This window comes from Bradyrhizobium manausense, from assembly GCF_018130615.1.
Classification (GTDB): domain Bacteria; phylum Pseudomonadota; class Alphaproteobacteria; order Rhizobiales; family Xanthobacteraceae; genus Bradyrhizobium; species Bradyrhizobium manausense_A.
On the sequence record NZ_JAFCKB010000019.1, the window covers coordinates 1 to 56,898 of the forward strand.

53 protein-coding genes and 1 pseudogene (1 of these 54 only partly in view) are annotated in these 56,898 nt (G+C 61.1%); 35 read left to right on the forward strand and 19 right to left on the reverse strand.

Translation table 11 applies throughout. The annotated features are described in order from the left end of the window. The 8 genes and pseudogenes from trbE to JQ587_RS28255 form a co-directional block, all read left to right on the forward strand. Window positions 1–2,244 (forward strand): annotated as a pseudogene (trbE, locus tag JQ587_RS28220) (conjugal transfer protein TrbE); the annotation flags it as partial. Further along, entirely contained in the window at window positions 2,241–2,969 is a 729-nt protein-coding gene (gene trbJ / locus JQ587_RS28225) for a P-type conjugative transfer protein TrbJ (protein ID WP_212427478.1), read from the forward strand. The pseudogene trbE and the gene trbJ, both read left to right, overlap by 4 nt. Then, window positions 2,969–3,334: a putative entry exclusion protein TrbK-alt gene (gene trbK-alt, locus JQ587_RS28230; protein ID WP_212427479.1), complete on the forward strand. Its 366-nt coding sequence runs from the start codon at window positions 2,969–2,971 to the stop codon at window positions 3,332–3,334. Before trbJ ends, trbK-alt begins: the two co-directional genes overlap by 1 nt. Continuing rightward, entirely contained in the window at window positions 3,331–4,557 is a 1,227-nt protein-coding gene (gene trbL / locus JQ587_RS28235; protein ID WP_212427480.1) for a P-type conjugative transfer protein TrbL, read from the forward strand. Before trbK-alt ends, trbL begins: the two co-directional genes overlap by 4 nt. Window positions 4,558–4,650: 93 nt before the next feature. Continuing rightward, window positions 4,651–5,334: a conjugal transfer protein TrbF gene (gene trbF / locus JQ587_RS28240; protein WP_212427607.1), complete on the forward strand. Its 684-nt coding sequence runs from the start codon at window positions 4,651–4,653 to the stop codon at window positions 5,332–5,334. Continuing rightward, window positions 5,331–6,365 (forward strand): P-type conjugative transfer protein TrbG, encoded by a 1,035-nt coding sequence (gene trbG / locus JQ587_RS28245; RefSeq protein ID WP_212427481.1) that lies wholly within the window; start codon window positions 5,331–5,333, stop codon window positions 6,363–6,365. The genes trbF and trbG overlap by 4 nt, the downstream gene beginning before the upstream one ends. After that, window positions 6,362–7,570 (forward strand): TraB/TrbI/VirB10 family type IV secretion system protein, encoded by a 1,209-nt coding sequence (locus JQ587_RS28250; RefSeq protein ID WP_212427482.1) that lies wholly within the window; start codon window positions 6,362–6,364, stop codon window positions 7,568–7,570. The genes trbG and JQ587_RS28250 overlap by 4 nt, the downstream gene beginning before the upstream one ends. 3 nt (window positions 7,571–7,573) lie before the next feature. Beyond that, window positions 7,574–7,819, forward strand: coding sequence for a DUF2274 domain-containing protein (locus tag JQ587_RS28255; RefSeq protein WP_212427483.1), 246 nt, complete (start codon window positions 7,574–7,576; stop codon window positions 7,817–7,819). Here the strand turns inward: JQ587_RS28255 and JQ587_RS28260 are convergent. The 4 genes from JQ587_RS28260 to JQ587_RS28275 form a co-directional block, all read right to left on the reverse strand. Further along, window positions 7,786–8,745 (reverse strand): LysR family transcriptional regulator, encoded by a 960-nt coding sequence (locus JQ587_RS28260; RefSeq protein WP_212427484.1) that lies wholly within the window; start codon window positions 8,743–8,745, stop codon window positions 7,786–7,788. The two genes, JQ587_RS28255 and JQ587_RS28260, sit on opposite strands and share 34 nt — an antisense overlap. Window positions 8,746–8,827: 82 nt before the next feature. Then, window positions 8,828–9,460 carry an acyl-homoserine-lactone synthase gene (locus JQ587_RS28265; protein WP_212427485.1) on the reverse strand — a complete coding sequence of 211 codons (633 nt, stop codon included), beginning with the start codon at window positions 9,458–9,460 and terminating at the stop codon, window positions 8,828–8,830. A gap of 84 nt (window positions 9,461–9,544) precedes the next feature. Continuing rightward, a complete protein-coding gene (locus tag JQ587_RS28270; RefSeq protein WP_212427608.1) occupies window positions 9,545–10,273 on the reverse strand; it encodes a helix-turn-helix transcriptional regulator in 729 nt (242 codons plus the stop codon). Between the two features lie 203 nt (window positions 10,274–10,476). After that, window positions 10,477–12,126, reverse strand: a complete 1,650-nt coding sequence (locus tag JQ587_RS28275) for an acyl-CoA synthetase (protein WP_212427486.1) — start codon at window positions 12,124–12,126, stop codon at window positions 10,477–10,479. Window positions 12,127–12,355: 229 nt separating this feature from the next. Between JQ587_RS28275 and JQ587_RS28280 the strand changes: the two genes are divergently transcribed. After that, window positions 12,356–14,314 (forward strand): primary-amine oxidase, encoded by a 1,959-nt coding sequence (locus tag JQ587_RS28280; RefSeq protein WP_212427487.1) that lies wholly within the window; start codon window positions 12,356–12,358, stop codon window positions 14,312–14,314. Window positions 14,315–14,414: 100 nt separating this feature from the next. Further along, window positions 14,415–15,584 (forward strand): MFS transporter, encoded by a 1,170-nt coding sequence (locus JQ587_RS28285; RefSeq protein WP_212427488.1) that lies wholly within the window; start codon window positions 14,415–14,417, stop codon window positions 15,582–15,584. Between the two features lie 15 nt (window positions 15,585–15,599). Here the strand turns inward: JQ587_RS28285 and JQ587_RS37080 are convergent, their stop codons facing one another. Next, window positions 15,600–16,637: a response regulator transcription factor gene (locus JQ587_RS37080; RefSeq protein WP_212427489.1), complete on the reverse strand. Its 1,038-nt coding sequence runs from the start codon at window positions 16,635–16,637 to the stop codon at window positions 15,600–15,602. A gap of 638 nt (window positions 16,638–17,275) precedes the next feature. On the opposite strand from JQ587_RS37080, the gene JQ587_RS28295 reads away from it, so the two are divergent. The 10 genes from JQ587_RS28295 to JQ587_RS28340 all read left to right on the forward strand — a co-directional run bounded on the left by JQ587_RS28295 (window position 17,276) and on the right by JQ587_RS28340 (window position 29,321). Further along, on the forward strand, window positions 17,276–18,562 hold the full coding sequence (locus tag JQ587_RS28295) for an ABC transporter substrate-binding protein (RefSeq protein ID WP_212427490.1): 1,287 nt from the start codon (window positions 17,276–17,278) through the stop codon (window positions 18,560–18,562). Next, entirely contained in the window at window positions 18,562–19,338 is a 777-nt protein-coding gene (locus tag JQ587_RS28300; protein WP_212427491.1) for an ABC transporter ATP-binding protein, read from the forward strand. Before JQ587_RS28295 ends, JQ587_RS28300 begins: the two co-directional genes overlap by 1 nt. Further along, the gene (locus JQ587_RS28305) at window positions 19,335–20,102 is read left to right on the forward strand and encodes an ABC transporter ATP-binding protein (RefSeq protein WP_212427492.1); all 768 of its coding nucleotides are present in this window, start codon (window positions 19,335–19,337) and stop codon (window positions 20,100–20,102) included. The genes JQ587_RS28300 and JQ587_RS28305 overlap by 4 nt, the downstream gene beginning before the upstream one ends. Window positions 20,103–20,105: 3 nt before the next feature. After that, the gene (locus JQ587_RS28310) at window positions 20,106–20,987 is read left to right on the forward strand and encodes a branched-chain amino acid ABC transporter permease (protein WP_212427493.1); all 882 of its coding nucleotides are present in this window, start codon (window positions 20,106–20,108) and stop codon (window positions 20,985–20,987) included. A gap of 3 nt (window positions 20,988–20,990) precedes the next feature. Further along, window positions 20,991–22,640, forward strand: a complete 1,650-nt coding sequence (locus JQ587_RS28315) for a branched-chain amino acid ABC transporter permease (protein WP_212427494.1) — start codon at window positions 20,991–20,993, stop codon at window positions 22,638–22,640. A gap of 63 nt (window positions 22,641–22,703) precedes the next feature. Beyond that, window positions 22,704–25,025 carry a N,N-dimethylformamidase beta subunit family domain-containing protein gene (locus JQ587_RS28320; RefSeq protein WP_212427495.1) on the forward strand — a complete coding sequence of 774 codons (2,322 nt, stop codon included), beginning with the start codon at window positions 22,704–22,706 and terminating at the stop codon, window positions 25,023–25,025. Window positions 25,026–25,104: 79 nt separating this feature from the next. Beyond that, the gene (locus JQ587_RS28325; protein ID WP_212427496.1) at window positions 25,105–25,470 is read left to right on the forward strand and encodes a N,N-dimethylformamidase alpha subunit family protein; all 366 of its coding nucleotides are present in this window, start codon (window positions 25,105–25,107) and stop codon (window positions 25,468–25,470) included. 59 nt (window positions 25,471–25,529) lie between these two features. After that, window positions 25,530–27,866 (forward strand): N,N-dimethylformamidase beta subunit family domain-containing protein, encoded by a 2,337-nt coding sequence (locus tag JQ587_RS28330; protein WP_212427497.1) that lies wholly within the window; start codon window positions 25,530–25,532, stop codon window positions 27,864–27,866. A gap of 11 nt (window positions 27,867–27,877) precedes the next feature. Beyond that, the gene (locus JQ587_RS28335; protein WP_212427498.1) at window positions 27,878–28,573 is read left to right on the forward strand and encodes a glutathione binding-like protein; all 696 of its coding nucleotides are present in this window, start codon (window positions 27,878–27,880) and stop codon (window positions 28,571–28,573) included. 85 nt (window positions 28,574–28,658) lie between these two features. Beyond that, complete coding sequence (locus JQ587_RS28340) at window positions 28,659–29,321, forward strand: 2-hydroxychromene-2-carboxylate isomerase (RefSeq protein ID WP_212427499.1); 663 nt, start codon at window positions 28,659–28,661, stop codon at window positions 29,319–29,321. 865 nt (window positions 29,322–30,186) lie between these two features. Here JQ587_RS28340 and JQ587_RS28345 read toward each other — a convergent pair. From JQ587_RS28345 to JQ587_RS28365, 5 genes are all read right to left on the reverse strand, one after another. Further along, the gene (locus JQ587_RS28345; RefSeq protein ID WP_212427500.1) at window positions 30,187–30,666 is read right to left on the reverse strand and encodes a helix-turn-helix domain-containing protein; all 480 of its coding nucleotides are present in this window, start codon (window positions 30,664–30,666) and stop codon (window positions 30,187–30,189) included. Window positions 30,667–30,778: 112 nt separating this feature from the next. Continuing rightward, complete coding sequence (locus tag JQ587_RS28350) at window positions 30,779–31,024, reverse strand: SDR family oxidoreductase (protein WP_212427501.1); 246 nt, start codon at window positions 31,022–31,024, stop codon at window positions 30,779–30,781. 424 nt (window positions 31,025–31,448) lie between these two features. Further along, on the reverse strand, window positions 31,449–33,023 hold the full coding sequence (locus tag JQ587_RS28355) for a GMC family oxidoreductase (protein WP_212427502.1): 1,575 nt from the start codon (window positions 33,021–33,023) through the stop codon (window positions 31,449–31,451). A 26-nt stretch (window positions 33,024–33,049) separates the two neighbouring features. Further along, window positions 33,050–34,600: a GMC family oxidoreductase N-terminal domain-containing protein gene (locus tag JQ587_RS28360; protein ID WP_212427503.1), complete on the reverse strand. Its 1,551-nt coding sequence runs from the start codon at window positions 34,598–34,600 to the stop codon at window positions 33,050–33,052. A gap of 29 nt (window positions 34,601–34,629) precedes the next feature. Beyond that, window positions 34,630–35,184: a gluconate 2-dehydrogenase subunit 3 family protein gene (locus JQ587_RS28365; protein ID WP_212427504.1), complete on the reverse strand. Its 555-nt coding sequence runs from the start codon at window positions 35,182–35,184 to the stop codon at window positions 34,630–34,632. Between the two features lie 182 nt (window positions 35,185–35,366). On the opposite strand from JQ587_RS28365, the gene JQ587_RS28370 reads away from it, so the two are divergent. The 5 genes from JQ587_RS28370 to JQ587_RS28390 all read left to right on the forward strand — a co-directional run bounded on the left by JQ587_RS28370 (window position 35,367) and on the right by JQ587_RS28390 (window position 39,146). Beyond that, the gene (locus JQ587_RS28370; protein ID WP_212427505.1) at window positions 35,367–36,218 is read left to right on the forward strand and encodes a GntR family transcriptional regulator; all 852 of its coding nucleotides are present in this window, start codon (window positions 35,367–35,369) and stop codon (window positions 36,216–36,218) included. Between the two features lie 125 nt (window positions 36,219–36,343). Further along, the gene (locus tag JQ587_RS28375) at window positions 36,344–36,742 is read left to right on the forward strand and encodes a cupin domain-containing protein (protein WP_212427506.1); all 399 of its coding nucleotides are present in this window, start codon (window positions 36,344–36,346) and stop codon (window positions 36,740–36,742) included. Between the two features lie 23 nt (window positions 36,743–36,765). After that, window positions 36,766–37,824 (forward strand): Ldh family oxidoreductase, encoded by a 1,059-nt coding sequence (locus tag JQ587_RS28380; RefSeq protein ID WP_212427507.1) that lies wholly within the window; start codon window positions 36,766–36,768, stop codon window positions 37,822–37,824. Window positions 37,825–37,837: 13 nt separating this feature from the next. Next, a complete protein-coding gene (locus JQ587_RS28385) occupies window positions 37,838–38,236 on the forward strand; it encodes a RidA family protein (protein ID WP_212427508.1) in 399 nt (132 codons plus the stop codon). Between the two features lie 7 nt (window positions 38,237–38,243). Next, the gene (locus JQ587_RS28390; RefSeq protein WP_212427509.1) at window positions 38,244–39,146 is read left to right on the forward strand and encodes a fumarylacetoacetate hydrolase family protein; all 903 of its coding nucleotides are present in this window, start codon (window positions 38,244–38,246) and stop codon (window positions 39,144–39,146) included. Window positions 39,147–39,161: 15 nt separating this feature from the next. Here JQ587_RS28390 and JQ587_RS28395 read toward each other — a convergent pair whose 3' ends face one another. From JQ587_RS28395 to JQ587_RS28405, 3 genes are read right to left on the reverse strand one after another with little or no spacing between them, the layout of a single operon-like run. Next, window positions 39,162–40,115 carry an amidohydrolase family protein gene (locus JQ587_RS28395; protein WP_212427510.1) on the reverse strand — a complete coding sequence of 318 codons (954 nt, stop codon included), beginning with the start codon at window positions 40,113–40,115 and terminating at the stop codon, window positions 39,162–39,164. A gap of 56 nt (window positions 40,116–40,171) precedes the next feature. Further along, complete coding sequence (locus tag JQ587_RS28400; protein WP_212427511.1) at window positions 40,172–41,203, reverse strand: Bug family tripartite tricarboxylate transporter substrate binding protein; 1,032 nt, start codon at window positions 41,201–41,203, stop codon at window positions 40,172–40,174. Continuing rightward, the gene (locus JQ587_RS28405; protein ID WP_212427512.1) at window positions 41,200–42,177 is read right to left on the reverse strand and encodes an ABC transporter substrate-binding protein; all 978 of its coding nucleotides are present in this window, start codon (window positions 42,175–42,177) and stop codon (window positions 41,200–41,202) included. The genes JQ587_RS28400 and JQ587_RS28405 overlap by 4 nt, the downstream gene beginning before the upstream one ends. Window positions 42,178–42,590: 413 nt before the next feature. Between JQ587_RS28405 and JQ587_RS28410 the strand changes: the two genes are divergently transcribed. Genes JQ587_RS28410 through JQ587_RS28425 form a run of 4 tightly spaced genes read left to right on the forward strand, consistent with a single transcriptional unit; the run spans window position 42,591 to window position 46,021 of the window. Then, the gene (locus JQ587_RS28410; RefSeq protein ID WP_349629539.1) at window positions 42,591–43,313 is read left to right on the forward strand and encodes an ABC transporter ATP-binding protein; all 723 of its coding nucleotides are present in this window, start codon (window positions 42,591–42,593) and stop codon (window positions 43,311–43,313) included. Further along, window positions 43,310–44,080: an ABC transporter permease gene (locus tag JQ587_RS28415; RefSeq protein WP_212427513.1), complete on the forward strand. Its 771-nt coding sequence runs from the start codon at window positions 43,310–43,312 to the stop codon at window positions 44,078–44,080. Before JQ587_RS28410 ends, JQ587_RS28415 begins: the two co-directional genes overlap by 4 nt. A 58-nt stretch (window positions 44,081–44,138) precedes the next feature. Further along, on the forward strand, window positions 44,139–45,719 hold the full coding sequence (locus tag JQ587_RS28420; protein ID WP_212427514.1) for an FAD-dependent monooxygenase: 1,581 nt from the start codon (window positions 44,139–44,141) through the stop codon (window positions 45,717–45,719). Then, window positions 45,716–46,021: an AraC family ligand binding domain-containing protein gene (locus JQ587_RS28425; RefSeq protein WP_212427515.1), complete on the forward strand. Its 306-nt coding sequence runs from the start codon at window positions 45,716–45,718 to the stop codon at window positions 46,019–46,021. Before JQ587_RS28420 ends, JQ587_RS28425 begins: the two co-directional genes overlap by 4 nt. A 37-nt stretch (window positions 46,022–46,058) precedes the next feature. Here JQ587_RS28425 and JQ587_RS28430 read toward each other — a convergent pair whose 3' ends face one another. The 4 genes from JQ587_RS28430 to JQ587_RS28445 form a co-directional block, all read right to left on the reverse strand. After that, window positions 46,059–47,021: a Bug family tripartite tricarboxylate transporter substrate binding protein gene (locus tag JQ587_RS28430; RefSeq protein ID WP_212427516.1), complete on the reverse strand. Its 963-nt coding sequence runs from the start codon at window positions 47,019–47,021 to the stop codon at window positions 46,059–46,061. Between the two features lie 72 nt (window positions 47,022–47,093). Next, window positions 47,094–47,882, reverse strand: a complete 789-nt coding sequence (locus tag JQ587_RS28435) for an ABC transporter permease (RefSeq protein WP_212427517.1) — start codon at window positions 47,880–47,882, stop codon at window positions 47,094–47,096. Further along, a complete protein-coding gene (locus JQ587_RS28440) occupies window positions 47,879–48,742 on the reverse strand; it encodes an ABC transporter permease (RefSeq protein WP_212427518.1) in 864 nt (287 codons plus the stop codon). The genes JQ587_RS28435 and JQ587_RS28440 overlap by 4 nt, the downstream gene beginning before the upstream one ends. Window positions 48,743–48,765: 23 nt before the next feature. Further along, entirely contained in the window at window positions 48,766–49,860 is a 1,095-nt protein-coding gene (locus JQ587_RS28445; protein WP_212427519.1) for an ABC transporter ATP-binding protein, read from the reverse strand. Between the two features lie 123 nt (window positions 49,861–49,983). On the opposite strand from JQ587_RS28445, the gene JQ587_RS28450 reads away from it, so the two are divergent. The 3 genes from JQ587_RS28450 to JQ587_RS28460 are packed head-to-tail and all read left to right on the forward strand — an operon-like array spanning window position 49,984 to window position 52,207. Next, on the forward strand, window positions 49,984–51,024 hold the full coding sequence (locus JQ587_RS28450) for an extracellular solute-binding protein (RefSeq protein ID WP_212427520.1): 1,041 nt from the start codon (window positions 49,984–49,986) through the stop codon (window positions 51,022–51,024). Between the two features lie 33 nt (window positions 51,025–51,057). Then, a complete protein-coding gene (locus JQ587_RS28455; RefSeq protein ID WP_212427521.1) occupies window positions 51,058–51,462 on the forward strand; it encodes a RidA family protein in 405 nt (134 codons plus the stop codon). 37 nt (window positions 51,463–51,499) lie between these two features. Further along, a complete protein-coding gene (locus JQ587_RS28460; RefSeq protein WP_212427522.1) occupies window positions 51,500–52,207 on the forward strand; it encodes a GntR family transcriptional regulator in 708 nt (235 codons plus the stop codon). Between the two features lie 44 nt (window positions 52,208–52,251). Here JQ587_RS28460 and JQ587_RS28465 read toward each other — a convergent pair whose 3' ends face one another. Next, on the reverse strand, window positions 52,252–52,653 hold the full coding sequence (locus JQ587_RS28465) for a cupin domain-containing protein (RefSeq protein WP_212427523.1): 402 nt from the start codon (window positions 52,651–52,653) through the stop codon (window positions 52,252–52,254). A 218-nt stretch (window positions 52,654–52,871) separates the two neighbouring features. Beyond that, the gene (locus tag JQ587_RS28470) at window positions 52,872–53,816 is read right to left on the reverse strand and encodes a LysR family transcriptional regulator (RefSeq protein ID WP_212427524.1); all 945 of its coding nucleotides are present in this window, start codon (window positions 53,814–53,816) and stop codon (window positions 52,872–52,874) included. A gap of 147 nt (window positions 53,817–53,963) precedes the next feature. Between JQ587_RS28470 and torT the strand changes: the two genes are divergently transcribed. The 3 genes in view from torT to JQ587_RS28485 are tightly spaced (at most 40 nt apart) and all read left to right on the forward strand, a layout consistent with a single transcriptional unit that may run on beyond the window. Beyond that, window positions 53,964–55,067: a TMAO reductase system periplasmic protein TorT gene (torT, locus tag JQ587_RS28475; protein WP_212427525.1), complete on the forward strand. Its 1,104-nt coding sequence runs from the start codon at window positions 53,964–53,966 to the stop codon at window positions 55,065–55,067. 40 nt (window positions 55,068–55,107) lie between these two features. Next, window positions 55,108–56,646: a sugar ABC transporter ATP-binding protein gene (locus JQ587_RS28480; protein WP_212427526.1), complete on the forward strand. Its 1,539-nt coding sequence runs from the start codon at window positions 55,108–55,110 to the stop codon at window positions 56,644–56,646. Continuing rightward, window positions 56,615–56,898 carry the 5' end (the start) of an ABC transporter permease gene (locus JQ587_RS28485; RefSeq protein ID WP_212427527.1) on the forward strand. Its footprint extends 766 nt past the window's final position, so only the first 284 of its 1,050 coding nucleotides appear in the window; the start codon lies at window positions 56,615–56,617; its stop codon lies beyond the right edge, outside the window. The genes JQ587_RS28480 and JQ587_RS28485 overlap by 32 nt, the downstream gene beginning before the upstream one ends.

Genomic DNA, 56,898 nt, shown 5'->3' on the forward strand with positions numbered 1-56,898 from the left:
GCGTCGCCTGGGATCCGGCTGGGCCGTGTTCGTTGAGGCGCAGCGCCATTTTGCAGGAGCCTATCCTCCGAGCACCTATCCGGATGTCGCATCCGCGCTGGTCGACGCGGAGCGCAGAGCTCAATTTGAAGAGGCGGGCACCCACTATGAGTCCAGTTATTTCCTGACCTTCCTCTATTTGCCACCGGAGGAGGGCGCGGCCAAGGCAGAACGACTTCTCTATGAGGGCCGGGATCGCACCGTTGGAGCAGACGCGCGCGAGGTTCTCCGCGGATTTATCGACCAAACCAACCGCGTGCTTCAGCTCGTCGAAGGGTTCATGCCCGAATGTGCCTGGCTCGATGATCAGGACACGCTGACCTACCTGCACTCGACGATCTCGACCAAGCGTCATCGTGTTCGCGTGCCCGAAATTCCTATGTATATCGATGCGCTGTTGGCCGACCAGCCGTTGACCGGCGGGCTGGAGCCGATGCTGGGCTCAGCGAATCTTCGGGTCCTGACGATTGTCGGCTTTCCGGGCGCCACGACCCCGGGGATCCTGGACGATCTGAATCGCCTGCCATTCTCTTATCGATGGTCGACCCGCGCGATCATGCTCGACAAGACGGATGCCACCAAGCTGCTGACCAAGATTCGCCGTCAGTGGTTCGCAAAGAGAAAGTCCATTGGCGCCATCCTCAAGGAGGTCATGACGAACGAGGCGTCGACGTTGCTCGATACCGATGCCCACAACAAGGCACTTGATGCCGACGCGGCGTTGCAGGAATTGGGGTCCGATCAGATCGGACAAGCCTTTGTCACGGCGACCATTACCGTCTGGGACCGAGATCCCAATGCTGCCGATGAAAAGCTCCGCCTGGTCGAGAAGGTCATTCAAGGCCGCGATTTCACCTGCATGATCGAGACGGTGAACGCCGTCGAAGCCTGGCTCGGTGGCTTGCCGGGCCATGTGTACGCCAATGTGCGGCAACCACCGGTGTCGACCCTCAACCTCGCCACATGATTCCGATGTCGGCCGTGTGGGCCGGCGAGGTGAGGGATTTGCATTTCAAGGGCCCGCCTCTTCTGTTCGGCAAGACCGAGGGATCGACTCCGTTCCGGTTTTCGCTCCACGTCGGTGACGTCGGCCATACCCTTGTGGTGGGACCGACCGGTGCTGGCAAGTCAGTCTTGCTCGCGCTGATGGCGCTGCAATTCCGGCGCTATTCGAACTCGCAGGTCTTTGCGTTCGATTTCGGTGGTTCGATCCGGGCGGCCGCGCTCGCCATGGGCGGCGACTGGCATGATCTCGGCGGTGCGCTGTCTGACGGGGACGAAAACCCCGTCGCGCTGCAACCTTTGGCCTGGATTGACGATTCCGCCGAGCGAGGATGGGCCACGGAATGGATCGCCGCGATCCTGGCGCGGGAAAAGGTCGAGATCACGCCGGAGGTCAAGGATCATCTGTGGTCGGCGCTCACCTCTCTCGCTTCGGCGCCGAGGGAGGAGCGCACCCTCACGGGCCTCTCGGTCTTGCTGCAATCCAATTCCCTGAAAAGGGCCCTGCAATCCTATTGCCTCGGCGGTCCCTCTGGGCGCCTGCTCGATGCAGAATTCGAGCGCCTCGGCGAGGCGTCGGTCCAGGCATTCGAGACCGAAGGCTTGATCGGAACGAGCGCTGCCCCGGCCGTGCTGGCATACCTCTTCCATCGCATCGGAGAGCGTCTCGATGGTCGACCGACGCTCCTTATTGTCGATGAAGGTTGGCTTGCCCTCGACGACGAGGACTTTGCCGGCCAGCTCCGCGAATGGCTGAAGACGCTTCGGAAGAAGAATGCGTCCGTCATCTTCGCCACTCAGTCGCTTTCTGACATCGATGGCTCCGCAATCGCGCCTGCGATCATCGAAAGCTGCCCAACTCGTCTGTTACTGCCGAACGAACGGGCGATCGAACCGCAGATCACCGCCATCTACCGCCGCTTCGGACTCAACGATCGCCAAATCGAACTTCTGAGCCGGGCAACGCCAAAGCGCGACTACTACTGCCAGTCGCGCCGGGGCAACCGCATGTTCGAGCTTGGCCTTGGTGAGGTCGCGCTCGCATTCACTGCAGCCTCTTCCAAGATAGACCAGGCTGCCATAGCGCAACTCCTCGCCGAACATGGCCCTGACGGCTTCGTGCCAGCCTGGCTACAGCACCGTGACGTCGCCTGGGCTCTCGACCTGATCCCCAATCTCATCAATCTGGAGAAATCGCAATGAGGCGTCTTGGCCTATTGGCGGCCGCTGGCACCGTCGCGCTGATGCTCGGCATCGCCGTGCCCGCACGGGCGCTGATCGTCTTCGATCCCAACAACTACGTTCAGAACGTCCTGACAGCTGCGCGGGAGCTCCAGCAGATCAACAATCAGATCACCTCGTTGCAGAACGAGGCGCAGATGTTGATCAACCAGGCGAAGAACCTGGCAAGCCTGCCGTACTCGTCGCTGCAGCAACTGCAATCTTCCATCCAGCGGACTCAGCAATTGCTGGCCCAAGCCCAGCGCATTGCCTACGACGTCCAGCAGATCGATCATGCCTTCTCGACAAACTACACGCCAGCTACCAGCAGCCAGTCGGATCAGTTGCTGATCGCCAATGCTCAATCGCGTTGGCAGAATTCGTATACGGCAACGCAAGACGCGCTTCGTGTCCAGGCCGGCATCGTTGGCAACCTCGACACCAACCGCGTCCAGACCTCCGCGCTCGTTAGCTCAAGCCAAGGCGCTATCGGCGCCCTTCAGGCAACACAGGCCGGCAATCAGCTTCTCGCACTGAATGCGCAGCAGCTGGCGGACCTGACGGCTGTCGTAACGGCACAGGGCAGGGCGCAGAGCCTTGAAGCAGCGCAGCACGCCGCGGCCCAGGACCAGGGCCGCGAACAGCTCCGGCGGTTTCTCACGCCAGGGCAGGGCTATCAATCATCCAACGTGCAGATGTTCCACTGATGACCGACATCCGGGCATTCAAGGCGTTATCACTGCTTACGACAATTGGCGTGTTGGTCGTAACTGCCTGCACGATACAGCTTCGCGGCGGAGACGGTCTTCAGCCGCCGAAAGCGGAGCAGACGACAGACGCAACCAGCTCAGACCTCGCACGCTGCCGCAGCGTCACTGCGGAGCAAGCAGAGGGTTATGAGCGTTGCAAGCAAGTTTGGGCCGAAAACCGGCGCCGCTTCTTGGGCAAGAAAGATGGTGCCGCAATTCCTGGCGACGATTCCGCCGCCGGCGTGGCGCTCATTCCAAAGGATCAGAGCCGAATCCCACAAGGATATCCGAACCTGGCGACACCTGAGGCGAGCAAGCCATGACTGGTACGGGGATCATTGACCAGTTCCTTGAAACGTTCACGCATTATATCGATAACGGCTTCGGATTGCTGGGGAGTGAGGTCGGATATCTCGCAACGACCCTTGCGGCGATCGACATCACGCTCGCAGCGTTGTTCTGGAGTTGGGGAACGGACGAGGACATCATCGCACGCCTCGTCAAGAAGACGCTCTTTGTCGGCGTCTTTGCCTACCTGATCAGCAATTGGAACAGCCTGGCGCGCATCGTCTTCGAGAGCTTTGCGGGTCTTGGACTGAAAGCATCCGGCGCAAGCCTGTCTGCATCGGATTTCCTGCGGCCCGGAAAGATCGCTCAGGTCGGCCTTGATGCCGGCCGACCATTGCTTGATTCGATTTCCAACCTGATGGGCTACATCAGTTTCTTCGAAAATTTCGTCCAAATCGTCGTTCTCCTGTTCGCGTGGGTCGTGGTGCTGCTCGCCTTCTTCATTCTGGCGATCCAGCTCTTTGTCACCCTGATCGAGTTCAAGCTCACGACCCTGGCCGGCTTCGTGCTCATTCCCTTTGGCTTGTTTGGCAAGACCGCCTTCGCGGCGGAGCGTGTCCTGGGCAACGTCATATCCTCTGGAATCAAGGTCCTGGTCCTGGCCGTTATCGTCGGCATTGGATCGACCTTGTTCTCGCAGTTCACGGCTGGTTTCGGTGGTGGACAGCCGACCATAGAAGACGCGATGACCTTGGTGCTCGCGGCGCTTTCCTTGCTGGGCCTCGGCATCTTCGGTCCGGGTATCGCAAATGGGCTGGTGTCGGGCGGACCGCAACTCGGCGCCGGCGCCGCGATTGGAACAGGCCTTGCTGCTGGCGGCATTGTTGCAGCTAGCGCGGGACTTGCCGCTGGCGGTGCTGGTCTCGCTGGCGGTGCGATTGCGGGCGCCGCACGCGGCGGCGGCGCTGTCATAAGCGGAGCATCAGCCGCCTATCGAAGCGGCGGCCTTGCTGGCGTCGCGGAGGCGGGCAGCTCGGCTGCGACGAGTCCATTGCGTCGAGCAGCGGCTGCCTTTGGAGGTAGCCAAGCGGGCGACCAGGGCGCGAGCGCTCCGGCCGAAGGGCAGCCTGATTGGGCTCGCCGCATGAAGCGTGCTCAGACCATTCGGCATGGTGCCTCGGCCGCTGGCCACACCGTCCGCTCGGGCGATCATGGTGGCAGCGGCTCCTCCGTCGATTTGTCCGAAGGAGAACGCTGAGACGCATCACTGCACCTCCGCCGCACAGCAGCGCCTCAAATCCACCTATCGCACGACTTGAAACCGATCACTCGATATCAGGGGCAACCATCGATGTTCAAACGACCATCAGTTCACTACGGGCGCATGCCCGAGCCGATTACGCCTTATCAAAAGGCCGCGCAGGTTTGGGACGAACGCATTGGATCAGCGCGCGTGCAAGCCAAGAACTGGCGCCTGATGGCGTTCGGCTGTTTGATGTTGTCGGCCGGTCTCGCAGGTAGTCTTGTTTGGCAATCCAGCCAAGGCTCGATCACGCCCTGGGTGGTCGAAGTCGATCATCTCGGCCAAGCCCAAAGGGTCGCGCCGGCCAACATCGACTATCAACCGACAGATGCCCAGATCGCTTACCATCTGGCGCGCTTCATCGAGGATGTCAGAGGTCTGCCGGCCGACGGCATCGTTCTGCGCCAAAACTGGCTCCGGGCTTATGACTTTACAACCGATCGCGGCGCCGCCGCGCTCAACGATTATGCGCGGAACAATGATCCCTTTGCTAGGCTGGGCAAGGCGCAAATCTCTGTCGACGTCTCGAGCGTCATACGCGCATCGTCGGAAAGCTTTCGCGTCGCCTGGACCCAGCGCATCTACGACAACGGCTCGTTGAGCGCGACTGAGCGATGGACCGCAATTCTCTCGATCGTGATCGAGACACCCCGCGACGCCGAACGCCTGCGCAAGAACCCCCTTGGCGTCTACGTCCGCGCCATCAGCTGGTCAAAGGAGTTGAGCCAGTGACCAAGAGGCCGTTTGACTTTCATTCGAAACGTTCACTCCTGCCAAGCAGGCTCGGTTCGGCTTGGCCCGAGTTCGTGGGCTCGAAGCGTGCATTTTTGTCCGCGCTTCTGCTTTGTTCGGCTGCGCTCGGTGGCTGCGCGTCCTACATCCCGCCAGAGATCAGCTATGACGCTGAAGTTCCTCCGCTGCCGGCGACGCCCGTGGCTCTCGACGACAGATCGCGACCGCTTCACGTTCCGCCCCTCTGGAAGCCTGCTCTCGGCGGCAAGTCGGGAGGGAAGGAAGACGCTGAACCGGTGAGCCGGATTGAGACCGCAAACAGCGCAGCCCGGGTCGAACCGCGCAAGCGGGGTTATTTCAACGCGGCCCAAATCTACGCCTACAGTCCCGGGGCGCTCTATCAGATTTACGCCGCACCGGGGCAGATCACGGATATCGCGCTCGAGGAGGGAGAACAGTTGACGGGATCAGGGCCGATCGCGGCCGGAGATACCGTACGCTGGGTCGTGGGCGATACCGAAAGCGGGAGCGGCGACACACGGCGCGTCCATATCCTGGTCAAGCCGACCCGAGCTTCGATAGAGACTAACCTGGTAGTCAATACTGACCGGCGCACCTACCTGATCGAGCTCCGCTCCCGCGAGCGGCCATACATGCCGTCTGTTGCCTGGTACTATCCAGAAACTGTACGGGAACGATCGCGCTCGGTCGCTCTGAAGCCCGTCATTCCGGAGCCGGCGCAGCGCATCTCCCGCTATGCCATCGAAGGGGACAGTCCTCCCTGGCGGCCGCTCGCCGCATATGACGACGGCCGCAAGGTTTACATTGAATTCCCGGCAGGGATCGTGCAAGGCGAGATGCCTCCGCTCTTCGTCATTGGTCCAGACGGCAAGACCGAACTCGTCAACTATCGCGCTTACGCCAACGTATTGATCGTCGACCGACTGTTTGCCGCCGCCGAACTCCGGCTCGGGGGGGAGCACCAGCAAAAGGTCAGGATTGTCAGGACCGACGGGAGGCCGTCGTCATGAAGACTCAAAACGAAGTCGATTCCGATCAACTGATCCCGCCGCCGATCCAGGGCGAGTCCGGGAGCTTCCGCTTGAGGGCGGAGCACCCACGCGTGACACGGTTGTCGCGGAAAGTCCTAGCTGGAGGGAGCGCGGTTGTTCTGCTTGTCATTGGTGGAACGATCCTGTGGTCGCTGCAAAGCAGCCGTTCCCAAAACCAGGCGGCCGACGAGCTTTACAGTACCGACCACCACAATGTTGCCGACGGCATTACGACGCTGCCGAAGGACTATGCTGGCGTTCCGCGCGAGCCAATCCCGCAGCTTGGTCCGCCGCTCCCCGGGGACCTTGGTCGGCCGATCCTTGCGGCTCAAGGCCAGTCGCCAACGATCGGCGCTGATCCGGAACAGCAGCGCCGAGATCAAGAGACCGAAGCTGCCCGCGTCAGCCGTTTGTTTGCTGCGACCAATATAGGAGAAGTACGCCCTTCCGCAGCTGCGGCCGTCGCAGGCGATCGCGTCGCGTCACCGAACGCGGCCAGCACTGGCGAGGACGGTTTTGCGCAAAACGGCCAGGACCGTAAGCTTGCCTTCGTGAACGCTTCTGTGGATCGTCGCACAGTCAGCCCTGACCGCGTCACTAGACCAGCTTCACCATATATCGTGCAGGCTGGGACCGTCATTCCGGGAGCTCTAATCACAGGTGTTAGATCGGATCTTCCAGGCCAAATCACCGCGCAGGTGACCGAAAACGTATACGACACGCCCACCGGCCGGTTCTTATTAGTGCCTCAGGGGGCGCGTCTGATCGGGATCTACGACAGTCAGGTCACATTTGGCCAATCTCGCGTCCTGCTTGTCTGGACGCGCTTGGTCATGCCGAACGGACGTTCCATCGTCCTTGAGCGGCAGCCCGGAACTGATACCGCAGGCTACGCTGGGGTCGAAGACCAGGTCGATAATCACTGGGGTGAGCTGTTCAAGGCTGCGGCGCTATCGACCTTTCTGGCGGTCGGGACCGAACTGGGTGCCGGATCAGACACTAATAGCAACAATAGCGCGATCATCCAGGCATTGCGACACGGCGCCTCAGACTCACTGAATGAAACTGGGCAACAGGTGGTTCGGCGCAGCCTCAATATCCAGCCTACCCTGACCGTGCGACCTGGTTTCCCGATTCGTGTTCTCGTCAATCGTGACCTCATACTTACGCCTTACGGAGGATAGAGGATGCCCAGACTGAGAATAGGAGCGTTGCCAGACGACAAGCCCGTCAAGGTTACAACTGAGCTCCCGGCCTCAGTGCATCGGGACCTCGTCGCTTATGCAGAGGCCTTGGCACGCGAAAGCGGGCAACGCATCGATCCGGCGAAGCTCATCCCGCCCATGCTGGCGCGCTTTATGGCCACGGACCGCGGATTTGCAAAGGCGCGACGAAGCGGTCATTTCCCCGGCGCAGGTGGAGGTGAGGGATAGCGTTCTGCCAACAAACTAAGGAAATGCTTCAGAACCGGATTTTCATTGTCTTCGCGCCAATGCGCATGGAAGTCCAGCCGGCTTGGCCCTGCGCCGTCCTGCAGTTCGCGATACGCGAGGCCGGCAAAGCTTGCTCCAATGTCCGATTCCATCACGAGGCTCAGTCCCATGCCCATGCTTATCAGGCTTTTGATGATGCCCCGGCTAACGTCGTGGCGCTCGATTCTGGGGCGGTCCTCAGGCAGTACGAGCTTCGAGATCAGGAGCTCCTCAAGCTCTCTTCCAGGATCATATTGGCTTAAGAGAAGCGTTTCCTTGCGCAGGTCGGTCCAGTAAACAATGTCGCGTTCGGCTAGGCGGTGATCCTGAGGCAGCGAGACCAGGATGCGTTCGCTCCAAAGCGTTTGTGCTTTGGTGTCCTTTGCAAGCAGGCGCCCAGGGCTGACAACGACATCGAGGGTTCCGCTGCGAAGGGCACTCATCAGACGAAGGCGAGAGCGCTCCATCGTTGCCAGTTCGATCTGCGGGCGCCGCTTCCTGAACTCTCCTAAGGTCGCGCGCAAATTCCCGGCTGAAATCGATGTGCAGAAGCCCAAAGCAAGGTGACCCGAGTCGCCGCGACCACTGGACCGTCCCGTGTCGACAAGAGTATCGACCTGTTCCAGAATAAGTCTTGCAATTCGCAGAACTGCCCGGCCAGCGGGAGTTGGCTTGATTCCTCCGGTTGAGCGCTCAAACAGTGAAGTCCCCACGAGATACTCGAGCTGACCGATAGAGCGGCTGAACACGGTATGCTTGATCGAAAGTGCATCCGCGGCTCGCCGGAAGCTCCCGTAGTCACAAGCGACAACCGCCAACCGAAGCTGTTGCAAGTCAATAGCTCTCGCTGCGTTCCATCGATCGTTCCTAATTTCAGTTTCCGTCATTGTTGTAGCTCGGAAGCAACAGTAAGACACGTGTCCCCGCTCTTGGCGGGGACATCGATCTCATTTGTTGACAGGGATCCGTCTAGGCGGCAGCGAAGATTACCGGCGTCCAGAGGACCGGCGTCGAAAGACCGCCGGCCTTGCGAAGGCTGACCAGAGTATCGTGGGAAATCGCGAGGTAACCCGCCACGGCCGGAGTGTTGCCAATTGTGGAAGGATTGCCGATGCGTCGCAGGGGCCAGCCTGCTCGTCGAAGGATTCTCTCCATTCGGACATCCGTGACAGTAACGATATCAGTGAGCTGCCGTGAAAGTCCGAACTCCACCATTCCTGCAAACAGCTCGTAGGTGGCACGCGTGATACCGCGATCTCCTTTCGGCGCGTCGGCACCAACATCTATTGCGAATCTGCTGCTTTCCCAAACAAGAGGAGTTGACGGCGCGGGTTGGCCGTCAAGAAGCGCGGGAAAGGTGTCGCGAAGCATCGTCGGACCGCGGCTGGGTAGGAGGCGAACTGAACCTTGCACCCGACCATCATTCGACAACTGAGCTAGGAAAGTTGGATGAAGTGCATCAAACTCGTCGATCTCCATGTCGCCGCTGACCTGAACGTCCCACGCCATGCGTAACTTGAAAACGCGATGCCGCAGCCGGTGTATCTCAACGAGTGTGCTCGAAAACTCCCCATACGAAGACGGTGTGATGAGCTGAATCATGATCCCTCCAAAGGTGTTCACCATCCCCTTTGAAGCGGCACTATTACTCCCGGTCATTACCTGTAGTTGTGGGGGGTGTGCGTCCTAATTCTGCTTTGTTTTGTTAGCAGCGGCTAGACGCGCCACCGCTTGCGCAATCGTGCGAACACCCAGCTTCTTCTTCGCGTTCTCCAGGTAATATGCCACCGTGTTGCGCGAGAGATTGAGGATTCGTCCAGTTTCCCAAGCGCTTTTTCCTCGTGAAGCCCACATCAAACATTCGAGTTCACGGCGCGATAAACGCACCCCATCGATTGCGCCCTCGTTGAAGAGCGTTCGACGAACGTGGGCGTGGAAATACATGGCCGCAAGCTGAAGCACCCGTGCATGTGCACTTGTACAGCGCTCAAAGGCCGCCCCTCGCTGGTCAGCGGCGAAGGTCAACGCTGCGATCGCACCGTGACCGTCATGGATAGGAACCGTAAAGCCAAGACGAATTCCATGTTGGGAAGCTTCATGGAGGAGCTTCTGCTGGGCTGTTGAATGTGGTCTCGCATCCACACCAATTCCCCACCTGAACGGCTCTGGACTACGAAGCGCGTCCAGGATCACTGGGTCAATCTCCTGATAGTTGTTCTGCAAATAGTGCGACGTCCACCCTAGCGGATATGTCGAGATCAAAACTGGCTTAGCCAGTGGCGAACGTGGAAGGGCTAGGTAAGCAAAGGACGAAAGATCCAACGCCTCCGCGATGGCTGCGATAGCCATGCTAAATTCGGCAGGGCTTTCTGCGACAGCTAATAGATCGATAAACTTCTGAAAGATGCGATGCATCGATATCGAGTTCGCTTGCGGCTGCGTCGAGTGTCGCACTCGCTGCGCCCGAAGGGATCGCAGTTTGGTGGCTGCACCACCGGTTACCGGCATCCACGCTCCGGGCAGTGGAGTGAAGGAGCGCTAAGCGGAGCGCCTGTCGCCGTTTACTACGTCTTAACCCGTTGGCGGCTAGCGGAACCGTTTCCCCGATGCGTCTGGGCTCAGGCCGAAATCGCCTTCGCCGAGTCCACCTGATTGCGCAGCAGAAATTTCTGGATTTTCCCGGTCGAGGTCTTGGGAATCGGCCCGAACACGACCGCCTTCGGCGTCTTGAAGCCCGACATTTGGCCACGGCAGAACGCGATGATGTCGGCCTCGGTCGCGCTGGCGCCGTCCTTCAGCTCGACGAAAGCACAGGGCACTTCGCCCCATTTCGGATCGGGCTTTGCGACCACGGCCGCGAACAGCACGGCCGGGTGCCTGTAGAGGATGTCCTCGACCTCGACCGAGGAGATGTTCTCGCCGCCCGAGATGATGATGTCCTTGGAGCGGTCCTTGATGATGACATAGCCGTGCTCGTCGAGCACGCCGAGGTCGCCGGTGTGAAACCAGCCGCCTTCGAAAGCTTCCTTCGTCGCCTTCTCGTTCTTGAGGTAGCCCTTCATCACGATGTTGCCACGGAACATGACCTCGCCGATGGTCTCGCCGTCGCGCGGCACCTCCTGCATGGTTTGCGGATTGATGACGGTGACGCTTTCTTCAAGCGGGTAGGGCACGCCCTGCCGGCGCTTCATCTTCGCGCGCTCGGCGGCGGGAAGCCCGTCCCAGCCGGGCTGCTCGGCGCAAACGGAGGCGGGGCCGTAGACCTCGGTCAGGCCATACACATGCGTGAGCTTGATGCCGATGCTTTCGGCGCCTTCCAAAACCGCAACCGGCGGCGCTGCGCCGGCGATGAGGCCGACGACGCGACGGGCCGCGTCGCCCTTTGGCGCATCGGGCGCATTGATCAGCGTGTTGTACACGATCGGGGCGCCGCACATGTGGGTGACGCTGTGCAGCCTGATCAGCTCGAAGATCTTGGTCGGCTCGACCTTGCGCAGGCAGACATTGATGCCGGCAGCTGCCGCAAGCGTCCAGGGGAAGCACCAGCCATTGCAATGGAACATCGGCAAGGTCCAGAGATAGACCGGATGCTGGCCGAGGTTGCCGGCGAGAATGTTGCTCACGGCGTTCAGGTACGCGCCGCGATGATGGGTGACGACGCCTTTGGGATTGCCAGTGGTGCCCGACGTGTAGCTCAGCGCGATCGCGTCCCATTCGTCGCTCGGTGTGATTGCCGTGAAGTTCGGGTCGCCTTGCGCGACGGCGGCCTCATATTCGATCTCGCCGATACGTTTGCCGCCCTCGAAAGCGGCATCGTCGACGTCGATCGCCAGCGGCTTGGGGCCGCTCATCTTCCCCAGCGCCTCGGCAATCACGCCTGAAAATTCAGGATCGACCAAGATGACCTTGGCGCCGCCATGGTCGAGCTGGAAGGCGATCGAGGGGGGATCGAGGCGGGTATTGAGCGCATTCAGGACGGCACCCGCCATTGGCACCGAGAAGTGAAGTTCGTTCATGGCTGGCACGTTCGGGAGCATGGCTGCTACCGTATCACCTGCACCGACTCCACGCCCCCGGAGGTACGATGCAAACCGCTTGCACCGTTCATGAACCTGCGCCCATGTGAAGCTGCGGTCCCTGTAAATGGTGCTGGTGAGATCTGGATAGACGGCTGCCGTGCGCGATAGAAAGCTCAGCGGCGTCAAAGGCAAGAAATTAGCCGGACACTTATCCAAACCTACGTCATAGGGATTGTGCTTTTCACTCACCAATCGCTCCCTCCCTGGGCATCAGGCGATTACGCAGCCGCCTGATCGCAAGTTAATGGTCCATCTGATAGCAGCACGCCCGAACCTGCAGAATCGGTCGACTGACGTATTGTCGGAGAATGACGCGCAGCGGAAGCTCCGCGACCAGCTGGCTGCGAACCGCACGCCGTCCGGGCCTGCAATTCTCGGATTGGGCTTGCGCTAGTTAGCGCCAAGAAGGAGGTAGATAATGGATACGGTCGCTGCTCCATCGTCCTGCAGCTGTTCGTCGGACGACCAACGTGCGGATGAAGTGAAGCATCCTCTTGATCCCCTGATCGCTGCAGAGATTCGAGCTGTCATTGAGATCGTTCGCAAAGATCCACAATATGGTGCCGACTTTCTCTTTGAGACGATCGAGCTTCTCGAACCGGTAAAGGCAATCGTTCGTCAGTACAGGTCCGGAGAGCAGATCGACCGAACTGCACGCGTTAACCTGTTTCAAATCAGGCAGGACGGTATCTGGCGGCTAACCGTCTCGCTGACCGAGCAGAAGATCCTCACCTCCAGCTATCTCCCGTCAGCCAAGCCGATGATCCAGCTCGAGCAGTTCACGGCCATCGAAGACGCCGTCCGCGCGGCTCCCGAGTTCATTGCCGCCTGCAAGAAGCGCGGCATCGAGGACATGTCGCTCGTCTGCATCGATCCGTGGTCGGCGGGAAATTTTGACGTTCCGGGCGAGGACGGGCGCTATCTCGCCCACGTCTTCGCGTGGCTGCGTCTACGAGAGAACGACAATCTCTACGCGCACCCCATCGGCGGCCTGAACGCCGTGGTTGACATCAAGACCTACGAGATTATCCGCGTCGACGACCACGAGATCATCCCGCTTCCGAAGGCGGAGGTGAATTACGAGGCGGAATTCATCAAAAATCCGCGTACGCCCTACAAGCCGCTCAATATCGTCCAGCCTGAGGGCGTTTCGTTCAGGCTCGATGGACATCGGCTGGAATGGGATCGCTGGTCCGTGCTTGTCGGTTTCAATTCCCGCGAGGGTCTGACTCTGCACGATATCAGCTATGACGGGCGGCCGATCGCGTACCGTGCATCGCTGGTTGAAATGGTCGTCCCGTACGGCACCACGGACAAGGGGCATTTCCGAAAGAACGTCTTCGACATCGGCGAGTACGGCATAGGCAAGCTCGCCAACTCGCTGAAGCTCGGCTGTGATTGCCTCGGTGCCATCGCCTATCTCGATGCACACCTCGCAACGATGGACGGCAAAGTGGTCACCATCGAAAACGCGATCTGCATCCATGAGGAGGATGCCGGCCTGCTGTGGAAGCATTGGGACTTCCGCTCCAACAACGTCGAATCGCGCCGCGCCCGCAGGCTGGTGGTCTCCTGCATCGCGACGGTCGCCAACTACGAATATGGGCTGTTCTGGTACTTCCATACGGACGGCTCGATCCAGTTCGAGCTCAAGGCGACCGGCATCATCAACACGGCCGCCTGTCATCCGGGTCAGCCTGGCAAGTACGGTAAGGAGGTCGCTCCCGGCGTCGTCGGTCACATCCACCAGCACATCTTTTGCGCGCGGCTCGACATGAATATCGACGGCGACGACAACAGTGTCGTCGAGCTCAACACGAAGGCCGATCCTTGGGGGCCGGACAATGCCTATGGCAACGGCTTCTACGAGGAGGAGACGGTTCTCAAGACCGAGCTTGGCGGGTGCCGCCAGGTGAACCCCGCGACGCATCGGGCCTGGAAAGTTATCAACCCCAATCGCAAGAACTGGGTTGGCACGCCGACAGGCTACAAGCTCGAGGCCAGTCATCCCGTGACACCATTCATCCATCCGGAGTCGCCGTCGGGCAAACGGTCGACCTTCATCAAGAACCAGCTCTGGGTGACGGCCTTCGATCCCGAAGAGCGATATCCGGCTGGCGAACACATGAACCACTCGGATGGAACGGGAGGTGTCTCCGATTTCGTCAGGAAGAACCGGAATATCGAGAACACGGATATCGTGCTCTGGCACGTCTTCGGTCTTCACCACCAGGTCCGCCCGGAGGACTTTCCGGTTCAACCCTGCATCTTCACCGGCTTCAAGCTGATGCCCAGCGGCTTCTTCGATCGCAATCCTGGCATCGATCTCGCGCCCGACAGGAATGCCGCGAGTTGTCATGCACAGGCCGCTGAGTAGGGTGCGGCTCGCCACCGGACCCGTCGCATTTCAGCTCGTCCGTCCGGCATGGTGGGCCGGTCGTGCCTGCTCCTCTGCAAGGACAGCGTGCTCCAGGTCGATGGCCTCCGCGATCGTCGCTTTGGCGATCTTTGCAGGCTCGGCCGCACGCGTCCTCCCCGCATTGCTGGCCATCACGATCCAGCAAGATCGGGGCTTGCAGCCCTCCGACGTGTCCTTGCCGATCACGCTCGGCATCGCAGTCTCCGGGGGCGCATCGCCGTTCGCGGCGTACAGCCTCGAACGCTGGGGCGTTCGAGCACCGTTGATCGCCAGTCTGGCTCTCCTTGCGCTATCGCTTGCATCGACGACGTACGCGGCGTCGCCGTGGCATCTCACTGCGGCCTGGGGGCTGGGTATTGGTTTCAGTGGCTCTTTGAGCGCCTCCCTTCTCGGCGCGATGGCCGGCAGCCGTGGTGGCGCGGTGCATTGTGGGACACGCTTCGGTCTCTTCGCGTCGATGCAGCCGCTGGGATCGGCGGCGGGGCTGCTGCTGGCATCGCGCGCGGCCAATGCGCTCGATTGGTGCTTCGTGTTCCAGGCCGCTGCCGTCGGCGTGCTCGCCATGGCATTCGCCGTTGTCCTTGTCCCTATATCCCGACGAGGAGCCTCGCCGCGAGAGCCCAAGTCCAAGCAGCACGCGGCATCGCGTCCAAAGGAGAAGGACTGGGAGTTCTGGGTCCTTGCGACGATCTTCTGCATCTGCGGCGCGTCGACATCCGGCTTGATCGACGGCCAGCTCGGTATGCTCTGCATGGGCGCGGGTCTCGACCTCACATCGAGCGCCGATGTCATGGCGATTGTCGTGTTCGGCGGTGCGATAGGGAATGTGGTGAGCGGGTATCTTGCGGACCGGTGCCCCGTGCGAACGGTGCTGGCGCTCTACTTCGTCGTCCGCGCGCTCCTCTTGCTCTGGCTTCCGTTCACCGGCTTCAGCCTGGTCGAATTGGCCCGGTTTGGCGCGCTCTACGGTCTTGATGCGGCACTGACGTTCCCTGCGCTGGTCAGGCTGATGTCCGGAAGTCTAGGCACGCGCCGCGTCGGCAGAGCGATGGGCTGGATGACGGTGATGCACCTGGCAGGAGGCGCTATCGCTTCGGCCGGGATCGGCGCCCTTGGCCTCGCAGCCTATGCGGTTGGATTCGCCGGCGTCGGCCTCGCCTGCCTCGTGGCCGCGGGTCTCGTGGTGCTTCTGAAGGATGGGCCTGCGCAAGGCGCACCACCCTGCTGAAGTGGTCGCGGCCGATCAATGGCCAGCGAAGTTCCGAGACCGTCGGGAGGGGGACTCCGCCAGCAGCAGTCCTTCGGACACCGCAAGCGCCGCCAGGCGCGTGCGCGAGTCGCAGCTCATCTTTGCGAGGATATGCTCGATGTGCGTCGAGACCGTGCGGGGCGACACGAAGAGTTGCTCGGCGATGTTGGGATTTGACGCGCCGCTGGTCACGAGATGCAGGATCTGTATCTCCCGGAGCGAGAGATTGTACGGCCAGCGAATGCATTGTTCTGTGATAAGGAGGATGTTTCCGCGGCAGGGTGTGATCGTAACCTGGTGACAGCGGCCGGCCTCGTCCGGCCAGACAAAGCGTTGAGCGCTGGGCGATTTCGCCTTCTCCAGCACGAGCCGGCGAAGCTCTCCACCTTCGCCGAGATAAGGTCCTGGATTACGGTTGGGGAGGTGGAATGCAAACCCGTTCGGGGAGACCGCGATGGCATAGGCGCCTGGTGCCAGCTCATCGGCCAGCAGCTGTGGTGTCCTGAGCTGATCGCAGATGTTCAGCAGAATCGGGCGGAAGCGCTCCGTTATCTCGCGGTGCTCGTCCTTGGCGTGCGCCTCCTTGGACCAGCTCATGTGGATGGCCCCAATGTAGCGGCCATCCGCGACGCGCAGACACATCGTAGAGCCTTCTCTGAAGCCATCGGGCATTAGGTATTCTTGAGCGGTGAATGTATCCGGCAAATAGAGATTCCAGTCACGCTTGTAGTCCCGCCAGCGCAGCGAATGCGTGTCTTTCTCGCGAGCGATCGCGTAGGCCGGGCAGGAGTTCGGGAATCCGTCGAGCACGTAGGACATCGTTCTGTCCGTGTACCCGTCGGCGGCAAGAGGGCGATGGGTTCGGGATATCGGGTCCATCGCGATCAGGGCGATGGCCTCGCTCCTAACGAACTCGCGTAAGAGACGGGTCACCTGCGTGGCCTGATCGACGATCTGATCATTCAGGGCTGCCGCCGGTGTATCGAGCCGCACCGTCGCTGACGTCATATGGTCGATCGCTACCGATTTCACGGTGAGCCTCCAACTCGTGAAAGATCCTGCCGACGGTTCGTGATCGAATCTTCTTCTTGGCCGCTAACGATCCGTTAGACCAGCGGCATTGCGGATCCTCAGCGGAGCAAGGACCGCGCCAAAACGATGCGAGCTGCCACATCACGACGGTGGCCATTTGCTCTGCGGATCTCGACCACCCCGGATCGAGCCGAGACGCCGGGCCGAAACTTGCAATGCATGTTAGAGGCGGTCACTCCTTTAGTCAAAACAGTGTCTCGCTTCACCTCGTTCGGGCCAGCAATTCTGACGCAAGAGGACCTCAGCGCCATCGGCTGATGAAAATCTGGGCGTAGCTTGCTGCCCAAGTCGTCACCCTGCGCCCTGTTCGCACCCGCAGCGTCGGTCCTGGATTGCGCCGAGGCCGTCCAGATCAGGCTTCAAAATCGGTCAGCTGACGTATTGCTGAAAATCGGGAGAAAACCGAGGTTCTGGTCCATGCGGTTCGGCCAAAACCACATGTCAGTCCGTGCGGTACGGATCGAGGCCGCTACCACCCGACGGTGCCTGATTGCATCGTCTTAGCGTTAACAGAAATCCGGCCTGGCCTCGGTCGCGATGCCGAGGACCCGCGCGCGATTGCAGGAGAGGTTGCTCGGATGATTTCCAAACTCACCAGGCGTTCAGTGACCGCGGGCATCGGCGCCGCCGCCATGGCCGCACCGTTCGTTGGACGGTCGGCGCTTGCCGCCCAGCCGATCGTTCTCGGCGTTCCCTACTGCCAGACGGCTGCAGCCGGTGTCGCGGATCATCAGGACTTTCTGAACGGGACGACGCTCGCGATGGAGGAGATCAATGCCGCAGGCGGCATCCTCGGCAGGCCGCTGAAGCTGTTCACAACGGACATGAACGTTCTCTCGCCGGAATCCTCCAAGCAGGCGCTGGCCGCCTGCGTTGATGCCAAGGTCGATGCGATCTCCTTTGCTTTCACGCTTGTCCCCTTGCCAGCGATGGACGCGACGGTGAAGTACAAATGTCCTTACATCAACGGCAATGCGCAACGCGCCGGCACCTCTGCCGTCAAGGAGCAGCCGGACAAATACAGCCACATCTTCCAGTTCTGTCCGTCTGAGGTGAACTACGGATGGAGCTATGCTCTCTGGCTGGAAGACCAGGAGCAGGGGGGCGTCTGGAAGCCAAAGAACCGCAAGGTTCATATCATTCAGGAGCAGATCGGTTACTGCCAAACGATATCGCGTGCGGCACAGGAAGCGATCAAGCGACGCGGCAAGTTCGAAGTCGCTCGCATTACCGATATCCAGTATCCCGTGCAGGACTGGGCACCGGTCATTCGCGAGATGAAGGAGGTCGATGCTGCCGCGATCATGGTGGACCATTGGGTGGCTGCTGAATACGCCGCCTTCTGCAAGCAGTTTGTGGCAAGCCCGGTGCGCGATTCGCTCGTCTATCTCCAGTACGGCCCCTCGCAACCGGAATTCCTCGAGCTTGCTGGTTCGGCGGCGAACGGCTTCGTCTGGGGCACGACCATGGGCATCTATGGTGACGAAAGGGGGCTCGCCTACAGACAGAAGTACAAGAAGCGTTTCCCCGGCATTGCCGGGCTTGCCTATACCGGCATTGCCTACGATCAGACCTACTACCTCAAGAAGGCTTGGGAAGCCGTCGGCGATCCCCGGAAGTTCAAGGAGGTCTGCGACTGGATCCGGGCCAACCCGCAGCGCGGTGTCTGCGGCTACGTTGACATGGGCAACCCATATCAGGAAGCGCGCCATTTCCCGGACAATGGCGGCGACGAATTGCAGGCGGGGAAGCTCGAGGCCGGCGTCGCGCAGCTCTATGTCCAGATCCAGGGTGGCGAGCACAAGATTGTCTATCCCGGACCCGTCTCGGAAACAAAGCTGCACTCTGCGCCGTGGTGGAACTGATGCTCAGACAGATCTCCCGAAACGGTACGGGAGAACAGGGCGGAAAGGCCGCCCTGTTCTCCTGCAGCGGCATCTCGCTCGATCTCGGCGGTCGCGAGATCCTCCGCGATATCAACCTTCATGTTGAGGCCGGGGAAGTGCTGGGCATCATCGGACCGAACGGTGCGGGCAAGACCAGTCTGTTTGAAATCCTGTCTGGCCGTATGCCGCCAAAGAGCGGCTCGGTGTGGTTCAAGGGCGAGAATGTTACGGGCTTGCCATTGTATTCCCGCTCGCGCCTGGGGATCGGTCGCACGTTCCAGACGCCGGTCGTCCCTGACGAGCTGACCGTCGGCGAGACGTTCAAGGCGGCGCGTCAGGCTCATCGTCCGTTTCTCACCAGGTTCGATGCCGAATATGGCGCCTACCTCGTCGGTCTGAAGATCAATGACGACACGCCGGCGACGCAGCTCGAGACCTTCAACCGGCGCAAATTGCTGCTGGCCTGCCTGCTGATGCGCCGGCCCTCGTTGCTGCTGCTGGATGAGCCGGCGGCCGGGCTGATCAATTCGGAGGTCGACGAGATCGATACTCTGCTGCGGATCCTCGCCAAGGAAATGAACATTGCGATCCTCATCGTCGAGCACCGCATCGAGCTCCTTGGGACGATCGCCGACCGCATTCTGGTGATGGATGCCGGGGAGGTCATTTCCGAGGGCCTGATGGACGACGTCATGGCGGATCCGAAGGTCCACGCGGCCTACTTCGAGGATTTCAGCGAAGAGGCCGATGCATGAATATCTCCGTGAGCAACCATTTGCCGGGCGCTCCGGCCCGTCAGCCGCAGCGCGAGGTCCTGAACGTCAACGGACTGTCCGCGGGCTATGGGCCGGTTCGCGTCATCCACGATCTCGACCTCGTCGTCCAGTGTGGGGAGCGGATCGGCATCGTCGGCCTGAATGGCCACGGCAAGTCGACTCTGTTCTATGCAATCGCCGGACTTACCGGCTGGCAGCGCGGCTCGATCAAGCTCAACGGCAGGGAGGTCGGTCGCACGCGTAGCCAGGGGCCGGGGCGCTACACCCACGAGATCGTGCGCGCAGGATTGGCGTTGATTCCGCAGGGCGACGAAATCTTCCATGGCCTGACCGTCGAGGAGCATCTCGATTCCGGGGCCTACACCGCGGCCGCCTGGCGCGACCGCGCCGCGCGCAAGCTCCGCATCCTGGAGATATTTCCACCGTTGCGGAAGCTGATGGGCGTACCCGTGGGGCGCCTGTCGGGCGGCGAGCGGCGCATGGTGTCGATCGGCCGCGGCCTGATGACGGATGCGTCGCTCTTCCTCGTCGACGAGCCATCGCTCGGGCTGGCGCCAAAGATCGGCAAGAGCGTGATCAATGCACTGATGGCCGTCGAACTCGGGAATGCCGCGATGATCATTGCGGAGCAGAACGTTGCGCTGCTCGAGGGACGGGTCGATCGCGTCATCGGCATGCATGTCGGCAAGCTCAAGGGTGAGGCCTCGGCGGCCCTCGCGTTGAACGTTTATCGAAAGGCGTAAAACGTGGATATCTGGTTCATCGTCAGCAACACCATCCTCCTTGCGTGCATTTACGGCACGCTTGCGATCGGAATTTCGATCACGTGGTCGAGCCTCGGCCTGCTCAACCTCGCCTACGGCTTCATATTTGCATTCGCGGGCTATGGCGCCTGGCTGTTTGCCCAGCATGTCTCCACATCGGGGCCTGCAGTGCTGGCCGCGGGTATCCTCGCAGGCGCCCTCGGGGGAGTGATCATCTGTGCGGTCGGGTTCATACCGATCCACGACAAACCAAACTTCACCATTCGGGGTCTGATTGCGACGCTCGCGATCAATCTGATCGGCACGCAATTCCTGCTCTGGTGGTTCGGCCCGCGATCGAAGAGTCTGCCGGAGATCTTCGGAAACTGGTCGCTGTCCTTGCCGGGCATGGTCTTCACGGCGGACAAGGTCGGGAACGTGGTGACATCCGTCCTGATATTGGCGATCGTTCTGCGGTGGATGCAGTCCAGCCGCCGCGGTCTCGAAATCCGCGCCATGATGATGAATCCGCATGCCGCATCCATCGTCGGCATCGGCGTTCGGCGAACCTCCTTCTATGTCATGGGCATCACGGGCGGATTGGCGGGCCTCGCGGCCGTTCTCCTCTCGCAGACCTACTACATCTCGCCGTTCGGCGGACTGATGCCGATGATCAAGGGCGTCAGCATTGCGCTTTGTGGCGGGCTCGGCAGCGTGCGCGGCGCCGTCATCGCCGCCATCGTGCTCGGCCTGAACGAGGCGCTGACGGGCATATCGATCGGCGGCCGCTACGTTCTCATCACCCAGTTCGTTGTGATCATCGTCATCCTCTTGGTCCGTCCGCGCGGCATCGCCGGGCTGCTCGACAAGGCGAGGGAGGCCTGAGCAATGTCAGTTGATAGCGGCATCAAGTGGCGTAATCCGCTCTTCGTCTGGGGCGGCAAGCGCGACGTCGAAGAGCTCGCGACGATTCCGTTCCGCAGCCATCAGGAGGTCTGGGAAAGAACGCGTCGATCGACGACGAAGCTGAATCCCGTCGGCCGTCTGCGCTACTACTACAAATGGCCGAGCCACGGCGGAGCGATGTGGAATCGTCTTCGCTACTGGCCGACGCGCCGCCGCGTGCTTCGCCTGCGCGGGGAGTACAACCCGAAGACCTTGCGCGCGGAGAAGACGATCGTCGACAAGCGGCCCATTTGGTGGATGTTGGGGCTTCTTGCGCTGGCGATCGCTCCCCTGTACACGCCAGGCGATCTGCAGAACACGCTGCTGACCGCGGGAGCCACGTTCGGCATCTATGCCGCTATCAGTCTGTGCTGGATGCTCATCATGGGAACTGCGGGCGTCTTTTCGCTCGCCACCTATGCGGTCGTCGGGACGGCAGCGTTCGTCACGGCATTGCTTGCCGTCAAGTTCGCATTGCCCTGGTGGTTGTTGCCGCCGATCGGGGCTGTGGTGGGGCTGGTCTTCGGCGGCATCATCGCGCTGCCGGCGACGCGGCTCGACGGATTCTACTATGCGCTTCTCACCCTTGGGCTCAACGAGCTCTGCCGGGTCTACTTCGTGACGTCGAAGGAATTCGGGTCCGCGAACGGCGGCCTGTACGGCGCCACGACCTATATCCCGGAAGACTGGTCGCAATTGGGTCAGCTGCTCCTGGCGTATTACGCCTGCTTCGGCCTAATGCTGCTGGCTTTGGTGCTTTACCGGTTCGTCAACGGCCGCCGGCTTGGACGCATCCTGCGCATGGCGCCCGAAAAGCGCGAGGCCTTCGCCGAGGCGACGGGGGTCAACTTTCGTCAGGCGCGCGTCTGGGTGTTCCTCATCTCGTCGGCGGCGCTGGGCTTCATCGGTGGATTCTACACCTCGAATTTCGGCGGCGTGGCGTTCTCGATCTTCAACTTCGATACCGTGCTACTCGGCCTCGCCATGCTGGTGATTGGCGGCGTTGGACGTGCCGAAGGCGCGGTGGTCGGCACGCTCATCGTCGTGTTCTTCGACCAGGTGCTGAATACGTGGGGACCGGCTCGCTTCATGATCATCGGGCTCATCATGCTCCTCGTCGTCCTCTACCTGCGCAACGGGCTGTTCGGCATCAAGGCGCAGTTCCGTGCCTGGCGCGACAAGAAGAAGAGCGAGCGGCGATCGACCCGAGCGGAGAAGGGCGGCGAGATGCTACCCGAGGAAGCGACCGAGACCGAGGACAAGAGCGTCATCTATCAGCGGCGCCACGACAAGATGACCCGCGACCATCTCAAGACGCTGGTGTCGCCGGAGATCATCGAGGAGCATCGCCACTCTCTCAACGGGCAGCACAGCGAGGCGCTCGAGCGGCTGCTGATCTACTTCCGCACCCGTCCCCAAGTGGAGAAATACGCCATCATGGCCGTGGAGCGCTTCGAAGGCTATCGCATCGTCGCTCTATCCGGACATCGCGGCGTGGCGCCGCGTGTGGTCGAGGACAGGATCTACTCGACGCCGGATGAGGCCTGCCACGGCGTCTTCATGCGGCGCGTTCAGGATCTGCTGGAGTCCTGATCACGGATGAAGCGTGTCCGGCCTGCGCGGCGGACGTTGGGCTTGTAAAGGAGGGAGTTGGCGGTGACACCGGTCAGGCTTTTTGGCTACACGGACAGGATCTCGGTCAAGCCGGGTGAGACCATTCAGTTTCATGTCAGCGCCGAGGGGACGGATACGGCCGAGGCGCAACTGGTGCGTCTTGTCCATGGCGACCAGAACCCGGCAGGGCCAGGCTTCATCGAGGAAGAGGTGGCGTGCACCGCGAACGGCCGGTGGCGGGTCGAGCCGCAGTTCACCCAGGTAGGATCGTTCCTCGAAGTCGATGATCCGGAGGGCCGGCTGGCGTTCGCCAACAGCTTCACCCTGTTCGCGTTCATCCACCCGACCTGGCCCGCATCCGGAGAACGGCAAACGATTATCGGCCGATGGGACGGCGATCGAAAGCAGGGCTACGGGATCGGCATTGACGAGAAGGGCCATCTGCAGTTTTGGATCGGACGCGGCGAAGAGATCGAGCGCCTGACCGCCAACGTGCCGCTGCAGGTGCAGATGTGGTACTTCGTGGCCGCCACCTTCGATGCCGAGACCCGGCGCGCGACCTTGCACCAGGTCGGTGTCGGCAACAGGTACAACGGCCTGTTAGGCAAGGTCGCGCTGGTGGACTACGAATCCCGCAAATCTGCGATCTTCCGGAGCAAGCCCGGCAACCTGGCCTCAACGCCGTTTATCATGGCAGGCTCCCGTAGCCGCGACGCGCAACAGCGGGCGTGCGTGTCGGAACTCTATTGGGGCAAGATCGACCGGTGCGGCACATTTGACCAGGCTCTGCAGCCCGCCGAGCTCGACACGATCAGGAGCGGGCTCGTCCCTGCGATGGACAGCCTGGTTGCATACTGGGATACGAGCGCCGGATACACCGACCGCGGCATCGGTGATCTCGTGGTCGACGTCGGCCGGCACAAGCTGAATGCCCGAGGATACAATCGGCCCGTTCGCGGCCAGACCGGCTGGAACTGGGAAGGCTTCACCGATTGTTTCCGTCTGGCTCCGCAAGAGTTCGGGGGAATCGAGTTTCATGCCGACGCGCTGACGGATTGCAATTGGAAGGCGACCAAGGCTGTCGCCCTGCCGCACGGCCTCAAAAGCGGCTGTTATGCCATGAGGCTGCGATCTGGCCGGGGAAAGAGCCCGAGCGAGGAGCATGTCGTCTTCTTCGTGCGGCCGGGAAGACCGCGGGCGCGCATTGCATTCCTGTTTCCGACACTCACCTACCTTGCCTTTGCGAACGAGCGCCTGAGCTTTGATCACCCGGAGCGCGAAGCATTGACGGGACAGTCGGCTGTGCTGTCCGATATCGACATCGAGATGTATATGCGAGACGATTTCGGGCTGTCGACATACGACATGCACGCCGATGGCAATGGCGTGTGCTACAGTTCCTATCACCGTCCGGTCATGAACATGCGGCCGAGATACAGGATGCCGAGCCTCGATGTGGCTTCGGGATTGGCTGCGGACCTATCGATCATCGCATGGCTGGACCAGAGCGGCTTCGAATACGAGGTCCTGACCGACGAGGACCTGCATCGCGACGGGTCGGAGGCGTTGTCGCCATACGCCTGCGTGATCAGCGGCTCGCGCCCGGAATATTACACCGAGCGAATGCTGGATGCGACCGAGGATTATATCGCCGGTGGCGGTCGTTACATCTATGCAGGCGGCAACGGGTTCAACGCCACCGCCGGCATTCGCGACGGCGAGCCATGGATCATGGAATGTCGACGTCGCGATGATGGGTACAAGCCGTGGGTCTCCCGCTACGGCGAGCACTACATGGCAACGGACGGGATGCGTGGCGGTCCCTGGAAGGTGCTCGGACGGGCGACCCAGAAGCTGGTTGGCATAGGCCTGAGCAGCTCGGGCGCTGGACGAAGCGAACCGTACCGGAGGATGCCGGACAGTTATCACCGCACAGTGTCCTGGATCACCAAAGGTGTCGATGGCGAGATCATCGGTGACGCCGGTCTTGCCAATGACGGCGCCGCGGGGCTGGCGCTCGATTATTATGACCGCGCTCTGGGTACACCGCCGCATACCAAGATCGTCACCTCGTCAGGGGGCCACACGGACAGCTATGTCGTGAACCAGCAGCTCGTCCTCTATTCCTACCTTGGGCTCTATGGGTCGTATGACTGGCGGGTTCATGCCGACATGACCTACTTCACGGCCCCCCATGGCGGCGCTGTGTTTGCATGTGGCTCGGTCGCATTCGCGCAATCGCTGCCGATCAACAATTTCAGGAACGGCGCATCCCGCGTGCTGGCGAATGTCGTGGAGGCATTCGCCGGGGCCGGCAGGTTGCCCGGGTTCGCATGGGTCAACGAGGAAAAGCAGTGGGCTTGATGCATCCGTTAGGGAGAGCCGCGTCGGCACGTTCCGCGGCCGTGGCGCACGTCAAGCATTTGCAGGTGGAGAGCTGAGAATGCTGCCTCTCGAGTACGGCAGGTCCGAGGACCGCGACATCATCGTTCGGGATCGATTCGACGGCTTCCGCCGCGAGTTCCTGCGGACGCTGGTGAACCCCGAGGTCATCGAGGAGCACCGGCAATCGGCGCTGGGACAACACAGCGAGAGGCTCGAGCGATTGTTGATCTATTTTCGTCAACGCCCGCTTGAGCAAAGATATGCGGTCAGAGCAATCGAGCCGTTCCGGCGCTATCAGGTCGTTAGGCTCTCGGGACGTCGGGGTGTCCCCCCGCGTTTGGTCGATGATGCCATCTACACATCGGCGAACGATGCCCGTCACGGCCTGTTCCTGCGCTGCATCCGCGACCTTCTCGAAACCTAGCGCAACTCGCCTGCCGGGCAGGGCACCTTGTCCGGCTTCACGATGGGAAACTCCGCACCATGGCGCAGATCAAGATATTCGGCTACGCAGACAAGATCTCGGTGAAGCCGGGCGACACCATACAATTTCATGTCAGTGCCGACGGCACGTCGACTGCTGAAGCCCATCTCGTGCGCCTGATCCATGGCGACGAGCATCCGCATGGTCCGGGATTCATCGACGAAGAAATCGACTGCGCCGCCAACGGCACCTGGCAGGTGGAGAAGCAGTTCACGCAGGTCGGTGCCTTCCTCGAGGTGGCCGACCCCGATCGCAAGCTCGCACTCGACGGCAGCATCACGCTCTGTGCATTTATCTGGCCGACATGGCCCGATGTCGGGCATCGGCAATGCCTCCTGGGCCGCTGGGATAACGACAGGAATCACGGCTATGGTCTTGGAATCAATCCAAGCGGCAGGCTGGAGTTCTGGGTCGGTTGCGGAAACGAGGTCGACTATCTCCAGGCTGAGCTGCCGCTGCAGAAGCAGGCTTGGTATTTCGTCGCGGCCACTTTCGATGCGCGAAGCGGCCGCGCCACGCTGTACCAGGAAGGGGTCGTGAGCCGCTACAACAGCCTGCTCAGCAAAGTCGCGCCGGTCGAATACCGCTCGCATGTGTCGGAGATGTTTCGGTTCAGGCAGAACAACCTGCCCGATACGCCGTTCCTTGTGGCGGGCTCGCGCGACTGGCACGCGCTACGCGGGCATTTCGTCTCGCAGCTGTACTGCGGCAAGATCGATCGTTGTGGTGTGTTCGATCGTCCTTTGGATCACGAGGAGCTCGATGCAATCCGCTCAGGTGGGCAGCCCCCATTGGACGGCATGGTCGCATATTGGGACACAACGAAGGGGTATACCGATCGTGGGATCGGCGATCTCGTAGTCGACATTGGACCAAACCGGCTCGATGCGGAGGGCTACAACAGGCCGGTGCGTGCACAGACCGGCTACAACTGGAATGGCCGCAACGACTGCTTCCGGCTCGCCCCGCATCAATACGGCGGCATCGAGTTCCATGCCGACGCGATGATCGACAGCAATTGGAACGCCACAAAGACGCTCGAGCTGCCCGAAACGCTGCGCAGCGGAGCCTACGCGATGAGAGTACGCGGCGGCGACGGCGAGGGCCTGGCCGAAGAGTACATCGTTTTCTTCGTTCGGTCCCGCATGCCTACAGCGCGAATTGCTCTGTTGTTTTCCACCGCGACCTATCTGGCCTATGCCAACGAGCGCTTCGCGACAGACGGCCAGATCGTGCAGCCAATGGCGGGCCAGCCGCCGACGATCTCCGAGGTCGATATCGAGATCTACGAAAATCCGGAGTTCGGTGCGGGCTGCTACGACACGCATGCGGATGGCGCCGGCGTCTGCTACACGAGCTACCGTCGCCCGATGGTGAACATGCGGCCGAAATACCGGATCGCCGCATTCGACTTGCCGTGGAATTTTCCGGCAGACCTGTCGATCCTGGCGTGGCTTGAGCACAAGGGGTATGACTACGACGTACTGACCGACGAAGATGTACATCTGGAGGGTGTCGCAGCGATGGCGCCCTACGCGTGCATTCTGAATTCCACCCATCCGGAATATCATTCCGAGCGCATGCTCGACGCGCACGAGGATTACATCGCCGGCGGTGGGCGCTTCATCTGCATGGGCGCCAACAGCTTCTGCTGCAATGTGGCGTTTCGCGATGACGAACCGTGGATCATGGAGTGCCGCAAGACAGGTGGACACTGGATCGCCTGGGCGGCACGGCCGGGCGAATACTACCTCGCCACGACGGGCCAGATGGGTGGAATCTGGACCGGCTTTCAGCGCTGGGGGCAGAAGCTGGTCGGCAATACATTTGCCGGCGAGGGCTTCGCCCATAGCCAACCTTACCGGCGGATGCCCGACAGCTATGATCCTGCGCTCGCTTGGATCACCGAGGGGATCGAAGGCGAGATCATTGGTGATTTCGGCCTAGGCAACGGCGGAGCGGCGGGCATTGAGATCGACTGCTACAAGCTGGGGTTCGGCACGCCGCCCAACACTAAGCTCATCGCATCCTCGGGTGGTCACCCCGACAACTACATCGCCCACGACGAGGAGGGAGCCCACGCCCACCAGGGATTCAGCGGGACGCACAACTACATCCTGCGGGCCGACATGGTATACTTCGAGGCGCCGAATAATGGCGCGGTGTTTGCAACCGGATCCATCGCGTTCGGAAGTGCCCTTCCTATCAACGGCTTCGAGAACAACGTCTCGCAGCTTCTGAGCAACGTGGTGAACGCGTTCGTCAGACCGGGTCCGTTGCCCGGCTCGAACAGACCTAGGAAGAGCACAGCAGGGCTCGAACGAGTCGCCCCCTAGGAACGTCCCGAATGATTGACTTGCACTATGCGCCGACCCCCAACGGCTGGAAGATCTCGATTCTGCTCGAGGAACTGGGGCTGCCATATACCGTCGTGCCGATCGATATTCGCGCTGGTGAACAGTTCACTCCCGAGTTTCTCGCTATCAGCCCGAACAATCGTATTCCAGCGATTGTTGATCGCGCGCCTGCCGACGATGGCGAGCCCATCTCCGTGTTCGAGACGGGTGCGATCCTGATCTACCTGGCCGAGAAGACCGGACGATTCCAGCCAGTGGATGTGCGTGGTCGTACCGGGGTCTTACAATGGCTAATGTGGCAGATGGCCGGTCTTGGACCGATGCTCGGTCAGCACGGTCATTTCCGCCTCTATGCGCCGGAGAAGATCCCCTATGCGATCGACCGTTATCAGCGTGAGGCGACACGATTATATGGTGTGCTTGATGCCCAATTGGGCAAGACCGGACGCTTTGTCGCTGGCAACGAATACACGATAGCCGACATCGCTTGTTTCCCGTGGACGATGACCCATAAGGCGCAAGGCTTCACACTCGACGACTATCCGAACGTCAAGCGCTGGTATGCGGAAGTTCGCGAACGGCCGCAAGTGCAGGCCGGCCTTGCGGTCGGCAAATTCGTGAAAGAGCCGTTCTCCGACGAAGCAAAGCGAATCATGTTCGGCGCATCCAGGGTCGTCACGGAATGAACGGCGATGGAGGCCTCTGGCGAGTGAAAATCGAAATGCTGGCTCGCAGCATCGCGTACCGGAGAGATGGTGAGTGTAACGACCGATGATCGAGTTTTTCTTCGACTGCTCAAGTCCGTGGACTTATCTCGCCTTCCACAACATTCAAAAATTGGCGAAGGAGTTCGGCGAGTCGCTTTCGTGGCGGCCCGTGCTGGCTGGCGGCATTTTTAATGCAGTCAATCCAGGCGTTTATGCCTCGCGCGAAAATCCGATCGCGCCGAAAGCGCAGTACATGCTGAAAGATCTCGCCGATTGGGCTCGTTCGGCCGGTCTTGTGATCAAGATGCCACCGACGGTCTTTCCGGTGAACAGCGTAAGGGCGATGCGCGGCTGCGTCTGGCTCGGCAGCGACGAGATGGTCCCGTTTGCGACTGCCGTGTTCGAAGCCTATTGGGGTCAGGACAAGGACATCTCCCAGGATTCTGTGCTGACGAACATTTGCATGAAGTTGGGCATCGATCCTGCGGAATTTTTTCGAAGTATCAACGAAGAGGCGGTCAAGAATCAGCTCAGGCTCAACACAGACGAGGTAATCGCACGCGGCGGCTTCGGATCGCCGACATTCTTCATTGACAGAACCGATATGTATTTTGGCAATGATCGTCTGCCTTTGATCCGCGAAGTGTTGGAGCGTCGGAAGACACGGTGTCATTCGGCCTGCATCTTGCCCCCTAAGCCAGCGAGGGGATCGGCGCCCAAAAATTAGCGGGCTGATTGACAAAGCGATTACGACAAGTTGGGAAGCTCGAGGCGGTGGGCGGCAACGATTTCATCCAAATGCGGAGGCGAACCGCCGGTTTGCGGGCGTAGCTCGAATGATGGGTTTCAGTCCAAGAAGGCCAAAAATGCTTTATTTTTCAATGGAGGTTGACTGAACACTCTCTCCGCCATTTATGCGATTTTGTACCCCACCACGACCTTGTGCGATTTCGCGCGCCGAGGTTCGCTAGCCGCTCCGAATGCGCGCCATCACCAGAGCAATAGCAACGGCGCCGCACCAACCCACCGATCGGTCGCAGAATGCCGCGAGCCCTTGGCGACAAGCCGCGCATCTGGAAAGCTTCGAGAGCGATTGGACCGAGACGATAAATCTCGCGGAATTGCTGCTGCAGACACACCACATTCCATTGCGCGTCGGGCACGGTTTTGCATCGCAGATGGTGAGCTACGGGTGTAAATCGGCGCCGAACAATGACCCTCCGCAGTCATCTGAATCAACGACTTAGCGCGCCGATCGGCGTGAGGACCCCACGCCGATTTACAGATCTCCGCAGCATGCCCCTCGATCCGAGCTGAACGCCGGTCTCCACCCTGCGCTCCCGCCTCACAGGCGCCGGTGCTTCTCCACTCGCTAACCAGTTCGATCGCTGTCGATGGCGCTACGCCGAACCGGTCCAGCGGCGCCCCGACAGCTCATCCCTTCCTCTTCCACAGCCCGAATAATGCGAAGGCGAAGGTCCGGCGAGAGCGCTTTAGCCATGGGGGCTGGCCTCCATCACCGGCCCTCAGGGTGAATTACGATTTGCCTCACAAGGGAATCCCCCTCCGATTCCGCCAGGTCGGAAAATGCGCTAGTCCTTCCGGATCAGTCGCCATCGACCCGGTGTGGTGCCCACCGCCGCCGAGAATACTCTCGTGAAGTGACTCTGATCGGAAAAGCCGCATTTGATCGCAATTTCCGTGAGTGACAATGCTGAGTCTTTCAGAAAGGCCTTGCTTTGCTCGATACGTTGATTCATCAGCCAGCGATGGGGCGGTGTACCCGTGCTGACTCGGAAAGCGCGGGCAAAGTGGGCGGCTGACACGCCGCACTCGCTGGCGATTCGTGCCAACGCGATCTCGCCATCGAGATTCGCGCGAATGAGTGCCTTCGCCGTCCGAAGTTGCCATGGCGCCAATCCGCTGCGGTAAGAGCGATTGCGAGGGTGGCTGACGGCATATTTCTTGAGGAAATGAGTATTGAGCGCCATCGCGACGTGGCCCACGAACAGCTCGTTGGCCTCATGCGGTCTTTCGAGCATCGGCAGAAGGCAACCGCCCAGATGAGCCATGATTGGATCGAGGAAGTTCGCGCCCGCGACAACGTCATATTCAACGCGACCAACATCAAGCTCGTTCGCCAGCTCATTCAGCGCGTTGTGCGGCAGATACAGGTAAAGGAAATCAAAAGGATCCTTCGATGTTGTCGAGATAGCCGGCGGGAATAACCATGAACGCGCGATCGAGGCCCTGGAACGCGCTAGCGTAGGTGGAGGCGTCGGTCATGTCGAAGCGGACGGCTTCGGTGTTTGCCACCGCGGCTTCGCCGCGGGAAGTCGCTTTGACGCACTCGCCTTTGGCGAGGAGCATCTCTACGAGGTAACGACCCGTATTGCCGGTAGCGCCGGTCACCAGGATCTTTTCGGTCATACCGTTCTTTCCATTGCGTATGGCGACGCCTGCGCGAAGCGAAGGTGTGCCTGACCATCGAAAAGGCGGGCGGCGACAAAACGGCTTTGTTCCGCGCGCCGGCGGAGTGCGATGGGCGTGCGCTGGCGGCGCTTTCCTATGTGGAATGGAGCACCAAAGCTCAGAGGAGAATGAATAAAACGCTTTAGACGGTTCATCCGGACGCACCTTTCCCATCGCCTGGAAAAGGACGTGCCGGATGCCCGACGAGTCCGGCCGTACGAGCGTAGCTGCCACCCGGACTACCGACCGGGCCGTGGACTTTTACACGTCCGATCTTATCTCATCGCGCGGACGCGCGAATTGTGAAGCCTCAGTTTGACACGCTCTTAATCCGCGTGTGTGCACGCAAGCGGTCCTGATACCGAGATCACCCCCTGACACCTTAGCGTAGTAGCGTATTCCAAAAAACCACCAGTCTTTCCGCAGATCTCAGCGCCAAGGCACTCACAGTAAAGGTTGGGTTGACCGCACCTTCCGTTGGAAAAAGGCCGGGACCGCCGATCCAGAGGTTGGGGATGTCGTGGGTCTGGCCATAGTCGTTAGTTACCGATGTTGCTGCCGTTGCGCCCATGATGGTGCCGCCGTGAAAATGGATGCCGCCGGGATCCGGGTTGAACCAGGCCGATTTGGCACCGGCCGCAGCCATGATCCGCAATCCTTCCTCGTTCGTGTTCCGCCATAGACCCAAGGCGCTGTCGTCATAGGAGTGAACGACGCGCGCCAACGGGACGCCGAATTCATCCTTCTGGTCAGACAGCACGATCCGATTGTCCGGATTGGGCAGGGCTTCGTTGAGTCCCAGGATTCGCGCCAGTCCGCGCGCGGCAGCTTTCATATGCGCGTGCAAGTCCGCTCCGAACAGCGCGCTGCGTGAATTGGCAAAACCCAGGATGTCGTTCGGCTTCTGGGCGAATCCGATCTGCCACATGGTGCTGCCGAACATGCCGGGGCGCGCATCCTTTGCGTATCCGTCCTGCGACATCAGCAATCCTCCCGTGATGCCCATGTGGTTCTCGACGTCCTCGTCGAACAATCCCCACCCCCCCGAACCGGCATGTGTCATCGCGTAGCGACCGAGCAGGCCGCTCGAATTGGCCAATCCTGTGGGATGCCGATCATGCGCGGAATTCAGCAGAATCCGTGGGGTCTGTACCACGAAGGCTGCGAGAACAACGACGTCAGCCGGCTGTACCACCCTGGCGCGGTCGGGCCCGATGTATTCGACGCCGGCGGCCCGCTCGCCCTTGGAGTCGAGTAGTACGCGCGTGACATAGCTCGACGGCCGGATCTCGGCGCCTGCCTTGATAGCCTGCGGTAAGAACACCGTATTAGCGTTGCCGATCGCGCCGATCGGGCATCCGGCATGACACCAGCCGTCATAGATGCAGGCGGGGCGGCCTTTGTAGTCCGTGCTCAGGACTGCGGAGGGCAAAGGCGCGACCCGCATGCCGAGCTTGCGCATTCCGTCGGCCACAATGTCGGCGTGACGAAATGAACGAAGCGGGGGAAGCGGATAGGGGGCCCCGGGTGGGCGCCAGACTTCGGCGGCGGCATCGCCCGCGATGCCCACCTCGGTCTGGATCCGGTCATAGAACGGGCGGAGATCGTCGTAGGAGATCGGCCAGTCGAGTCCCCGATCGTAGAGCGACTTCATCCGGAAATCGGAGGGCTGTAGCCGCGGCCAATTGGCGAAATGATGGGCGGTCGAGCCACCGACGAGCCAGCCGGAGTTGAAGTTGTGGCCGTAGCGGTTCTTGCCGTCGGCGAGAACCGGCGCGCCACCCCATTTGAGCCGGCGGCCCCAGATCATAGAGCTGATCCACTCGTCCTCGCGGCGATCTGGTCCGTGCTCGAGGACAACGACCTTCTTGCCGCTCTTCGCCAGAGTTGCGGCAAAGATGGAGCCTGCCGCGCCGCTTCCGACGACGACCGCGTCAACCTTGTCCAGATTAGCCATTCGCGTCTGCCTTGGTCTTCCGGAGGTTATTCGACGAGCCCGCCCCAGCGATCGATGATGTGCTCGACGCTTCTCAGCGCGAGCGCATGCACCGTGAATGTTGGATGCACGGCGCCTTCGGTAGTGAAGAGGCCGGCGCCGGCCACGAAGAGGTTTGGAAAGGTGTGCATCCGGCCGTAGCTGTCGGTGATCGACGAGGCTGCATCGCGTCCCATGGGCGTGCCGCCGGCAACGTGGGAGATGTTCGGCGTAGGCCCGGCCCAGACGTCTACGGCACGAGTCTGCCTGAGCGCACGAATTCCCTCGTCACGCGCAAACTCGAATAGCTTGACCGCGTTCTCCTCAAAATTGTGGATCACGCGGGCCCTTGGCAGTCCGAAGCGGTCCTTCTGATCCGACAGCAGAACGCGGTTTTCCGGGGTTGGAATCTCCTCGCAAACCGCCTGCACCTTTCCGACACCACGCGCCGCCTTCCTCATGAATTCGTGCAGCGCCGCGCCGAAAAGAGCTCCGCGCGCGTTCGCAAAGCCGAGAACGTCATTCGGCTTCTGCGCGATGCCAATGGTCCACGTATAACTGCCAAACGCGCCGGATCGGCTCTCTTTGCCGTAACCGTCCTGCGACATCAGCAGCGCAGCCGACAAGCCGAGATGATTTTCAACGTCCTCGTCGAACATGGCCCAGACATTTGCGCCTGCATGGGTCATGATCGCTCGGCCCAAGAGGCCGTTGGGGTTGCCAAGGCCCGCGGGATGTTTCTCCGTGGCGGAGTTGAACAGGATGCGCGGGTTCTCGACGACGAAGGCAGCGAGAACCACCAGTTTCGCCGGCTGCTCGTGCCGTGTTCCTTCGCTGTCATAGTACTCGACACCGACAGCTCGCTGTTGTCGCGGATCCAACAGCACGCGCGTGACGTAGCAGCCGGACCTGATCTCGACTCCCGCCTTGATCGCCACCGGCAAATAAGTCACTTGCGGATTGGCAAGCGCACCGATCGGGCATCCAGCCTCGCACCAGCCGTCGTAGATGCAGGCGGCACGGCCGTCGCGTTCCACCGTGTTGATCGCAACCGGCATCGGCGCCGTGCGGATCCCGATCTTGTGGAAGCCTTCCGCCATGAGCTCCGCGTGCTTGAAGATCCGGGTGGGCGGCATGGGGTAGGGCGCACCCTCCGGGCGCCATGTCTCTGCCAGGGCATCGCCAGCGAGCCCGACTTCCTCCTGAATCCGATCGTAATACGGCCGCAACTCGGCGTAGTCGATCGGCCAGTCGGCGCCCCGTCCGTGGAGCGACTTCATGCGGAAGTCCTCAGGGTGCAATCGTGGCCAGTTGCCGAATTGGTGGAGTGCCGCGCCGCCGACGCCCCAGCCGGCGTTGTAGGCGAAGCCGACCGGATGACGCCCCTCCAGAAGCATCGGCGTGCCGCCCCATTTCAGCCGGCGTGCCCAGATCTGGGAACTGATAAGATCGTTCAAGGTGAAGTCCGGCCCCTGTTCGAGGACCACGACGCGCTTGCCCGCTGCGCCAAGCTTGGCGGCCATCAGGAGTGCAGCGGCGCCACCCCCGACGATGAGCACGTCGGCCCTCTCGCGCGTGGGCGCCGTGCTTACCATTTCGCGCTCGGAGGAATATGCGGCATGTAGGGGATGCCGAGCTTCTCGAAGCCTTCGACGGTTCCGTAGACGACGTCGACTGCGTCGTTGCGCACCACGTAGTAGAAGAAGGGGGAGGGCGGGCCAACCCAGCCGTCGGGCGGACGCTGGCGAATCTGGTCGACGAAAGCGATCTTCGTGTCTTCGGAGAGCCGTGCGAACGGCGCGCCATGTGATTTGGTCGCGGCTTCGTCGAGGGCCTTCAGGCCGGCACGATAGAAATTGACGAACGGCGGGGCGACGTTGACGAGGCGGGCAAGAAGGAGCGCCTCTCCGGGCGACACGCCAAGCTGATGGTCGACGAAATGGGCAATCCCGGCCTCGCGGGCCCCGGGGAGAAGCACGTCGCCGAAGCTCTCCAAGGTCTCGCGTTCGGCCGGTGTGAGAGTTGATAGCGGGATGTCCTGGGCACGCGCCTTCCGCGGCGACAACACCATTTCCCTGCCACCTACGACAAACGCCAGGCCGAGGGCTCCCCCTTGCAATACCACGCGGCGATCGACCATCATATCTCACCTACAGCATCACATGATATTTCAGATGATTGACAGAAGCTTCTGGGGTTGTAAATACATCCGCGACGCACCTGCGGCACAAAGTGTTCTCAAGCACTGCACAAGACGCGCGCGCACCATACTCGCTTCGGATCGACGGTTGCCGTCGCGCCAGATTCGGAGCCGCGGACACTGGCTTGGTTGCCACGCCTGACCCTTGCTCGACGCCCTCCGCCGGTTGTGATATGCGCAACCCTATCAACACATTGCGTGGTCTCGACCAGATGAGCAAAGACAAGTCCGCCGCAAAGCGAGGTTCGAAGCCCACCAAGCGACAGAAAGAGCGTCCCGATCGGTCCGCTTCCCTGGCCCAGCAGGCCTATGAGGCCATCAAGGAAAAGGTGATCACGCTCTACTTCCTGCCGGGCCAATATCTGAACGAGGCGGCGATCTCCGATCTCCTGAAGCTCGGCCGCACGCCGGTTCACCAGGCGCTCCAGCGCCTCCAGCTCGAGGGGTTGATTGACGTCGTTCCGCGCAAGGGTGTGATCATTCAGCCGGATTCCATCGGCAATATTATCGAGTTTCTGGACGCGCGGCTGGTCGTCGAGCCTGAAATCGCCCGTACGGCGGCGTCGCATGCCGCCGCAAAGGACGTCGAGGAGTTGCAGGCCATTTTAGACGGCAATCTGTCGCGTATTGGCGGCGGCGAAATAAATGCCTTTGTCGAATGCGACCATGCATTTCACAAGAAGATTAGCGCGATGTCGGCAAATCGCGTTCTCGGCGACTTTGCCCTTTCACTTCACGAGCGCTGCACGCGCGCTTGGTATCTGAACCTCTGGCAGACACTCGATACGTCGGCCTCGGACAGGCAACATCGCGCCATCCTGAAGGCGATCCGCAGTCGCGACGGCGACGGAGCCGCGAACGCGATGCGAGCTCACCTCAGCAATCTTCGTGAGCGAGTCCTCAAGGTGCTGCACAACGCTCCGAGGGCCGCGGGAGCAATGCCCCTGCGGGCTGGCTCGCTCAAGGACCCGGCCTGACCATCACTGCGGGAGGCGAGGCCGGCAGGCCCGGCAGGGGATTCATCGTGTCGGGGTTGCACAAAAGTATCATGTGAAATATCATGACCTCCATCGAGCCTTGCATGCAGTGAGAGGAACAAGTCATGACACTTCCCGACGGGGCGCCCACTCTGGACGAAATCCTGATCAACACGGCGACCACGCCATGGCGCGAAAAGTCGCTGAAGGGGGTTCATGAGAAGATGCTCTGGCGGAATGAAGCCACCGGGGCGTCGGTGGCGCTGATCAAGTTCGACAAGGGCGCAAGCATTCCCGAGCCGCACTTGCACGCGTCGAACCAGATGATGTTCTGCCTGTCGGGCCACTATGAGTACACGGCCACCGGAGTCGCCCTGAAAGCCGGCAGCTTCTACTGCAACCCCAAGGGCAATGTGCACGGACCGACGCTTGCGCACGAAGAAACGATCGTGATCGAGATCTATGATGGTCCGCACTATCCGATGAAGCCATCCTGGTACACGGATGAGAAAGACGCGCATTGATCGCGGGCGAAAGATCTCGCATCATGCCGAACCACGTTACCATATCGTCGTGCCTGCTGACTGAGTTCGCCGCAGCCCTTCTGGTCACTGCTGGCGCGCCGGCGGCGCACGGCCGAGCTGTCGCAGAGGCGCTCGTCGATGCCGACGTCGAAGGACTGCCTTCGCACGGCCTGATGTTGCTGCCGATGTATCTCGATCGGATCGTGTCTGGCTCCGTTGCTCCTGCGGCACAGGGCCGCATCGTGAGCGATACAGGCTCGCAGCTCGTCATCGACGGGGAGAATGGCTTCGGCCAAGTGATCGGTAATCGGGCGACCGAAATGGCGATCGAACGTGCAGGCCAGTATGGCCTTGCGGCCGTGGCGGTGCGAGACACCTTCCATTTTGGTGCGGCAGGGCGCTTCGCCAAGGCGATGGCGCTGGGCGGCTGCGTCGGCATCGCGATGGCGAACACCAGGCCGCTGCTGCCCGCTCCAGGCGGCATCGACCGAGTCGTCGGCAACAACCCGATTGCGATCGCGGTGCCGACGAAGAAGCACCCGATCGTGCTCGACCTGGCCCTGAGTGCCGGCGCTATGGGCAAGATCAGGCTCGCAGAGAGCAAAGGCGAAACCATTCCCGAGGGATGGGCGTTGAATGCCGCCGGCTCGCCGACGATCGACCCGGCGGAGGCAATCAAGGGAATCCTGTTGCCGGCGGCGGGTCCCAAGGGTTTTGGCCTTGCCCTGTTGATCGACCTGCTTGTCGGCGGGCTCTCCAGTGGCGCGATTGGCGAGGCCGTGCAGCCGCTCTACGGCGATCCGAGCAAACCCTATGGCTGTGCAAACCTGTTTCTTGCGATCAACATCGTCGGCTTTCGTCCGCTTCCCGAGTTTGCCGAAGCAGCCTCATCCTTTGCCGACAAGATTCGCGCCTCGCGCCTAGCGCCTGGCGCGACCGAGATCCGCCTCCCGGGCGACCGCGCTGAGCGCAAGCGGTCTGACTCGGATGGCTCCGTGACAGTCGCCGGCGCCACGCTGGCGGCACTGCGTACGTCAGCCGCACGATTGAATGTCGCGGTTCCAGGCGAAATATCCACCTGATTTGGAGACACTGATGCCCAAGAAGAAGATCACCAGCGCCAAGTTGCGCCAGCCGAACGGTCACTTTTCACAAGCCACCACAATCGAAGCGCAGGGGCACCTGGTGTTCCTGTCCGGAATGACCTCGCGTCGCGCCGACGGCACGATTGCCGGAATTGGCAACATCGAGGAGCAGACCCGGCAAGTCTGCGAGAACCTGAAGGCGGCCGTCGAGGAGGCCGGCGGAACGCTGGACGACATCTGTCGCGTCGACGTCTATGTTCGCAACATGGAGCACTTCGAGGCCATACATAAGGTCCGCAGGCAGTACTTTACGGGGATCGCCCCGGCTTCCACCATGGTCGAGGTGTGCAAGATGACGTCGCCGGACTACCTGATCGAGATCAACGCTATCGCGGTCGTGCAGGGCTGAGCGTACGATGCGATTTGCTACTGTCAATCTGAACGGCAAGGATCGCGTTGGCGTCGTGCAAGACGGCGAGATCGCGCTCATCGGTCAGCACACCGGCGACATGGTGGACCTGATCTCGGCATCCCCCGACGTGAGGAGCGCCGCGATCCGCGGTGCACTCAATGGCGGTGAGCGGATCGCGTACGCAAGCGGTCTCCTGGCCGCGCCGATCCGCCGCTTCCGCCGCGACGTGCTGTGCACCGGATGGAACTACTGGGATCATTTCGAGGAAGGGCGCGGCAAGCGCGAGGGCCAGGAGGTCGATCGGCCGAAGGCTCCGACCTTTTTTACGAAGTCGCCCGATGTCGTCATCGGGCCCGAAGCTCCAATTGCCTATAATGCTCGGATATCTGCCAAGTGGGACTATGAGGCCGAGCTTGCGATCGTGATCGGCAAGACCGGTCGCAGCATTCCGCGCGCCGAGGCCTTCTCCTACGTCTTCGGCTATTGCCTCGCCAACGACGTCTCGCAGCGTGACTTGCAGCGAAGACACGGCGGCCAATGGTTCAAGGGCAAGAGCATCGATGGCACCATGCCGCTCGGCCCGGTCATCGTTACGCCGGACGAACTCGATGTTCCCAACATCCGGCTGCAATGCGAGCTGAACGGCCAGGTGTTGCAAGATGCGGTGGTGGCGCAGATGGCTTTTCCGATCGATGAACTCATCGCCGAACTGTCGTTCGGGATGACGTTGCATCCCGGCGACGTGATCCTGACCGGGACGCCGAGCGGTGTCGGCAACGCGCGCGAGCCTCAGATCTTCATGAAGGAAGGTGACGAGGTGGTCGTGCGAGGCACGGGGATCGGCGAATTGCGCAACCGACTCGTGGCAACCGATCTAGCAGCACGGTCCGACGTCCTGATCGGCTGACGGAGAACTGGGCCTTCAGTTCAGCTTTTCCGGATTGTCGCAGAAAATGCGCTTGCGGACCTGCGAGCCGAGATCAGCAAGTTGGGTGTGCGGGTTCGGCAATCCCATCGGGAAGGGCCAGTCCGACCCGAACAGGATGTGACCGGGGCCGAACACCGAGGTAGCCAGATCGAGTACTGCGGGATCGTGGCTGATGCAGTCCACGCAGAAACGGCGCAGCGCCTTGAGCGGCGGCTCCTTCTCGAGATCGAGCCCCGGCCGCGCGGTGCCGTGGCCGCGGTTCCAGCGCCCGGCGAGCGCGGCGGTCACGCCGCCAGCATGGGCTAGACAGACCTGGATCCCTGGGTAGCGCTCAAGCACGCCGCTGAAAACCAGGTGGGACGCGGCGATGGCAGTCTCGACGGGGTTGCCGAGAAGGTTGTGGAGATAGAACGGATCGAGCCGCGTATCGCAGCCTTCGCCTGGGTGAAGGAACAGAAATCCCTTCATCGCATCGAGCTGTGTCCACAGCGGGTCGTAGGCAGGCGCCGAGAGTGCGCAGCCTGGTGCTCCGGCGGCCATGGCAAAGCGCCGTTGCCCCGCCAATTGCGCCGCGCCGACGATCTGCGCCGCCACCTCGGGATGCTCAACGGGCAAATGCAGCAGTGGAGAGAAGCGCGCCGGCTGTGCCCGCGCAATCGCGGTCAGTTCCTGGTTCAGCGCATTGGCCCAGCGTAGCGCTTCGTCGGCGGCGAGCTGCTGGCGGTAAACCGGCGGCGGGACGGAAATCCAGGCGTGTTCAACACGATGCTCGTCCATCCAGGCGAGCAGCGCTCCCGGTTTGAACAAGTTGGTCAGTCCGATGGTGTGGCCATCGACCGTAAGCTTTCTGGACGAAGAGTCCCAATTTACGCCGGCAAAGGCGGACAGTGAGGCGCCGTCGGAGGCGACCAAATGCGCATGAACGTCGAGACGGATATTTTCAGTCATGGACTATGATTCTCACGGGTCATTAGGAGCACCTAAGTTGCCAGCATGCCTTCGCGCTATTCGACCGCAATTCCTGCCTTGGTCACGATCTCGCGCCATGTCTGGCTCTCACCCTGGATGCGGCTTGCGAGCTCGGCCGACCCGCCGGCAGTTACCGTCACCCCGAGCTCGGCAAGGCGACGTGAAACGTCCTCGTCTTTAAGCAAGGTTACGGTGGCCGCTTCCAGCCTGGCGCGTACCGGCTCCGGTGTCTGTGCGCTGACGAGCACGGCGAACCAGGCGCTGCTCTCGAAGCCGGGAAATCCTGCATCGCTGACGGTTGGTATGCCGGGCAGCAGCGCAGCCGGTGCGGACGTCGTCACGGCCAATGGGCGAAGTTGGCCAGATTGAATCTGCCCGAGAACGCTCGGCAGATTGTCGAACATGAGGTCGACCTGGCCGGAAACGAGGTCAGTGACGGCGGGCGCGCTGCCCTTGTAGGGGATGTGCACGATGTCGATGCCGGCGCGTTGGCGGAACATTTCGCCGGTCAAATGTCCGTTCGAGCCGTTGCCTTGGGAGGCGTAGTTCAGCTTGCCGGGCCTGGTGCGGGCTAGGGTGATCAGCTCGGCTACGTTCTTCGCAGGAAGTGCCGGGTTTACGACCAATACGTTCGGGACCAGTCCGGTGCGCGTTACCGGTGCAAGATCGCGCCCGACATCGTAAGGAAGGTTGCGGTAGATAAGCGGATTGATCGTGAGTGCGCTCGATGCAACGGCCAACAGCGTATAGCCGTCGGCAGGCGCCTTGATCACGGCCATGATGCCAATGCTGCCATTGGCGCCGGGCTTATTCTCGACGATGACGGGTTGCTTCCAGCTGTCAGAGAGCTTTCGTGCGATCAACCGCGCGATGATGTCACTGGTGCCGCCGGCCTGATATGGCGAGACGATGGTGACCTGACGGTTCGGGAACGCCTCATCCGTAGCGCGGGCTGCCTGCGACGAGAGCGATGCCGCAGCAAGGGAGCCGGCGAGCAGGCGCAACATCGCCCCGAGCGGTCCTCCGCTGCGCGCGCCCCGGCGCAAGTTGATCGTTTCCGCCTTCATGGTAGGATCGGTTCCTGCGGGAGAAAGCCCGGTACGTAGATCTGGTCGGCCGTAACCTTGTCGCCTGCCACATCAATGTTCTTGTTGATGAAGTCCACCGTCGACTTCATGCGCTCCGGTGCAATATAGCCGAGACCGTGCTTCTTGACGTCGTCACTGATTGCAACGCGGCGCAGAATGCCGATCTCCTCGACCACGATTTGCGGATCTAGTGCCTTGACATATTGCAGCTGGATGCGGGCGGCTTCCTCGGGGTTCTCGAAGGTGTCTTTCCATCCCCGCAGCGACGCCTTGACGAACTTGCGGACTAGGTCGGGGTTCTCCTTCAGAAACGTCTCGTTGACTCCGATGGAGTTGGCGTAGATCTCCAAACCAAAGTCGCCCGCGAACAGGCATACCGGCTTCGCGTCGGTTACCGCGCGTCGGATCGCCGGTTCGCTCATTACGAAGGTATCGATTGCCGCAATCTTGTGCGCGGCAAGCATTGGCACGCGCGCGGATCCGTCGATGTTCACGATCTTCAATGTCTTGCTGTCGACACCGTTCATTTCCATGAACGCCGCCCAGATCTTCGGCACGAAGGATGCCGTGCTGGAGCCAAGCTCGATATTGGCGAGCTTCTTGGGACTGTCGATATTAGCCCCCGGATCGAGGCTGAACACGCAGTAGGGAGGTTTCTGATAGTTTGCCGCAACGATCTTGACCGCTGCGGCGTTGCTGCCGGCGGCCACAAGGCTCGGCACGTCGATGAAGCCGAATTCGGTCGTGCCGGTGGCCACCGAACGAATGGCGTCCGCCGTGCCCTTCGAAGGCAGAATCGAGACATTCAACCCCTCTTGCTTATAGTAGCCCTTGTTGAGTGCGACGTACCACGGCGCATGACGGCCCAGACTGATGAAATCGAGGATGAACTTGACGTCGCGCTCCTGCGCCGATGCAGGACCGCCCGCGTACAACAGCACCACCGCGATCATGAAGCTTGAAATTCTCGACATGCGCTTCTCACTCCTCGGAACGGACCCAAAATTGACATTGAATATATCATAAGATATTTCACAAGAAATGTACATTGAGCTTGGGGGCAATCGAGTGAATAGAGACATATCGAGGACTTCAATCCCGCTTGCGCGGGACCGGACCTGGTGATCGGCTTGACTGCAAGATACGCAAGAACCGGACCAGATCTGGCGAAGGCGGCCGCACGCCGTGCTCTTGCCGGGGAGCCTGCCCCGACTGCGGCGAACTATCGCATAAGTTCGATCGCGGCCGCGCTCACCCCTTGTCACTCCCTGCCCATCGTAGCGCAGCCCTTTTCACCATGACATTCGGTTCGATCAGAAGCGTCCGAAAGACGTTCCCGCCGCAGGAAGCATACCGCGAGCCGGTCGTGGCGCTCGATGATGCTAGCTTCGAGTTTGCCAGGGGCGAACTGGTATCCTTCCTTGGACCCAGCGGCTGCGGCAAGACCACGCTGCTTCGCGTCATCGCCGGACTGATCCCGAAGACGTCCGGCACGGTCTCGATCGACGGCCGCGAAGTAAACGAGCCGCTCGGCAATTATGGCTTCGTGTTTCAGGCTCCGAGCCTAATGCATTGGCGCAGCGTCCTCGACAACGTTCTGTTTCCAATGGAGATCCTGCGAAAGAACGATGCGGCAGCCCGCAAGCGAGCGGTCGAGTTTTTGGATCTGGTCGGGCTGTCTTCGTTCCTTTCGGCGCGTCCACATCAGTTGTCCGGCGGCATGCAGCAACGCGTCGCATTGTGCCGTGCGCTGATTCATCAGCCGGCTCTCTTACTTATGGACGAACCATTTGGCGCCTTGGACGAATTCACCAGGCTGGAGATGAACGACCTGCTGCTGAGGATCAGGAAAGAGACCGGCGCGACAGTGCTGTTCGTGACGCACTCGATTTCCGAGGCGATCTATCTTTCGGATAAGGTACTCGTCTTCAGTCGGCGGCCCGCGCGGGTCGCAAAGGAGATATTGGTGGATCTACCGTATCCGCGCGCGCAGCAGCTGCGGTTTCACGAAGACTTCACGGCACTGGAGCGCGTCGCCAGCGAGGCGCTCGGCGTCATTCCCGCCGCCTCCGCAAGTGGAGCTCAATGATGCGCCAACAGCTTTCCCGGGTGGGGTATCCGCTTGTTGGTGTCGCGGTGATCATCCTGGCCTGGATTCTCATTTGCTGGATCGGGCGGCTTCCGACGGTCGTGCTTCCGACACCCGACAAGGTCGCCGCCGCGTTCGTGACCCGCTTTCCGCTCCTGCTGAGCGAGGGCTGGATCACGTTCAAGGAGACGCTCAGCGGTTTCGTGCTCGCGATCGTGGTCGGGCTGCCGATTGCGGTGGCCATCGCGAATTCGCGGCCGCTCAACCTGATGTTCTATCCGATCCTGGTCGCATTGCAGTCTGTTCCCAAGGTCGCGCTGGCTCCCATCGTGATGATCTGGCTCGGCACTGGGATCGAGTCGAAGCTCGTTATCGTCTGGCTGGTCGCCTTTTTTCCAATCATCGTGGATACGACCGCCGGGCTTCGCTCCACGCCGCGCGAACTGCATGAGTTGGCGCGCAGCCTGCGTGCTACCCCGCTGCAGATATTCATGAAGATCCAGCTCCCCGCAGCGCTTCCGTTCGTCATGACGGGGGCCAAGGTGGCGATGACCCTCGCCGTCATCGGCGCGGTGATCGGGGAGTTCGTAAGCTCGAGCGAAGGCCTTGGCTTTCTCCTCTTGACCGCGACGTCGCAACTGGACACGCCGCTGGCCTTTGCCGCCCTGTTCGCTCTTTCGCTACTTGGGGTTATCGCCTATCTCCTCGTCGAGGTGGTCGAGATGCTCGTTGCACCCTGGCTTCCGCCAACTGCTTCTGGACATTGAGGCCAATGGGCGCCCATTCGATTTCGTCGCCAGCCGTTCGGCATCGGATGAGGTTCAGATGAAGCCTGTCCTGATCGTCGGCGCAGGCCCCGTCGGTCTTACCACCGCACTCGCGCTGGCGTTCTATCGCGTGCCGTTCATGCTCTTCGAAGAGGACGGTTCGCTGTCGAGGGATACCAAGGCTGGGACCATCCTGACGCGGACCTTGGAGGCGTTTCGCCGCTACGGCGTCGCCGACGACGTGCTGAAGGCGTCCTTGCGTGTTGACGAAATCGGCGACATCGAACGTTCGTCCGGTAAGATGCGTCCGTCTGTGGAGACTGCTTTACTGCGGGATGACACGCGTTATCCCTTCGTCGTCAACCTGCCCCAGCATCATCTCGAGCCCATCCTTCATCGCGCGATCGAGAGGCGTGCTCCGGGTGCGACTTACCTCAGGCATCGCGTGGAACGATTTGTTCAGGAGGCCGACGGCGTAACGGCGACTTTCGATACTCCTTTGGGCCAGCGGACTTTCGAAGGATCCTACCTGCTCGCCTGCGACGGCGGACGCAGTACGATCCGAGGCGCGCTGAATATCGCGATCGAGGGTGAGACGCTGTCTGCCCGCACGTTCCTGGCCGATGTCCGCGCCGACCTTGATGTCGCGACGCCTCGGGACTACCCCTATCTCGCCTATTTCGCGGACCCAGCGGAGTGGATGGTCCTGGTCCGGCAGCCGCATTGCTGGCGCTTTTTGTTCCCTCTCACGGGGGACGCGGACGAGCCCACACGACAGCAGCTTGCGGACAAGGTCAGGGCATTCGTCGGAGCCGTCGGTGATGTCGAGATCCTGAATACCATTAGTTACCGCATTCACCATCGGATCGCGTCGACATGGCGCGTTGGGCGTGTCTTCCTGATGGGCGACGCCGCGCACCTGATCACTCCGATGTGGGCTCTTGGTCTCAACACCGGAATTCTCGACGCGATCAGCTTGCCTTGGCGACTTGCCTGGGTCACGCGCGGCTGGGCGGATGACGAACTGCTCGACGGTTATGCGCATGAGCAGTATCTGGTGGCGGCAAAGGGATCCGGTGAGATGGCCGAAGCCGCTCGTCGCTATATGCTGGGCGAGCAGGGCGGTGTCGAGACGATGTCCGGCGATCGATGGGCCAACGCCATGACCCGGACCATGCTCGGCGTGCGCCTCGATGTCGGGCAAAACGGCGAGTGGTCGATGGTGCGGACCGCGCAGGGCCGGCTTTGTGTTGGAGATCGCATTCCCGATGCAGAGGTCCACTGTTCCGAAGGGCGGTCGGTTCGTCTGCACCAACTGGTGGACGATACCTTTCTCTGTCTCCACTTCGCCGACCCACGTCGGCGCCCAGCTCTCCCCGCCAATCGGCCGGGGCTTCGTCATCTGCTGGTCTCGCGTCGAGATGCCCCGTTCGATTCGGGCCTTAGACATCGGAGCCTGCTGGATGTGGGAGACACCTTGCGGGCGCGCCTCGGTTGCTCCATCGATACCACGGTGTTGATCCGGCCCGACGACCATGTCGCAGCAATTCTTCCTATGACCTCCGCTATTGATCCGGTCCATGACCGGATCGTCAGACCCGTTCGACGAGACGTTCAAACATCAGGAGCATGTCCATGACGACCCGCCAGCTTGGCCCAATCGGTGACAAGATCATTTTTGAGAACGACGAGATCAGGGTCTGGAGTCTTCATCTCAAGCCTGGCGAGCGTCAACCCTGGCACCAGCATCTGCTGCCCTATCTCGTAGTGCCGATCACACACGGCAAGAACAAGATGATCTTCGACGACGGTCGGGAAAAAGACACGATCGAATCGCCGGGTGAGGTGCTGTGGCGTGAGCCCGGGATTCCGCACGAGTTGATCAACAACAGTGACTGGGAATACAGCAACGTGTTGGTCGAGGTGAAGCTCAAGACGTAGTCGGCTGCGCTGGAGAAGCGGTCGGACAGCAGTCCGTCTACTCGGCGCGGATGTTCGCACTCTCGATGGTGTCACGCCAGCGTCGATCGTCCTCGCGAATGAACGCTTCGAACTCGGTGCCACTGCGCAGGTCTCCTTGTGCGCCTTGTTCGCCGATACGGCCAGCGAACGCGGGATTGCGACGGATCTCGGTCGCTGCGTCCGTCAGTTCCGCGCGGATGGCGTCCGGCAGCGCCGCGGGGCCGAGCAGGCCATACCATGTGCCCACCTCGACACCGGGAACGCCGGCCTCCGTCAAGGTCGGCACGTCCGGCGCAGATGCCATTCGCGCCGGCGACGTCACTGCGAGCGCGCGCAGCGTGCCGGCCTGCACTTGGGGCAGCAGTTGGGGCACGTTCTCGAACATGTAGTCGACCTGTCCGGACAACAGATCGTTCATCGCGGGAGCACCGCCGCGATATGGCACGTGGACAGCCTCGAAGCCCGCCTGGAGGCGGAACAATTCACCGATCATGTGGACCGACGTGCCAATGCCGGGCGAGGCGAACCGGAGTGCGTTCGGTTTCGATCGCCCGTGCGCGACGAGATCCCTCAGAGTCTTCGCCGAGTCGTTTGCATTGACGACCAGAAAGCTCGGCACTTGGCAGATCAGCGCCAGCGGCGTGAAATCACGTGCCACCGCATAGGGCACCGTCTTCATCAGATGAGGGCCGATGGTGAGCGGCCCGCCGGCGGTGTACAGCAAGGTCGCGCCGTCCGGCACCGCCTTGGCGACCGTCGCGCAGCCAAGCGTACCGCTCGCGCCTGCCTTATTTTCGACGACGAAGGTCACGGCCAGTCTCTTTTGCAGCTCCTCGCAGAGCAGGCGCGCGACGATGTCAGCGGTGCCGCCCGCGGCATATGGTACGACCACCATGACCTGGCGCTTTGGATAGGCGATCGCCGTTCCGCCGCTTCCGGAAAGCAGCGCGCCCAGTGCCAGCACGCTTCGCCGGCTCAACAGTCGCCTCGGCGAAGGATGGGACAAGGTCGTCATCTACTGATTCGATTCTCTGCTGAGATCACGATGGGGTTATGCCGTGGGCAGGTTCGCGCGGCGCAGCCCCTGCACGGCCAGCGTCAGCGCAAAGCCAAAGGCAACAAGCACGGACGAGACCGCCGCGACGACGGGATCGTTGACGTCGTAGAGGTATTTGTAGATCGCTACGGGTAGCGTGATCTGCTCGCGCTGGGTAATCAGCATCGATATCGTGAACTGGTCGAACGACACGATGAAGCCGAGCACGCCGCCGGCGGCGAGGCCGGGCACCAGCGAAGGCAGGATCACGTGGCGGAACGTCTGAACGGAAGAGGCGCCAAGCAGTTCCGAGGCCTCCTCCATTTGCGGGTTGAGATCGTGGATGCTGACGAGCACGGTTCGATACATGAATGGAAAGACGATCACGACATGCGCGAGCAGGAGCCCGGTGAACGTATCGATCAGGCCCGGTGGATTGAAGAAATGCAGTAGGGCGATGCCGAGGATCAGATGCGGCACGATCAAGGGCGACAGGAAGGTCAATTCGATCGCGCGCGCGACAGGACGTTCCTTGAGGCGCCGAATGGAGAGGCCGCCGCCGATGGCAAGGACAGCGGCGATCGCCGTCGCGATCGTGCCGAGGGCGACGCTGCGGATCGCCGGGACAAAAAACTGACCTCCCTCCCAGGCTTGCACATACCATTTGAGGGAGAAGCCTTGCGGTGGAAATGTAAAGTAGGAGCGGTCGCTGAAGGAGAACAGGATAATTACCATCAGCGGTAGGAACATGAAGATATAAGTGCAGGCGGCCGCTATGCGCACCGGTAGCGAGGTTTGCGTCATGTTGTCGCCTTATCCTGATAGCTCCGGATGAAGTGGCGCTGAAGCGCGTACAGGCAAGTGACGGCAAGCAACAGAATTGCACTCGACGCGGTCGCGCGCGGCAGATCGAACAGGACAAACGCGTCGGTGTAGATCGTCACCGACAGGTAGCGGATGGCGCTTCCACCGAGCATGAGAGGCGTCACGATAGCCCCGAGCATCAGGCTGAACACCAGGACCGATCCGGCAATGAGGCCGGGAACGGTGAGCGGGAGGGTGACGTCAAGGAATGTCCGGATCCTGCTGGCACCGAGAATGCCTGCGGACTCGATAAGCCTCGAATCAAGGCCGTCGAGCGAGGTCGTCAGGGACAGGATCATGAAGGGCAGAAACACCTGGGTTGCGCCGATGACCATCCCGAGCAGATTGCCCGACAATGGCAGCGGTTCGCTGGTGATGCTGGTTGCGATCAGCACTGTATTGATCAGGCCGCGATTGCCGAGCATGAGCAGCCAGCCGTAGCTGCGCACTACCGTGTTGATCAGCAGCGGAGCGGTCACCAGGAAATAGAGAAACGCCCTGTGCCGCGGTCCCGCGGCCGCGATATGGAGTGCGACCGGAAATCCGAAGAGCGCGCAGAGCATCGTGACCAACGCGGCTGCGGCGATCGTCTTGTAGAACAATTCCGCGTATTGAACTGAGCCAAGGAGCGCACGGTAGTTCTCCAGGGTGAAGCCTGGCTGCAGGATGCCGAAATCCTGGTGTCGAAGGCTAGCGTCGAACATCTGTGCCAGCGGCGCGGCAACCAGCGCTGCGGTCGCCGCGAGCGCGGGGGCTCCCAGCAGGAGCGCCGTGAACGCGACACGGCCACGTGTGCGCATGGGACGACTCGACGATATCGAACTCATCCCGCCTCCATGGGAAGGCAGACCTCGGCACCGCGGACTTCCGCGCAAATGGCCGCGCCGCGATGCAGCGCGAAGTTCGGGCGCCCGATCAGGCGCGCCTTCAATTGGTTGCCAGCCGGCCCCTTCAGTAGGACGAGTGTAGTGCTCCCCTCATTGATAACCTCCTGGACGTTGGCAGGCAGCCCGTTCCGGCCATCGGGTGGCACGAGCGCGACCTGCTCCGGACGAACTACCAGTCGAAACCGATCGAACGGCGAAGGGTGTGCGATCGTCACCGGCGCGGCGTTCGGCCAGTCGTGCACGACCGCGAGCCTTCGGTTGCGCCCGCTGATGCCGCACGACAGGAGGGTTACGTCCCCGACGAAATCGGCGACATAATCGTTCGCCGGCCGACGATAGATATTCTCCGGCGTGTCGAGCTGCTCGATGCGGCCATCTCGCATCACGGCTATTCGGTCCGACAGAAACAGCGCCTCTTCCTGATCGTGGGTCACAAAGAGGAAGGTCATGCCGGTCGCGCGGTGGATGCGCTTCAGTTCCGCCTGCAACTGCCGACGCAGCTTCAGGTCGAGCGCGCCGAGCGGCTCGTCGAGCATCAGCAGCGATGGCCGGGTTGCCAGCGCGCGGGCCAGGGCGACGCGCTGCTGCTGGCCTCCGGAAAGGGCCTTCGGACGTCGGTCTGCGACGTGCGGCAGGCTAATCAGCTCCAGCATCTCGCGGACCCTGTCCTCGATCTCGGTCTTGGATTTTCCGGCGACCTTCAGCCCATAACCGATATTCTCGGCCACGCTCATGTGGGGGAAGAGCGAATAACTCTGGAACACCATCCCAAGTCCGCGCCGCCGCGGGGACTCATGCGTGACGTCGCGACCGTCGATCATCACCGTGCCGCCGTCATTCGTCTCAAGTCCGGCAATGACCCGCATTAGCGTGGTCTTCCCGCAGCCGGAAGGACCGAGCAGGGTCAGGAACTCGCCGTTGTGGATGTCGAGATCAATGGCGCGCAGCGCGCGATGGCTACCGAAGGACTTGTCGAGTCCCCTAGCACGGACCTTGAGCGGAACGGGCGATGTGCTGGGGGGGCCTGGCATCGTCGAGCATCACAGTTTGAGAAATTTTACATATCATCGTACGCGTGCAGTGAACTTGTCAATCACAACAAAATTTGGCAATACGACATCATCAGTGAAATTTTACTGTTCGGAGGGTTACGGATGAAGGCAGGATCGATCAGCCGCCGCGCGGCACTAACCTCACTGGCCTCCGCCGCCGCCATGGTTGGCCCGCTGGGGCGCCTCCAGGCCCAGGAGACCAAGCTTTCCGTCAGCTGGTATCCGGGGCTGCTCGGAGCCAACTTCCGTCGCTCATTCCTTGATACCTTCGCGGACAAGGATCGTGTTGTCGTGACCGAATCCTTCGACAGTCCACGATTCACCCAGATGCAAGCGAGCCGGGCTAAGCCGAATACGGATGTCGCTGCCTTCATCGACGTTTTGATGCCACTGGTCGCGCGTTCGGGTCTCGTGTCGAAGCTCGATGCCGCGCGGATTCCGAACCTCGCCAATGTCGATCCCGCGCTGATGACATGGGACGGCTTTGCCGTGCCTGCGGCCTACGGTAGCTGGGGCATCGTCTACAACGCGAAGTGGGTCAGCAAGCCGATCGTCTCTTGGGGGGACCTACTGCGCGACGATCTCAAGGGGCACGTGACGCACCCGAACGTGACATACAACTCCTCGATCTATTCGCTGGACGCGTTTGCTCGCTTGGGTAACGGAGATCTGCGCTCTCCGGAGGCAGGTATGAAGTCGATCCGCCAGATCCGGCTTTCCGGTCCTGGGCTCTGGGAGCAAGACAGTATCGCCGTTGGTTGGCTTAAGACCGAGGAAATCTGGGCGACGCCATATTTCAGTGGCAGCGTGCTCGCGCTCATGCAGGACAAGGATGTCCCGGATCTGAGGTTCGTGGTGCCGAGCGAGGGAGCTTATGCGGTCCCGCTCAACGTTGCTAAGGTCGCCAATGCGCCCAACGGTGCGCTGGCCGATGGTTTCATCGATCACATTCTGGGCGAAGCGGCCCAGAATGCCTGGACCATCAACGGCCGGACCCGCCCTGCCAACCGCAACGTTGCCGTCTCCGCGGAGATTGCCGCGTCAGTGCCCGAAATCGGCAAACTCAGGCGGATCGATTGGGACTACTTCTCCCAGAATCGCGCCGCACTGGTGGCAAGCTGGAACGACATCGTGAACCGCTAATCCCTATTTTGAACCCCGAGGAGCTGGATCGCGATGTCCAAGATCAAACGCCCCATTAGTCCTGATGTTTCGGAGCCGGCCACCGGGCTCTGGTCGAACTGCCTGTTGGTGGACGGGATCGCCTATCTTTCCGGAATGACCGCGCGCGACAAGTCCATGCAGGCGGTCGCCGGTCTCGACGAATATGAGCAGGCCCGGATCATCTTCGGCAAGCTCAAAGGCATGGTCGAGGCTGCTGGCGGCGCCATGGCCGATGTCGTCAAGCTCACCATCTTCGTGACCGACATTTCCAGGCGGGAACTGGTCTGGAAGGCGCGGCGCGAGTTCTTCACCGGAGACTTTCCCGCGTGTTCGCTGGTCCAGGTCGCGGCGCTTGCAGATCCTTCGATTAATGTAGAGATTGAGGGAGTTGCCCATATCGGGGCCAGCCGCGTATGAGCTGCGGTGGATATTGAGTCGATCGGGAGTCGTGCTGATGCCGAGCAGTCGCCATTCGAGGGGGGGCGCCACGATCGCGTCGTCTGGCGATGGCGCGCGAAAGTCGAAGACGAGCCTGAAACAGGCTGCTTACAACGAGATTCGCCGCTTGATTGTGACGCTGCAGTTCGCGCCTGGTGAGCGCGTCAACGAGCAGATAGTGAGCGAGCGAATCGGGATCGGCAAGACACCAGTGCGTCAGGCGTTGCAGATGCTGAGCACGCAGGGATTAGTGCAGATCATTCCCCGCAAGGGCATCAGAATCGTGCCTGATACCCTGCATGACGCGCTGAGCGTGCTGGAGGCGCGGAGCGCCATCGAGGGCGAGCTTGCCCGTTTCGCTGCCCAGCGCGCCGACCCGAAGATTCTTGATCAGATCGAGCAGAATCTCTCGTCGAGCCGCCGTGCACTCAAGCAGAAGGATTTTGAGGCGTTCACCCGCGCTGACCGTGGCTTTCATGAGATTGTGGCCATCGCGGCCGGCAATGCCATTCTCTCGGAGACGCTGAACGCCCTGCACGATCGAATCGCCAGGATCTGGCATCTGCGAACATGGAAGCTGGATCATCTGGAGAAGACCCAGGAGGAGCATACTGCGGTATTCCGCGCCATCGCCGCTCGGGATGCTGATACGGCCGCTTCCGCCATGCGCACGCATCTCGATACGCTACGCAAGAGCATCGTCGACGCCCGCATCGTCACCTGAGAGGCGCCGTTAGCGTTGCGCCGCGTAGTCTCCCGCGCCAGCCTTCACTTCTTATTTGCGAGGAAGCCCCCGATGCTCTGGTCGGTGTGGAAGCTCGGCTTCTCGTAATAGTGCGGACCGTCGTAGATTTCGATCAGCATGCTGCGCTTGCGGGCCAGAGTCGGTCCGTGAGGATGGTCCTTGGGATTCATGTAGAAGGAGCCGGGGACAAGGACGAGCTTGCTGTCCGTATATTCGTATTCGCCCTCGATGCAGTACATGAACTGGTTCGAGGCATGTGAATGCTTGACCGGCACGCCGCCGCCCTCGCGGAAATCAAGCGCTGCCATGCTCGCGCCTGTCTGTGGATTCTTCCAGAAGAAGAACTGACGAAACCCGTAGTCTGGAAAGTCGATCCACTGGTCCGGCGCCACATCCTTGAGCTGGATCAGCAATTCTTCGGTCATGGATCGCTCCTATTTGTAAAATTTCACGGAACGCTACATCATCGGCGTAACGCGGGTCAATTTACAAAACGAGCCGATCGATCTCATTATTCGTGAAGTTTTTCAAGCAATCTGAGGTGACGACAGTCGGATTGCGCCTTGCGGGCGCGCATCCGTGGTGATTCGACCGAGTCACGGTGACGAGAGGGAAACTGGAGCAGGTTCTCTCATGTGGTCGCTCAAGTCGATGCAGTCCGTTCGGCGCCCAAACGCAAAATCTCCGAGCTGGCAAGCTGCATGAGCTTCCGCGTCAGCCGGTGAGAATTGGTCTGTGGGCGATCAACCATCCAGACGAGGCCGACGTGTAGCTGTATACCCGGAACCTCCAGATGAAGTTCACACAGATTGGGGAAGTGCCTGGCAAGCGAACGCGTCAGGAACCCTATCGAATCGGTCAGCTGCAATGTGCCGATATTCGTCATGGTCGACGTGGAGTTGACGTTCGTGTGCAGAATGCGGGTGCCATGACGTGAGAAAGCTGCATCGATGGCGCCGCGTGTCATCGTCGTGGGGGGCGGAAGCACCATCGAGAATCTTTCGATATCGCGCCAGCTCAACGAGCCGACGTCTTGCAACGGGTGCCCGTTTCGTGCGACCGCGATGATCTGTTCGTCCATCAACACTTCTGTCGCGTATTCTGAGCCTAGGGGGTGTTGGGGCAGCGTCCCGACGATGATGTCGAACTCGCCGACTCGCAGTCCTGGCAGCAGCTCGTCCATCGTCCCCTCACGTATGAAGACGGAGGTTGATACGTCTTCCTGTTCGAGCTTGGCGACGAACCGCGGGATGAGGTGAACGGCCGCTGCCGGCAGCACGCCAAGCGAGATGTGGCCGACCCGTCCCTCGCGCATGTCGCGGAGGTCTTTTTCGGCATCCGCGAGCTTGGCCATGATCTCTCGGGCGCAGCCGACCAGCCGCTCGCCATATTCGGTCGGTTCGATACCGCGGCTCGATCTCTTGAAGAGTGTGAGGTCCATCGCCGCTTCCATGGCCGCAAGTCTCTTGGAGACCGCGGGTTGGGTGATGTGCAGGTAGGTTGCGGCGCGTTGGACGCTACGATAAGTGTCAAGCGCGATCAGTAGCCTTAAGTGATTGAGATTCAAACTGGTTCTGAGGAACAGCACATCGGAGCCTCATAGCTGAACATAACCATTAGGTTATAGAAGTGGCGATAATCTATCAATTGACTTCATACCTCGGCGAGCACCTACTTCTCGACATCGCTTGGAAATTGAGCGGGCCGGCGCAATGGCGCCTCGGCAGCGATCTCAATGGTCGATCAGGCAAGGGGGCGCGTCGTGAAGTCAGGTTTGAGGATCGCAATTGCAGCCTGCACCGGTTTCATGTTGGGAGCTTTTCTTACGCCGGCGGGCGCCAGGGAGTGGTATCCTCTCCCGATCAAGGGGAAGAGAGTCGACGACAAAGAGGGGCGGTTCGAGTACACGCCGCTCAGCGCCATCGCGAAGGCTGGAAAAAATTGGTTGATCTGTGTGTCCTTCCCGCACATGAAGGATCCATTCTTCCTCGCAGCCAACTACGGCATCGTTGACGAGGCCAAGAAGCTCGGTGTCAGCGTTCAGACCTTCGACGCTGGAGGTTACACGGAGCTCGGAAAGCAGATTTCGCAGATTGAGGACTGTGTCGCGGGTGGAGCTGACGCCCTGATCATGGTCGCGATCGCGCGGGATAGCATGGACAACATCCTGACCGAGCTGAAACGCAAAAACATCCCGGTCGTCGACGCCATCAACGGCGTGTCGTCGAAGGACACCGCCGTGCGCATTCTGACGAGCCCGTATGATGAAGGGCTTCGTGCAGGTCACTACCTGGCTGCAAAGCATCCGCAGGGCGGTAAGGAGGTAAACGTCGCCTGGCTCCCAGGGCCGGCAGGTGCGGGTTTCGTCATCGCCTTCGACAATGGCTTCTGTGAGGGCATCAAGGATAGCGCGGTAAAGGTCATTGAGGCCAAATACGGCGACATCGGCAGGGAAGTCCAGGCGCGTCTCGTGGAGGATATTCTGCAGACGCACAAGGACATTGACTACGTCGTCGGCACGGCCGTGATGGTTGAAGGCGCCTATCCTTTGCTGCGGGCCCGCGGCGTCGAAGACAAGGTGAAGCTCGTCTCGGTTTACACGACGCCTGGAATCTACGACTTCCTCAAGAGCGGGGGCATCGAGGCGGGCGCCTCGCCGGTCGTCTCGACAGCTCGCATCGCACTCGATGAGGCCGTGCGCCTCCTCGAAAAGAAGGTCGAGTATGCCGACGTCGGCACGATCGGCAAGGTCTACTCCAAGCCCGATATCGGCACGCTCGATCGAGCGACCGTGCTGGCGCCGGCCGACTACCGGCCCGTGTTCTCGTACAAGCCGTAGACCTCGAGCCCATAGGCAAAGGTTTCGCGAGGCCGTCTCGATGTCGACGTCAACACCGGCCCAGTTAGCACGCGCCATCGACGCGCAGCGAACAGTGCTGCGCGTTAAGGGCTTGAGCCGACGTTACGGTCAGTTGGTCGCGCTTGAGGGCGTCTCGCTCGACGTGCTACCTGTTGAGGTGCATGTGCTGTTCGGAGAGAACGGCGCAGGAAAGTCGACGCTCATCTCGATCGTAGCCGGCGCACAGGAGCCAAGTGCGGGATCGATCGAGGGCCACGGGCGGCCTTGTCGGTTTGACTCGGTCGCCACGGCACGAGCCCACGGGGTTCGCGCCGTGTTCCAGGAATTTTCCCTCGTCCCGCATTTGTCGGTTGCGGAGAATGTCACTTTGGGCGAGGAACCGCTCAACGGGTGGCGCCTGCTGTCGAAGGGGCCCGAACGGGCGAGTGTGCAAGGTCTGATCGACCAGTTCGGCTTTGATCTCGATGCCGGTGCACGCGTCTCGGCGCTCGCCCGCGGCAAGCAGCAGATGGTCGAAATCTGCAAGGCCCTCAAGCGAATGCCGAAGCTCTTGATCCTCGATGAGCCGACGGCCTCGCTGTCGGGACGCGATACACAGGCACTTCTTGCGTTGGTCTGGCGGTTGAAGGAGGAAGGGACCGCGATCATCTATGTCACGCATCGGATGCACGAGATTTCGCTCCTGGGAGACCGCGTGACGGTCTTGCGTGAAGGTCGGTTCGTCAAGACGGTACCGGCCGACACGTCCAGCGATGAGCTCATTCGGCTGATGTCCGGGCGCGAAATCGTCGCACTCTATCCCAAGCCAAGAGCCGAGGTTGGGCCGGTCCGACTGTCGCTGGAGAACGTGACGCTGGCCCCGCAGCCTGGCGTGATGCAGGTGACGAATGCGAGCGTCGAGGTCCGGGCTGGCGAGATCGTCGGGCTCGCGGGGCTCGTCGGATCCGGCAAGAGCGAGTTTGCCCAAGCCTGCTTCGGATTGAGAAGGCTTACGGAGGGGCGCGTCCTGATCGAAGGGGTGCCTGTCTCAATCAAGGGCCCGGCAGATGCGATCCGTCATAAGCTTTGGTATTCGCCGGCTGATCGCAAGCATGACGGTTTGATGCTGGAACGCAATTCGCGTGAAAACATCGCCTTATCGGGTCTGGCGGCGGGGCCATCGCGGGGAAGCTGGCTCAGGCCATGGCAAGAAGTAGCCTATCTGTCGGAACTCGCGAGCGCCGTGGATCTCTCGGCGGGGCGCCTGAACCATCGGGTCGCGACGCTGTCCGGCGGGAACCAGCAGAAGGTCTTGCTGGCGAAGAGCCTCGTTCAGGACGTCAAGGTATTCGTGTTCGACGAGCCGACTGTCGGCGTCGATATCGGCGCCTGCATGTCCATCTACCGCTGCCTGTCGGAGCTGAGCGCGCGCGGCGCGGCTGTTCTACTGGTCTCTTCGAACCTGCCCGAGTTGATGGGGCTGACACATCGTCTTCTGGTCATGAGTGGAGGACGTCTGGTCGGCGAGTTTAAGCGCGGAGCCTTCGATGAGCGTCGCATCCTTGAGCGGTTCTTTTGAAAGGGAGGGGCGGTTGAGCAGCGTCGTGCCTGATATCGTGGATCAGCCTGTCAGGCGACGCACCGAGGTTTTTCGGCGGCTGATCGTCAACCGCCAGGCAATCGCGCTCCCAGCCATGTTTGTTGTCGCTTCGGTCGTGTTCACGCTCGGTTCGCCGAACTTCGGCACGCTCAACAACCTAACGAATGTCGCGCGGCAATCGGTTTATCTGCTGATTATTTCACTTGGCCAATTGATCGTGATCGTCGGAGG

Coding starts and splice junctions, on each gene's coding strand:
- trbJ (WP_212427478.1), top strand. CDS start 2,241: ATGAGGCGTCTTGGCCTATTGGCGGCCGCTGGCACCGTCGCGCTGATG.
- trbK-alt (WP_212427479.1), top strand. CDS start 2,969: ATGACCGACATCCGGGCATTCAAGGCGTTATCACTGCTTACGACAATT.
- trbL (WP_212427480.1), top strand. CDS start 3,331: ATGACTGGTACGGGGATCATTGACCAGTTCCTTGAAACGTTCACGCAT.
- trbF (WP_212427607.1), top strand. CDS start 4,651: ATGTTCAAACGACCATCAGTTCACTACGGGCGCATGCCCGAGCCGATT.
- JQ587_RS28250 (WP_212427482.1), top strand. CDS start 6,362: ATGAAGACTCAAAACGAAGTCGATTCCGATCAACTGATCCCGCCGCCG.
- JQ587_RS28255 (WP_212427483.1), top strand. CDS start 7,574: ATGCCCAGACTGAGAATAGGAGCGTTGCCAGACGACAAGCCCGTCAAG.
- JQ587_RS28260 (WP_212427484.1), bottom strand. CDS start 8,745: ATGACGGAAACTGAAATTAGGAACGATCGATGGAACGCAGCGAGAGCT.
- JQ587_RS28265 (WP_212427485.1), bottom strand. CDS start 9,460: ATGATTCAGCTCATCACACCGTCTTCGTATGGGGAGTTTTCGAGCACA.
- JQ587_RS28270 (WP_212427608.1), bottom strand. CDS start 10,273: ATGCATCGCATCTTTCAGAAGTTTATCGATCTATTAGCTGTCGCAGAA.
- JQ587_RS28280 (WP_212427487.1), top strand. CDS start 12,356: ATGGATACGGTCGCTGCTCCATCGTCCTGCAGCTGTTCGTCGGACGAC.
- JQ587_RS28285 (WP_212427488.1), top strand. CDS start 14,415: ATGGCCTCCGCGATCGTCGCTTTGGCGATCTTTGCAGGCTCGGCCGCA.
- JQ587_RS28295 (WP_212427490.1), top strand. CDS start 17,276: ATGATTTCCAAACTCACCAGGCGTTCAGTGACCGCGGGCATCGGCGCC.
- JQ587_RS28300 (WP_212427491.1), top strand. CDS start 18,562: ATGCTCAGACAGATCTCCCGAAACGGTACGGGAGAACAGGGCGGAAAG.
- JQ587_RS28305 (WP_212427492.1), top strand. CDS start 19,335: ATGAATATCTCCGTGAGCAACCATTTGCCGGGCGCTCCGGCCCGTCAG.
- JQ587_RS28315 (WP_212427494.1), top strand. CDS start 20,991: ATGTCAGTTGATAGCGGCATCAAGTGGCGTAATCCGCTCTTCGTCTGG.
- JQ587_RS28325 (WP_212427496.1), top strand. CDS start 25,105: ATGCTGCCTCTCGAGTACGGCAGGTCCGAGGACCGCGACATCATCGTT.
- JQ587_RS28330 (WP_212427497.1), top strand. CDS start 25,530: ATGGCGCAGATCAAGATATTCGGCTACGCAGACAAGATCTCGGTGAAG.
- JQ587_RS28335 (WP_212427498.1), top strand. CDS start 27,878: ATGATTGACTTGCACTATGCGCCGACCCCCAACGGCTGGAAGATCTCG.
- JQ587_RS28340 (WP_212427499.1), top strand. CDS start 28,659: ATGATCGAGTTTTTCTTCGACTGCTCAAGTCCGTGGACTTATCTCGCC.
- JQ587_RS28345 (WP_212427500.1), bottom strand. CDS start 30,666: ATGGCTCATCTGGGCGGTTGCCTTCTGCCGATGCTCGAAAGACCGCAT.
- JQ587_RS28350 (WP_212427501.1), bottom strand. CDS start 31,024: ATGACCGAAAAGATCCTGGTGACCGGCGCTACCGGCAATACGGGTCGT.
- JQ587_RS28355 (WP_212427502.1), bottom strand. CDS start 33,023: ATGGCTAATCTGGACAAGGTTGACGCGGTCGTCGTCGGAAGCGGCGCG.
- JQ587_RS28365 (WP_212427504.1), bottom strand. CDS start 35,184: ATGATGGTCGATCGCCGCGTGGTATTGCAAGGGGGAGCCCTCGGCCTG.
- JQ587_RS28375 (WP_212427506.1), top strand. CDS start 36,344: ATGACACTTCCCGACGGGGCGCCCACTCTGGACGAAATCCTGATCAAC.
- JQ587_RS28380 (WP_212427507.1), top strand. CDS start 36,766: ATGCCGAACCACGTTACCATATCGTCGTGCCTGCTGACTGAGTTCGCC.
- JQ587_RS28385 (WP_212427508.1), top strand. CDS start 37,838: ATGCCCAAGAAGAAGATCACCAGCGCCAAGTTGCGCCAGCCGAACGGT.
- JQ587_RS28390 (WP_212427509.1), top strand. CDS start 38,244: ATGCGATTTGCTACTGTCAATCTGAACGGCAAGGATCGCGTTGGCGTC.
- JQ587_RS28395 (WP_212427510.1), bottom strand. CDS start 40,115: ATGACTGAAAATATCCGTCTCGACGTTCATGCGCATTTGGTCGCCTCC.
- JQ587_RS28400 (WP_212427511.1), bottom strand. CDS start 41,203: ATGAAGGCGGAAACGATCAACTTGCGCCGGGGCGCGCGCAGCGGAGGA.
- JQ587_RS28405 (WP_212427512.1), bottom strand. CDS start 42,177: ATGATCGCGGTGGTGCTGTTGTACGCGGGCGGTCCTGCATCGGCGCAG.
- JQ587_RS28415 (WP_212427513.1), top strand. CDS start 43,310: ATGATGCGCCAACAGCTTTCCCGGGTGGGGTATCCGCTTGTTGGTGTC.
- JQ587_RS28420 (WP_212427514.1), top strand. CDS start 44,139: ATGAAGCCTGTCCTGATCGTCGGCGCAGGCCCCGTCGGTCTTACCACC.
- JQ587_RS28425 (WP_212427515.1), top strand. CDS start 45,716: ATGACGACCCGCCAGCTTGGCCCAATCGGTGACAAGATCATTTTTGAG.
- JQ587_RS28435 (WP_212427517.1), bottom strand. CDS start 47,882: ATGACGCAAACCTCGCTACCGGTGCGCATAGCGGCCGCCTGCACTTAT.
- JQ587_RS28440 (WP_212427518.1), bottom strand. CDS start 48,742: ATGCGCACACGTGGCCGTGTCGCGTTCACGGCGCTCCTGCTGGGAGCC.
- JQ587_RS28445 (WP_212427519.1), bottom strand. CDS start 49,860: ATGCCAGGCCCCCCCAGCACATCGCCCGTTCCGCTCAAGGTCCGTGCT.
- JQ587_RS28450 (WP_212427520.1), top strand. CDS start 49,984: ATGAAGGCAGGATCGATCAGCCGCCGCGCGGCACTAACCTCACTGGCC.
- JQ587_RS28455 (WP_212427521.1), top strand. CDS start 51,058: ATGTCCAAGATCAAACGCCCCATTAGTCCTGATGTTTCGGAGCCGGCC.
- JQ587_RS28460 (WP_212427522.1), top strand. CDS start 51,500: ATGCCGAGCAGTCGCCATTCGAGGGGGGGCGCCACGATCGCGTCGTCT.
- JQ587_RS28465 (WP_212427523.1), bottom strand. CDS start 52,653: ATGACCGAAGAATTGCTGATCCAGCTCAAGGATGTGGCGCCGGACCAG.
- torT (WP_212427525.1), top strand. CDS start 53,964: ATGGTCGATCAGGCAAGGGGGCGCGTCGTGAAGTCAGGTTTGAGGATC.
- JQ587_RS28480 (WP_212427526.1), top strand. CDS start 55,108: ATGTCGACGTCAACACCGGCCCAGTTAGCACGCGCCATCGACGCGCAG.